The 43,156-nt window shown below is 62.1% G+C and carries 37 protein-coding genes, 5 tRNA genes and 1 pseudogene; 34 read left to right on the forward strand and 9 right to left on the reverse strand.

Going from position 1 to position 43,156, the window contains the following annotated elements:
• Positions 1–196 precede the first annotated feature (196 nt).
• From HNH97_RS02715 to HNH97_RS02850, 28 genes and pseudogenes are all read left to right on the forward strand, one after another.
• A complete protein-coding gene (locus HNH97_RS02715) occupies positions 197–832 on the forward strand; it encodes an ATP-dependent Clp protease proteolytic subunit (protein WP_110913005.1) in 636 nt (211 codons plus the stop codon).
• 260 nt (positions 833–1,092) lie between these two features.
• Entirely contained in the window at positions 1,093–2,352 is a 1,260-nt protein-coding gene (gene clpX / locus HNH97_RS02720) for an ATP-dependent Clp protease ATP-binding subunit ClpX (protein WP_110913003.1), read from the forward strand.
• Between the two features lie 190 nt (positions 2,353–2,542).
• Complete coding sequence (lon, locus tag HNH97_RS02725; RefSeq protein ID WP_171789784.1) at positions 2,543–5,038, forward strand: endopeptidase La; 2,496 nt, start codon at positions 2,543–2,545, stop codon at positions 5,036–5,038.
• A gap of 168 nt (positions 5,039–5,206) precedes the next feature.
• On the forward strand, positions 5,207–5,509 hold the full coding sequence (locus HNH97_RS02730) for an HU family DNA-binding protein (protein WP_265145679.1): 303 nt from the start codon (positions 5,207–5,209) through the stop codon (positions 5,507–5,509).
• Positions 5,510–5,596: 87 nt separating this feature from the next.
• Positions 5,597–5,671 (forward strand) — tRNA-Val (locus tag HNH97_RS02735).
• Positions 5,672–5,808: 137 nt separating this feature from the next.
• Positions 5,809–5,885: transfer RNA gene (locus HNH97_RS02740), tRNA-Asp, on the forward strand.
• Between the two features lie 317 nt (positions 5,886–6,202).
• Positions 6,203–6,568, forward strand: a complete 366-nt coding sequence (locus tag HNH97_RS02745) for an NADH-quinone oxidoreductase subunit A (RefSeq protein WP_110526121.1) — start codon at positions 6,203–6,205, stop codon at positions 6,566–6,568.
• A 25-nt stretch (positions 6,569–6,593) separates the two neighbouring features.
• Positions 6,594–7,172 carry a NuoB/complex I 20 kDa subunit family protein gene (locus HNH97_RS02750; protein ID WP_110094243.1) on the forward strand — a complete coding sequence of 193 codons (579 nt, stop codon included), beginning with the start codon at positions 6,594–6,596 and terminating at the stop codon, positions 7,170–7,172.
• Positions 7,165–7,830 carry an NADH-quinone oxidoreductase subunit C gene (locus HNH97_RS02755; protein WP_233042992.1) on the forward strand — a complete coding sequence of 222 codons (666 nt, stop codon included), beginning with the start codon at positions 7,165–7,167 and terminating at the stop codon, positions 7,828–7,830. Before HNH97_RS02750 ends, HNH97_RS02755 begins: the two co-directional genes overlap by 8 nt.
• A 13-nt stretch (positions 7,831–7,843) precedes the next feature.
• Complete coding sequence (locus tag HNH97_RS02760; protein ID WP_110094244.1) at positions 7,844–9,094, forward strand: NADH-quinone oxidoreductase subunit D; 1,251 nt, start codon at positions 7,844–7,846, stop codon at positions 9,092–9,094.
• 5 nt (positions 9,095–9,099) lie between these two features.
• Positions 9,100–9,756 carry a complex I 24 kDa subunit family protein gene (locus HNH97_RS02765; RefSeq protein ID WP_110094245.1) on the forward strand — a complete coding sequence of 219 codons (657 nt, stop codon included), beginning with the start codon at positions 9,100–9,102 and terminating at the stop codon, positions 9,754–9,756.
• A 12-nt stretch (positions 9,757–9,768) separates the two neighbouring features.
• Complete coding sequence (gene nuoF, locus HNH97_RS02770) at positions 9,769–11,094, forward strand: NADH-quinone oxidoreductase subunit NuoF (RefSeq protein ID WP_171789785.1); 1,326 nt, start codon at positions 9,769–9,771, stop codon at positions 11,092–11,094.
• A 5-nt stretch (positions 11,095–11,099) separates the two neighbouring features.
• Positions 11,100–13,166: an NADH-quinone oxidoreductase subunit NuoG gene (nuoG, locus tag HNH97_RS02775; RefSeq protein ID WP_171789786.1), complete on the forward strand. Its 2,067-nt coding sequence runs from the start codon at positions 11,100–11,102 to the stop codon at positions 13,164–13,166.
• Between the two features lie 6 nt (positions 13,167–13,172).
• Positions 13,173–14,195 carry an NADH-quinone oxidoreductase subunit NuoH gene (gene nuoH / locus HNH97_RS02780; protein WP_110094248.1) on the forward strand — a complete coding sequence of 341 codons (1,023 nt, stop codon included), beginning with the start codon at positions 13,173–13,175 and terminating at the stop codon, positions 14,193–14,195.
• Positions 14,195–14,683 (forward strand): NADH-quinone oxidoreductase subunit NuoI, encoded by a 489-nt coding sequence (nuoI, locus tag HNH97_RS02785; RefSeq protein ID WP_110912998.1) that lies wholly within the window; start codon positions 14,195–14,197, stop codon positions 14,681–14,683. The genes nuoH and nuoI overlap by 1 nt, the downstream gene beginning before the upstream one ends.
• A 93-nt stretch (positions 14,684–14,776) precedes the next feature.
• Entirely contained in the window at positions 14,777–15,550 is a 774-nt protein-coding gene (locus HNH97_RS02790; RefSeq protein ID WP_171789787.1) for an NADH-quinone oxidoreductase subunit J, read from the forward strand.
• Complete coding sequence (nuoK, locus tag HNH97_RS02795) at positions 15,543–15,866, forward strand: NADH-quinone oxidoreductase subunit NuoK (protein ID WP_110094251.1); 324 nt, start codon at positions 15,543–15,545, stop codon at positions 15,864–15,866. Before HNH97_RS02790 ends, nuoK begins: the two co-directional genes overlap by 8 nt.
• Positions 15,867–15,873: 7 nt before the next feature.
• Positions 15,874–17,814 (forward strand): NADH-quinone oxidoreductase subunit L, encoded by a 1,941-nt coding sequence (gene nuoL / locus HNH97_RS02800; RefSeq protein ID WP_171789788.1) that lies wholly within the window; start codon positions 15,874–15,876, stop codon positions 17,812–17,814.
• A 24-nt stretch (positions 17,815–17,838) separates the two neighbouring features.
• Positions 17,839–19,263, forward strand: coding sequence for an NADH-quinone oxidoreductase subunit NuoN (gene nuoN / locus HNH97_RS02805; protein ID WP_171789789.1), 1,425 nt, complete (start codon positions 17,839–17,841; stop codon positions 19,261–19,263).
• On the forward strand, positions 19,263–20,039 hold the full coding sequence (locus HNH97_RS02810) for a biotin--[acetyl-CoA-carboxylase] ligase (protein WP_171789790.1): 777 nt from the start codon (positions 19,263–19,265) through the stop codon (positions 20,037–20,039). Before nuoN ends, HNH97_RS02810 begins: the two co-directional genes overlap by 1 nt.
• Positions 20,040–20,407: 368 nt before the next feature.
• Positions 20,408–22,051, forward strand: coding sequence for a ribonuclease J (locus HNH97_RS02815; protein WP_171789791.1), 1,644 nt, complete (start codon positions 20,408–20,410; stop codon positions 22,049–22,051).
• A gap of 338 nt (positions 22,052–22,389) precedes the next feature.
• Positions 22,390–23,709, forward strand: a complete 1,320-nt coding sequence (proS, locus tag HNH97_RS02820; protein WP_110912992.1) for a proline--tRNA ligase — start codon at positions 22,390–22,392, stop codon at positions 23,707–23,709.
• Between the two features lie 5 nt (positions 23,710–23,714).
• The gene (locus HNH97_RS02825; protein WP_171789792.1) at positions 23,715–24,962 is read left to right on the forward strand and encodes a lipoprotein-releasing ABC transporter permease subunit; all 1,248 of its coding nucleotides are present in this window, start codon (positions 23,715–23,717) and stop codon (positions 24,960–24,962) included.
• Positions 24,955–25,659: an ABC transporter ATP-binding protein gene (locus tag HNH97_RS02830; RefSeq protein WP_110912990.1), complete on the forward strand. Its 705-nt coding sequence runs from the start codon at positions 24,955–24,957 to the stop codon at positions 25,657–25,659. Before HNH97_RS02825 ends, HNH97_RS02830 begins: the two co-directional genes overlap by 8 nt.
• A 52-nt stretch (positions 25,660–25,711) precedes the next feature.
• On the forward strand, positions 25,712–29,143 hold the full coding sequence (gene dnaE / locus HNH97_RS02835; protein WP_171789793.1) for a DNA polymerase III subunit alpha: 3,432 nt from the start codon (positions 25,712–25,714) through the stop codon (positions 29,141–29,143).
• 149 nt (positions 29,144–29,292) lie between these two features.
• Positions 29,293–30,005, forward strand: a pseudogene (locus tag HNH97_RS02840) (IS5 family transposase).
• Between the two features lie 246 nt (positions 30,006–30,251).
• Entirely contained in the window at positions 30,252–30,626 is a 375-nt protein-coding gene (locus HNH97_RS02845) for a hypothetical protein (protein ID WP_110912988.1), read from the forward strand.
• A gap of 196 nt (positions 30,627–30,822) precedes the next feature.
• On the forward strand, positions 30,823–31,611 hold the full coding sequence (locus HNH97_RS02850) for an MgtC/SapB family protein (RefSeq protein ID WP_110912987.1): 789 nt from the start codon (positions 30,823–30,825) through the stop codon (positions 31,609–31,611).
• A gap of 78 nt (positions 31,612–31,689) precedes the next feature.
• Here the strand turns inward: HNH97_RS02850 and HNH97_RS02855 are convergent, their stop codons facing one another.
• Together HNH97_RS02855 and HNH97_RS02860 are read right to left on the reverse strand one after the other, a co-directional pair.
• The gene (locus tag HNH97_RS02855) at positions 31,690–31,926 is read right to left on the reverse strand and encodes a CsbD family protein (RefSeq protein ID WP_048859340.1); all 237 of its coding nucleotides are present in this window, start codon (positions 31,924–31,926) and stop codon (positions 31,690–31,692) included.
• Positions 31,927–32,043: 117 nt separating this feature from the next.
• A complete protein-coding gene (locus tag HNH97_RS02860; protein ID WP_407716804.1) occupies positions 32,044–33,354 on the reverse strand; it encodes an MFS transporter in 1,311 nt (436 codons plus the stop codon).
• Positions 33,355–33,463: 109 nt separating this feature from the next.
• On the opposite strand from HNH97_RS02860, the gene HNH97_RS02865 reads away from it, so the two are divergent.
• The 5 genes from HNH97_RS02865 to HNH97_RS02885 all read left to right on the forward strand — a co-directional run bounded on the left by HNH97_RS02865 (position 33,464) and on the right by HNH97_RS02885 (position 34,994).
• A complete protein-coding gene (locus tag HNH97_RS02865; protein WP_390669464.1) occupies positions 33,464–33,832 on the forward strand; it encodes a tRNA-binding protein in 369 nt (122 codons plus the stop codon).
• Entirely contained in the window at positions 33,832–34,317 is a 486-nt protein-coding gene (gpt, locus tag HNH97_RS02870; protein WP_110912985.1) for a xanthine phosphoribosyltransferase, read from the forward strand. The genes HNH97_RS02865 and gpt overlap by 1 nt, the downstream gene beginning before the upstream one ends.
• Positions 34,318–34,487: 170 nt before the next feature.
• Positions 34,488–34,564: transfer RNA gene (locus tag HNH97_RS02875), tRNA-Pro, on the forward strand.
• Between the two features lie 20 nt (positions 34,565–34,584).
• Positions 34,585–34,890, forward strand: a complete 306-nt coding sequence (locus HNH97_RS02880; RefSeq protein ID WP_171789795.1) for an ETC complex I subunit — start codon at positions 34,585–34,587, stop codon at positions 34,888–34,890.
• A gap of 27 nt (positions 34,891–34,917) precedes the next feature.
• Positions 34,918–34,994: transfer RNA gene (locus HNH97_RS02885), tRNA-Arg, on the forward strand.
• 350 nt (positions 34,995–35,344) lie between these two features.
• Here the strand turns inward: HNH97_RS02885 and HNH97_RS02890 are convergent.
• The 5 genes from HNH97_RS02890 to HNH97_RS02910 all read right to left on the reverse strand — a co-directional run bounded on the left by HNH97_RS02890 (position 35,345) and on the right by HNH97_RS02910 (position 41,287).
• Positions 35,345–36,943, reverse strand: a complete 1,599-nt coding sequence (locus HNH97_RS02890; protein ID WP_110913056.1) for a B12-binding domain-containing radical SAM protein — start codon at positions 36,941–36,943, stop codon at positions 35,345–35,347.
• Positions 36,944–37,187: 244 nt separating this feature from the next.
• Positions 37,188–37,430, reverse strand: coding sequence for a hypothetical protein (locus HNH97_RS02895; protein WP_146220654.1), 243 nt, complete (start codon positions 37,428–37,430; stop codon positions 37,188–37,190).
• 97 nt (positions 37,431–37,527) lie between these two features.
• Entirely contained in the window at positions 37,528–37,749 is a 222-nt protein-coding gene (locus tag HNH97_RS02900) for a hypothetical protein (RefSeq protein WP_110912983.1), read from the reverse strand.
• A gap of 50 nt (positions 37,750–37,799) precedes the next feature.
• The gene (locus HNH97_RS02905; protein WP_171789796.1) at positions 37,800–40,298 is read right to left on the reverse strand and encodes an EAL domain-containing protein; all 2,499 of its coding nucleotides are present in this window, start codon (positions 40,296–40,298) and stop codon (positions 37,800–37,802) included.
• Between the two features lie 665 nt (positions 40,299–40,963).
• Positions 40,964–41,287 (reverse strand): hypothetical protein, encoded by a 324-nt coding sequence (locus HNH97_RS02910; RefSeq protein WP_171789797.1) that lies wholly within the window; start codon positions 41,285–41,287, stop codon positions 40,964–40,966.
• Positions 41,288–41,842: 555 nt separating this feature from the next.
• Between HNH97_RS02910 and HNH97_RS02915 the strand changes: the two genes are divergently transcribed.
• The gene (locus tag HNH97_RS02915; protein WP_171789798.1) at positions 41,843–42,094 is read left to right on the forward strand and encodes a hypothetical protein; all 252 of its coding nucleotides are present in this window, start codon (positions 41,843–41,845) and stop codon (positions 42,092–42,094) included.
• A gap of 78 nt (positions 42,095–42,172) precedes the next feature.
• Here HNH97_RS02915 and HNH97_RS02920 read toward each other — a convergent pair whose 3' ends face one another.
• Together HNH97_RS02920 and HNH97_RS02925 are read right to left on the reverse strand one after the other, a co-directional pair.
• Positions 42,173–42,391, reverse strand: coding sequence for a hypothetical protein (locus tag HNH97_RS02920; protein ID WP_171789799.1), 219 nt, complete (start codon positions 42,389–42,391; stop codon positions 42,173–42,175).
• 462 nt (positions 42,392–42,853) lie between these two features.
• Positions 42,854–42,929: transfer RNA gene (locus tag HNH97_RS02925), tRNA-Asn, on the reverse strand.
• Between the last annotated feature and the right edge of the window lie 227 nt (positions 42,930–43,156).

Consider the following 43,156-nt stretch of genomic DNA (forward strand, 5'->3'; position numbering starts at 1 on the left):
GTGATGGGGTCAGGCAGGCCGTGTTCGCATCATATTGTCTAAAATGACGGCAATGGGGTGGTATCTGGCGTGTTTGTCTCTATTTTGTCATAAGTAACCGGGAAAGGTCCGGCTGCTCCGTTTTGATGGCGCGCCCATGCACGCCAGAAAATCAGGGCAGGTCGGGCCTTTGCTTTTCAGGATCGGGAATATGGCTATGAGGGATCGCAATCCCGTCGAGATCTTCAATAATGCTCTTGTGCCGATGGTGGTCGAGCAGACCTCTCGCGGGGAGCGGGCATTCGATATCTATTCCCGCCTGCTGCAAGAGCGCATCATCTTTCTGACCGGGCCTGTGTACGACCAGGTGTCCGCCGTTGTGTCCGCGCAGCTTCTGTATCTGGAAAGCGTGAACCCGACGAAGGAAATCTCGTTCTACATCAACAGCCCCGGCGGAGTGGTGTCGGCTGGTCTCGCGATTTATGATACCATGCAGTATATCCGCAGCCCCGTCAGCACCGTGTGCATCGGGCAGGCGGCGTCGATGGGCTCGCTCCTGCTTGCAGGGGGGGAGAAGGGACGCCGTTTCGCGCTGCCCAATTCCCGCGTGATGGTGCACCAGCCGTCCGGCGGCGCGCAGGGGCAGGCCAGCGACATCGAGATCCAGGCGACGGAAATCCTGACCATCCGCAAGCGCCTGAACGAGATCTATGAAACCCACACCGGCCGCACGCTTGAGGAAATCGAGCAGAAGCTGGAACGTGACAGCTACATGTCGGCGGAAGAAGCCCGTGCGTTCGGCATCGTTGACGAAGTCGTGCGCAACCATGCTGCCGAAAAGGCCGCCGACTGATGCCCGGCGGGCATGGGGCATGATGCGCAGGTCGCGCGGGTGCCCGTGCCCGGTGGGCAGGATGAAAGACCCCGGCTGCGTCGCAGGCAACGCATGACGCAGGGGCGGGATCTTGTGATATGCGGGGAAGGGGAGCCAGCGCGCGGCGTGCGTTCCCCATCCTCAGGCGACCAGGCAGGCTGCGGCGTACCGGAAACGGGTGGCAGGTTCCGGTCGTCGGGAATGGACAGGTTCTCCCTTGCGGGGGAATAGGAGCGGTTATGAACAACAAATCCGGCGATTCCAAAAATACCCTTTATTGCTCGTTCTGCGGCAAGTCCCAGCACGAGGTCCGGAAGCTCATCGCCGGTCCCACCGTGTTCATTTGCGATGAATGCGTCGAACTGTGCATGGATATCATCCGCGAGGAGCACAAGACGCACCTGGTGAAGTCGCGCGATGGCGTGCCGACCCCGCGTGAGATCTGCAATATCCTCGACGACTATGTCATCGGGCAGATGCACGCCAAGAAGGTGCTGTCGGTCGCGGTCCACAACCATTACAAGCGCCTGGCCCACAGCCAGAAGAACAACGACGTCGAGATCGCGAAGTCGAACATCATGCTGATCGGTCCGACCGGGTCGGGCAAGACGCTGCTGGCGCAGACGCTGGCGCGGATCCTTGATGTGCCGTTCACCATGGCTGACGCCACCACCCTGACCGAAGCCGGTTATGTGGGCGAGGATGTGGAGAACATTATCCTCAAGCTGCTGCAGGCCGCCGACTACAACGTGGAGAAGGCGCAGCGCGGCATCGTCTATATCGACGAGATCGACAAGATCTCGCGCAAGTCCGACAACCCCTCCATCACCCGCGACGTCAGTGGCGAGGGTGTGCAGCAGGCGCTGCTGAAGATCATGGAAGGGACCGTCGCCTCCGTCCCGCCGCAGGGCGGGCGCAAGCACCCGCAGCAGGAATTCCTGCAGGTGGACACGACCAACATGCTGTTCATCTGCGGCGGCGCGTTCGCGGGCCTCGACAAGATCATCAGCGCGCGTGGCAAGGGATCGGGAATCGGGTTCGGCGCGGATGTGCAGTCCCCCGATGACCGTCGCACGGGTGCGATCCTGCGCGATATCGAGCCTGAGGACCTGCTGAAGTTCGGCCTGATCCCCGAGTTTATCGGCCGCCTGCCGGTCCTTGCGACGCTGGAGGATCTGGACGAGGCCGCGCTGATCGAGATCCTGACCAAGCCCAAGAACGCGCTGGTCAAGCAGTATGCGCGCCTGTTCCAGATGGAAGACGTGAAGCTGACCTTCTCCGAGGATGCGCTGAGTGCGATCGCGCAGCGTGCCATCGCGCGCCGCACCGGTGCGCGCGGCCTGCGCGCGATTCTGGAGAGCATATTGCTGTCGACGATGTTTGACCTTCCGGGCCTGAAGAATGTCGAGGAGGTCGTGGTCAACAAGGACGCGGCGGAAAACAAGGCCCCGCCGGTCTATGTCTATGGCAAGGCCGAACCGGAAGAGCAGTCCGCCTGATTGCGGCGCCGTACGCTCTTGGTAAAGCTTTTTCATCTTTGATGATGCATGTCATTTGCCCTTCGCTCACTTGTGTCAGTGAAGGCAAGTGACAACATGACTCATCAGGTCACCGCATGTGCGGTGTTACGGGTCCGCAGGCCGCGTGTCGGGTGTGGACCCGGGATCGTCCATCAGGAGGTCAAGTTACATGTCTGAATCCGAAAGAGTGGACCAGGTGCCGGGCACCCCCGAAAACACGGAAAAGAAAGTGCCGGTATCGGTGTCGTCCCACGAAGACCAGGACATCACCCCGCGTGAGAAGGACACGATGGCGGTCCTTCCGCTGCGTGATATCGTGGTTTTCCCCCATATGATCGTACCGCTGTTCGTCGGACGGGAAAAATCCGTCCGCGCGCTGGAAGCGGTCACGAAGAATGACAAGCAGATCCTGCTGGTGGCGCAGAAGAATGCCTCGCAGGATGATCCGTCCGTCGATGACATCTACCGTTATGGCACGGTTTCCACGATCCTGCAGTTGCTGAAGCTGCCTGACGGGACGGTCAAGGTGCTGGTGGAAGGTGGCCGTCGCGCGCGCATTTCCACGCTGCACGAGATCGACGGCCATTTCGAGGCCGAGATCGAGGAAGTGGCCGAGGAGGAAACCGACGGCAAGGAAGCCGAGGCGCTGGGCCGCACGATCATCTCCCAGTTTGAGCAGTATATAAAGCTGAACAAGAAGATCGCGCCGGAGGTGCTCGTCTCCCTCAACCAGATCGACAACCTGTCGAAGCTGGCGGACACGATTGCCAGCCACCTGAACCTCAAGATTTCCGAAAAGCAGGAAATCCTTGAAATCCAGGACGTCAATGCGCGTCTGGAGCGGGTCTTTGCCCACATGGAGGCCGAGATCGGTGTCCTGCAGGTGGAAAAGCGCATCCGCAACCGCGTCAAGCGGCAGATGGAAAAGACGCAGCGCGAGTACTACCTGAACGAGCAGCTCAAGGCGATCCAGAAGGAACTTGGCGAAGGCGAGGACGGCAAGGACGAGACCGCCGAGCTTGAGGAAAAGATCGCCAAGACCAAGCTGAGCAAGGAAGCCCGCGACAAGGCCGTGGCGGAACTGAAGAAGCTGCGGACCATGAGCCCGATGTCCGCCGAATCGACGGTGGTGCGCAACTACCTCGACTGGCTGCTGGGCATCCCGTGGAAAAAGCGTTCCAAGGTGCGCCACAACCTGCCCGAGGCGGAAAAGATCCTCGACACCGACCATTACGGGCTGGAGAAGGTCAAGGAACGCATCCTTGAATATCTGGCGGTGCAGAGTCGCGCGCAGAAGCTCAAGGGGCCGATCCTGTGCCTCGTCGGGCCGCCGGGCGTTGGCAAGACCTCGCTTGCGCGTTCGATCGCGAAGGCGACGGGGCGGCAGTATGTCCGCATGTCGCTGGGCGGGATGCGTGACGAGGCGGAAATCCGCGGCCATCGCCGGACCTATATCGGCTCCATGCCCGGCAAGATCATCCAGGGCATGAAGAAGGCGAAGACGTCGAATCCACTATTCCTGCTTGATGAGATCGACAAACTCGGCGCGGACTGGCGCGGCGATCCGTCCTCGGCCCTGCTCGAGGTGCTGGATCCGGAGCAGAACGCGACCTTTGGCGATCATTATCTTGAGGTGGATTACGACCTGTCGGACGTGATGTTCATCACCACGGCCAACAGCCTGAACATGCCCCAGCCACTGCTGGACCGCATGGAGATCATCCGCCTGTCGGGCTACACCGAGGACGAGAAGGTCGAGATCGCGAAGCGTCACCTCCTGCCCAAGCAGACCGAGGCCAACAACCTCAAGCCCGATGAATGGTCGGTCAGTGACGATGCGCTGCTTGAACTCGTGCGCAGCTACACCCGCGAAGCCGGCGTGCGTAACCTGGAGCGTGAGATCGCGACCCTTGCACGCAAGGCGGTGACGGAAATCGTGACGGGCAAGGTCAAGAAGGTCGCCATCACGAAGGACAACCTCGAGAAATATGCCGGGGTGAAGCGCTTCCGCCATGGCGAGACCGAGGCCGAGGACATGGTCGGTGTTGTCACCGGCCTTGCCTGGACCGAGGTGGGGGGCGAGATCCTGACCATCGAAAGCGTGATGGTGCCGGGCAAGGGCAACATCAAGCTGACGGGCAAGCTTGGCGACGTGATGAAGGAAAGTGTCGCGGCGGCGCTGTCCTATGTCCGCAGCAGGGCGGTGTCGTTCGGCATCAAGCCGACGCTGTTTGAAAAGCGCGACCTGCATGTGCACGTGCCCGAAGGTGCGACACCCAAGGATGGCCCGTCGGCGGGTATCGCCATGGCCACGTCCATCGTCAGCGTGATGACCGGCATCCCGGTGCGTCGCGATGTGGGCATGACGGGGGAGATCACGCTGCGCGGGCGCGTGCTGCCCATCGGCGGCCTGAAGGAAAAGCTGCTGGCGGCGCACCGTGCGGGCATCCGCACGGTCTTCATCCCCAAGGATAACGAAAAGGACCTCGTGGAAATCCCCAAGGTCGTGACCGCGGACCTGAAGGTGATTCCCGTCGCCCACGTGGATGAAGTGATCGCCAAGGCGCTGGTGCATGAACCGGAGCCCATCGAATGGGTGGAACCGCCCGAGGGCGTGCCCGCCAATCCTGCCTCCGAACCGGCGCTGGCGTCGCTACCGCACTGATCGGGCGTCCTGTCAAGCGTAGCAAAATTGTCATGGCAGGGGGGAATGACCGATTTTGTGGGTCATTCCCGCCCATCCCTCGGTTGACGTGAGAGAAAACAGCGGCATAGTGCAGGCAGAAAATGCGACGCGAAAAGCACGCGTGATAAAGCGGTCGCAGTCAGTTACATAGAAAGGCGTAAAATGGAGAAGCCACTTAACAAGCAGGAACTCGTTGCTGCTGTCGCCGAGAACGCCGACCTGGCAAAGGCAAAGGCGGGCGAAGTGGTCGATGCTGTGTTCGGCGCGATCGAAAAGGCCCTGTCCAACGGGCAGGAAGTTCGTCTGGTCGGTTTCGGTACGTTCGTGACCGCGACCCGCAAGGCCGCCAAGGGCCGCAACCCGCGTACGGGTGAAGAGATCGATATCCCGGCTTCGACCTCCGTGCGATTCAAGCCTGGCAAGAACCTGAAGGAAGCTGTAAGCAAATAAGCAGCTTGCGTCAGGTGAGGGGTGCTGGTCCACGACAGTGGATTACCGGCCCCTCGGTTTTGATGCGATTGTTTGATGCGATTACAGGGGCGATTAGCTCAGCGGTAGAGCGTCTCGTTTACACCGAGAGGGTCGGCGGTTCGATCCCGTCATCGCCCACCATGCAGTGCACTGCATGATATCCAGCCCGATCCCGTCATTGCGCCCTGTGGCAATGGTCCTGCGATCAGGTCACTTTCAGATGTCATCCCCTGTTGACGTCATCCGGATGGATCGGTAGAGATCCTTCCACACCCTGCGCGGGTGTAGCTCAGTTGGTTAGAGCGCCGGCCTGTCACGCCGGAGGTCGCGGGTTCGAGCCCCGTCACTCGCGCCATTCCCCCACACGGAAAATATAGCGTTCCTGACCCGCCCCGGCATGTGGCGCGGGGGGCCGCGTGTGGCCTTTTGGCGTGTGTTTCCGCCGAAAATTCCCGAACACAGAAATATGAAGACAACAAAAAGTTCCCGACAAGTAATGCGGGCGCAATGACTGTATTTCTGCGGTATTTCCTAACATCACGGTAATGTTCCCGCCCGGGTGCAGGGTAACCGTCTGTTCGGCCATGGGAGTTTGTGTCTAACTTCGCCCCAGCCATACAGAAGTCGCTCAAGACACGGATGGTTCAATCAACAAGGTTGGGGACGTGGGCCATGCATTCCGTCATCGCGGATTATTTCCCTGTACTGATATTCGGTGCGATCGCGGTTGTAATCGCGGGCGCCATGCTGGGAAGTTCGCTGCTTTTCGGCTGGCAGAAACCGTATTCGGAAAAGACATCCGCATATGAATGCGGTTTCGAGCCGTTCGATGACACGCGGCGGCGGTTTGACGTGCGTTTTTATCTTGTGGCGATCCTGTTCATTATTTTCGACCTGGAGGTGGCCTTCCTGTTCCCCTGGGCGGTCAGCCTGTCGCGGATCGGATGGTTCGGGTTCCTGTCGATGATGGGCTTCCTGGCGGTCCTCACGGTCGGCTTCATCTACGAATGGTGCAAGGGCGCGCTGGAGTGGGATTGAGGCAGCAGGGAAGGAGACAGGAAGCATGAGCAGCAATTCATCAGGGCAGGGCCGCCCGTCCGACAGCATCGCGTGGAATCGCGACATGCTGCCGCCGGGACCGGAACAGGACGCCGTCATCCGTGGCGTCACGGGCGAGATCACCGAAAAGGGGTTTGTCGTCGCCAGCCTCGACAAGATCGTGAACTGGGGCCGCACCGGCAGCCTGTGGCCGATGTCCTTTGGCCTGGCCTGTTGCGCGGTGGAAATGATCCACGCCTACATGCCGCGTTACGACCTTGACCGCATGGGCATCATCCCGCGCGGGTCGCCACGGCAGTCGGACGTGATGATCGTCGCGGGGACACTGACGAACAAGATGGCCCCGGCCCTGCGCCGTGTGTACGACCAGATGGCCGAACCGCGCTGGGTCATTTCCATGGGGTCCTGCGCCAACGGGGGCGGGTATTACCATTATTCCTATTCCGTGGTGCGTGGCTGTGACCGGATCGTGCCGGTGGATGTCTATGTCCCCGGCTGTCCCCCCACGGCGGAGGCGCTGATCTACGGCATCCTCCAGCTTCAGAAGAAAATCCGCAGGACAGGGACGATTCTCCGTGGCTGAATCCTCCAACACCCTGCCTGCGGTGCAGACGCAGGCGCAGGCATCGCTGGGATCGGTGGCGTTCACGCTGTCCACCACCGTGCCGGGCGTCATTTCCGCCGGGATCGAGGGCGGGGAACTCGTGGTGCGCACGACGCGGCCCTACCTGCTGGCGATCATGGGGATGCTGCGCGATGATCCGCGCTACTCGTGCGAGCAGATGATGGACCTGTGCGGCGTGGATTATCCCGACCGGGCGGAACGTTTCGACGTCGTCTACAACCTGCTGTCGGTCACGCATAACCACCGCATCCGCGTCATCGTGACCACGGACGAGACGCAGCCTGTCGCGTCGGTGCATCAGTTGTGGCCATCGGCGACCTGGTGGGAACGTGAATGCTACGACCTGTTCGGCATCCTGTTCTCTGACCAGCCCGACCTGCGGCGTATCCTGACCGATTACGGGTTCGAGGGATATCCGCTGCGCAAGGACTTCCCGCTGACCGGCTATGTCGAGACCCGTTACGACGAGGAACGGCGGCAGGTGGTCTATGAGCCGGTGCAGCTTAAGCAGGACTTCCGCAATTTCGACTTTGAATCCCCGTGGGAGGGCATCCTGACCCTGCCCGGTGACGAGAAGGCGCATGCGTTCCGCCAGAACATCAAGCGCCAGGAATAAGGGAAACCGAACGATGAGTGATGTGACCCTGGACCCGAACATTCCTGAGGCGCTGCTGCCGGAGGAAAGCGATGGCGACGTCCGCAAGCATGTTGTGGAAATCGACTCGCACGCGCTGAATTTCGGTCCCCAGCATCCGTCCGCCCATGGCGTGCTGCGCCTGATCCTGGAGATGGAGGGCGAGGTTGTCACCCGCGCCATCCCGCATGTCGGGCTGTTGCACCGTGGCACGGAAAAGCTGATTGAATACAAGACCTATCCCAAGGCGCTGCCGTATTTCGACCGGCTCGACTACGTCTCCCCCATGTGTGAGGAGCAGGCCTTCGCGCTGGCGACGGAAAAGCTGCTGAACATTGAAATCCCGGATCGCGCGAAATGGATTCGCGTCATGTTCGCGGAAATCACGCGCATCCTGAACCATATCCTCAACCTGACCTCCTTTGGTCTGGACTGCGGCGCGCTGACCCCCGCCCTGTGGGGGTATGAGGAACGCGAAAAGCTGCTGGAGTTTTACGAGGCCGCATCGGGCGCGCGCTTCCATGCCAATTACTTCCGCCCCGGTGGCGTCGCGCGCGACCTGCCTGCCGGGCTGGAGGAGCGCATCGCCCAGTGGACGACCGAATTCCCGCGCTGGATCGACGACCTTGAATCCCTGCTGACCAACAACCGCATCTGGAAACAGCGCACGGTCGGCATTGGCGTCTTCACCAGCGAACAGGCGCTGGCCTGGGGGTTCAGCGGGCCATGCCTGCGTGCGTCGGGCGTGCCGTGGGACCTGCGGCGTTCGCAGCCCTATGACAATTACGACAAGGTGGAGTTCAACGTGCCGGTGGCGCGCCAGGGCGACTGCTATGACCGCTATCTGGTGCGTGTCGCGGAAATGCGCGAAAGCGTGAAGATCGTCGAGCAGTGCCTTGCGCAGATGAAGCCCGGCCCGATCAAGGTCCAGGACCGCAAGATCGCCCCCCCGCCAAGGCGGGAGATGAAACGTTCGATGGAAGCCCTGATCCATCATTTCAAGCTGTTTACCGAAGGGTACCATGTGCCGCCGGGCGCGACCTATACCGCCGTCGAAAGCCCGAAGGGCGAATTCGGCGTCTATCTGGTCGCAGATGGCAGCAACCGTCCCTACCGGTGCAAGATTCGCCCCACCGGGTTCGCCCACCTGCAGGCCATGGACGTGATGGCGCGGCGGCACATGCTGGCCGACGCGGTTGCGATCATCGGTTCGCTGGATCTGGTGTTTGGTGAAATAGACAGGTGAACGATATGTCCGCGCAATCCAACACACCCCACGACGCGGAGCCTGCCGAATTCGCTTTCGACGCGGAAAGCGAACGGCAGATCGCGCAGATACTTGCCAAGTATCCCCCCGAACGCAAGGCAAGCGGCGTCATACCGCTGCTGTATGTGGTGCAGAAACAGATGGGCCGCCAGACCGGCAGCGCCTGGGTTCCCCGTGTTGCGATGGATGCGGTGGCCGAACGGCTGGAGATGGCGCCGATCCGCGTTTACGAGGTCGCGACCTTCTACCTGATGTTCAATACGAAGCCGATCGGGAAATACCACCTGCAGGTCTGCACGACGACGTCGTGCTGGCTGCGCGGGTCGGATGACGTGACGGCGGCGTGCAAGGCCGCGACCGGGATCGGGGCCTTTGGCGAAACCAGCGCGGACGGCATGTTCACGATGACCGAGGTGGAGTGCCTTGGCGCCTGCGCGAACGCCCCGATCCTGCAGGTTGATGATGATTATTACGAGGACATGGACGGCCCGCGCACGACCGAACTGATCGCCGCCCTGCGCCGTGGCGAGCGGCCGAAGCCCGGCCCGACCATAGATCGCATGGATTCTGCCCCCGTGGGGGGGCGCAAGACGCTGCTGGATACTGCGGGGCAGGGCACCGGCACGCAGGATAACGGGTAGGAAAGACGGGACATGCTTGAGGACAAGGACCGGATTTTTACCAATCTGTACGGTCAGAACGACTGGCGTCTGGCGGGTGCGCGGCAGCGCGGCGACTGGAACGACACGGCCGCCATTCTGGCGCGCGGGCGTGATGCCATCATTGCGGAAATGAAGGCATCAGGACTGCGTGGCCGTGGCGGGGCGGGGTTCCCCACGGGCGTGAAATGGTCGTTCATGCCCAAGACATCGGACGGGCGCCCGCATTACCTGGTGATCAACGGCGATGAATCCGAACCCGGCACCTGCAAGGACCGCGAGATCCTGCGTCACGACCCGCACAAGCTGATCGAAAGCGCGCTGATCGCATCCTTCGCAATGGGGGCGCACAAATCCTACATCTATATCCGTGGCGAGTTCTTCAACGAAGCGCGGCACCTCCAGCACGCCATTGACGAGGCGTACGAGGCTGGACTGATCGGTCCAAACGCTGCCGGGTCGGGATGGGATTTCGATTTCTACATCCATCGCGGCGCAGGTGCGTATATCTGCGGGGAGGAGACGGCGCTGCTCGAAAGCCTTGAGGGCAAGAAGGGCCAGCCGCGCATGAAACCGCCGTTCCCCGCGGCGATGGGCCTGTATGGCTGTCCCACCACGGTCAATAATGTGGAGAGCATCGCCGTCACCTCCACCATCATGCGTCGCGGGGCCGCGTGGTTTTCCGGGCTGGGCCGTCCCAACAACGCGGGCACGAAGCTGATGGCCATTTCCGGCCATGTGAATACGCCCTGCGTGTTTGAGGAAGAGCTCGGCGTGCCGCTCAAGGACATCATCGAAAAGCATGGCGGCGGTGTGCGTGGCGGCTGGGACAACCTGCTTGCGGTCATTCCCGGTGGCTGTTCGGTGCCGATGCTGCCGCGTGAGGTCTGCGACACGGTGCTGATGGATTACGACAGCCTGCGCGCCGAAGGGTCGGGCCTTGGCACGGCGTGCATGATCGTGATGGACAAATCCACCGACATCATCCGCGCCATCGCGCGTTTTTCACAGTTCTTCAAGCATGAAAGCTGCGGCCAGTGCACGCCGTGCCGCGAGGGCACGGGATGGATGATGCGTGTCATGCAGCGCATGGTCGAAGGCCGTGCGGAGATCGAGGAGATCGACATGCTCGAACAGGTAACGCGCCAGGTCGAGGGCCATACGATCTGCGCGCTTGGCGATGCGGCGGCGTGGCCCATCCAGGGGCTGATCCGGCGGTTCCGCCCGGTGATGGAGGAACGCATCCATGCCTACAAGGCCGCGCATGGCGGCGGCCGTCTGGTGCAGGTTCCCGCCGACCTGCCGACAGCGGCGGAGTAAGGGACATGGTGAAAGTAACCGTTGACGGCATCCCCGTCGAAGTGCCCGCAGGGTCCAGCGCGCTGCAGGCGTGCGAGGCGGCGGGCAAGGAAATCCCGCGCTTCTGCTTCCACGAACGCCTGTCGGTGGCGGGCAACTGCCGCATGTGCCTGGTGCAGGTGGTGCGCGCGCCCAAGCCCGTCGCGTCATGCGGGTTCCCGGTGGGCGAGGGGATGCAGATCCTGACCGACACGGAGGTCGTGCGCAAGGCGCGCCGCGCGGTCATGGAATTCCTGCTCATCAACCATCCGCTCGACTGCCCGATCTGCGATCAGGGCGGGGAATGCGACCTGCAGGACCAGGCCTTTGGCTATGGCGCGGACCATTCACGCTATCTCGAGAACAAACGCGCGGTGACGGACAAGTATCTTGGCCCGCTGGTCAAGACGGTCATGACGCGCTGCATCCAGTGTACGCGCTGCATCCGTTTCGCGACCGAGGTGGCGGGCGTGCCCGAACTCGGCGCCGTCTCGCGCGGCGAGAACATGGAAATCACCAATTACGTTGAAAAGGCCCTGACATCCGAACTGTCGGGTAACCTGATCGACATCTGCCCGGTGGGCGCGCTGACATCCAAGCCGTATGCCTTTACCGCCCGTCCGTGGGAACTCAAGCGCACGGATTCCATCGACGTGTGCGACGCGGTCGGCACCAACATCGTCATGCAGGCCCGTGGCGCCAGCGTGCTGCGCATCGTCCCGCGCACCAATGACGAGGTGAACGAGGAATGGCTGGCGGACAAGGGGCGCTTTGTGGTGGACGGCTTCCGCCACCGCCGCCTTGACCGGCCGTGGGTGCGCGTGCATGGCAAGCTGCAGCCCGCCTCGTGGCAGGATGTGTTCGTGGCGCTGGCGAAGCGTCTCAAGGGTGTTGCGGGCGAACGGATCGGTGCGATCGCGGGCGACCTGTGCGATGCCGAAAGCATGCTGGCGCTGAAGGACCTGATGGAAGCACTGGGTTCGACCAGCATCGACTGCCGGCAGGACGGGGCGGATTACGATCTGTCGCACCGTGACTTCTACACGTTCAATACCGGCATTGCCGGGATCGAGGAAGCCGATGCGCTGCTGATCATCGGCGCGATCCCCCGGCAGGAGGCACCGGTGCTCAACGCGCGCATCCGCAAGCGGTTCGTCAGTGCCGGGCGGGGCAAATTCCCGATCGCGATGATCGGCGCGCCGCAGGCTGACCCGACCTATGCGGTGGAAGTGCTGGGCGACGGGCCGGATGCGCTGGCGGACCTTGCGGCGGGGCGTTCCGCGTTCCTCGATGTGCTGAAAAAAGCCGAGAAGCCGATGATCATTGTCGGCCACGGCGCGCTGACACGGCCCGATGCGCGCGCGATCCTCAAGGGCGCGTGGGATCTGGCGGGACAGGTGGGGGCGCTGGATGCGCAGTGGCACGGCTTCAACGTGCTGCACACTGCCGCAAGTCGTGTCGCCGGTCTGGACATGGGCTTTGTCCCGGGCAAGGGCGGTCGTGATGTCGCGGGCATGCTCGATGACGGGGTGGAAATCCTGTGGCTGCTGGGGGCGGATGAATTCCCGGTCGATCGCATCGGCAACGACACGTTCGTCATCTATCAGGGGCACCATGGCGACGCGGGCGCCGCACGGGCGGATGTGATCCTGCCCGGCGCGCTGTATGCGGAAAAGCCGGGCACCTACGTCAATACCGAAGGCCGCGTGCAGCAGGCGTTCCGTTCGGTCATGCCGCCGGGCGACGCGCGCGAGGACTGGCGCATATTGCGGGCATTTTCCGAAGTGGTGGGCCACACGCTCCCCTATGACACGCTTGAGGCGCTGCGCGCGCGCCTGGCGCAGGTCAACCCGGTCTTCGCACGGCAGGGCCATCCCCGCTTTGCCCCGCCGCAGGGCGTCAGCCCCGATGGCGGCAAGGTGGCCATCGCCACGACGCCCTTCGTCCCGGTCATCGCGGATTATTACCAGACCAGTCCCATCTGTCGCGCCAGCCCGACGATGGAGACCTGTTCGCGGACCTATGTCCATCCCCCGGCCCAGGCAGCGGAGTAAGGTGAGGTGACGCATTTCTTTTTGCATACGCTTGTGGGGCAGGTCCTGCTGGTTGTCCTTGAAACGCTGGCCGTGCTTGTGCCGCTCCTGCTGGGGGTTGCGTACCTGACCCTTGCGGAGCGCAAGGTCATGGCCGCGATGCAGTTGCGCAAGGGGCCGAACGTCAACGGTCCGTTCGGCGTGCTGCAGGCATTCGCAGACGCCATCAAGATGCTGACGAAGGAGACGGTCATCCCGGCGGGTGCCAACCGGATGCTGTTCCTGTTCGCGCCGTTTCTGACGTTTTCCCTTGCGATGGTGGCATGGGCGGTCATCCCGACCGGCAACGGGCTTGCGGTGGCGGACATCAATGTCGGCGTGCTCTACCTGCTGGCGATCTCCTCGCTCGGGGTTTACGGCATCCTGATCGCGGGCTGGGCGTCCAATTCCAAATACGCGTTCCTTGGCGGCCTGCGTTCGGCGGCGCAGATGGTGTCGTATGAAGTCTCGATCGGGCTTGTCATTGTCTCCGTATTGCTTGCGGTTGGCAGCCTGAACCTCAATGACATCGTGCTGGCGCAGCGCCACGTCTGGTTCTGCCTGCCGATGTTCCCGATGTTCATCGTCTTCTTCATCTCGGCGCTGGCGGAAACCAACCGCGCGCCGTTCGACCTTCCCGAAGGGGAGAGCGAACTGGTCGCCGGGTTCTTCGTCGAATATTCCGCGCTGGCGTTCGGCCTCTTCTTCCTTGGTGAATATGCCAACATGTTCCTGATGTCGGGCATGATCAGCATCCTGTTCCTTGGCGGCTGGCTGCCGCCGCTGGCGATCGCGCCGCTGACATGGATCCCGGGGCCGCTGTGGCTGATCGCGAAGATCCTGTTCTGCCTGTTTGTCTTCATCTGGGTCCGCGCGACATTCCCGCGCTACCGCTATGACCAGTTGATGCGGCTGGGGTGGAAGGTGTTCCTGCCGTTCTCGCTGGCGTGGATGGTGCTGACGGCCGGTTTTCTGATGGTGACGGGCCTGCTGCCCGGAGGAGCAAGCTGATGGGAAATCTCAGCCGTACTGCCCGCTCGTTCCTGCTGAGCGAACTGGTTTCGGGCATGAGCGTGACACTCAGGGCGTTTTTCAAGCCCAAGGCGACGATCAACTACCCCTATGAAAAGGGGCCGCTGTCGCCGCGTTTCCGGGGCGAGCATGCGCTGCGCCGTTATCCCAACGGGGAGGAACGCTGCATCGCGTGCAAGCTGTGCGAGGCGACATGCCCGGCAGAGGCCATCACCATCGAGGCCGAGCCGCGTGACGACGGATCGCGTCGTACCACCCGGTACGACATCGACATGACGAAGTGCATCTATTGCGGGCTGTGCGAGGAAGCCTGTCCCGTGGATGCGATCGTTGAAGGCCCCAACTACGAATTCGCGACAGAGACGCGCGAAGAACTGATGTACAACAAGGACAAGCTGCTCGCCAATGGCGACCGCTGGGAAAGCGTTCTTGCGCGCCGGCTGGAGCTGGATGCGCCGTATCGTTGACGTGGCGGATCGCATGTCCCCCCGCCACCCGCGCGGTGGCAGGTGGACATGCGGGCAGCAGGAGGAAATATCCATGCGGCAGGAAGGTCACCCATGATGACCCAAATCGTCTTTTACATATTTGCGGCGGTCCTGGTTCTTTCTGCCTCGATGGTGGTCAGCGCCCGTAATCCCGTGCATTCGGTCCTGTTCCTGATACTGGCGTTTTTCAACGCGGCGGGGCTGTTCCTGATCGCGGGGGCCGAATTCCTCGCGATGATCCTGGTTATCGTCTATGTCGGCGCGGTCGCCGTGCTGTTCCTGTTCGTCGTCATGATGCTCGACATCCGTGTGGCGCAGGCGCGTGAGGGGTTGCAGCGTTATGCCCCGTTCGGCGCGGCGCTGGGCGGGGTGCTGCTGGCGGAACTGGTGCTGGCGTTCATGCACTGGCGCGTGGCGTCGAATATCGGCGATGTCGCGCACCTGGTGCCGTCAACGCCCACGCGTTCGAACACGGCGGCGATCGGGGATGTGCTTTATACGCACTACATCTTCCTGTTCCAGGCCTGTGCGCTCGTGCTGCTGGTGGCGATGATCGGGGCGATCGTGCTGACCCTGCGTGACCGGCCCACCGGACGGCGGCAGGACATCGAACGCCAGCATGAACGCCAGCCCGCGGATTCCATGGAAATGCTGTCCCTGCCGCTGGGCCGCAGCGTCGGCGCGATGGGCGGTTTCCTGCGCCCGCGCAGGTCCTATGACATTGCCGCCGTGCCGGGCACCTATGGCACGCAGGCCTATCGCGAGGAGGAGCGGGAGCTTGCGGAAGGCACCGCGCTTGTCGTGGTCGCGGATGTCACGAAAAACGAAAGTCGGGACAATGAATAGTGCAATCGCCACCATTGGCGTCACGCCATACCTTGTCATCAGCGCGATCCTGCTGGTCCTTGGCGTGTTCGGTATCTTCCTGAACCGCAAGAACGTCATCATCATCCTGATGTCGATCGAACTGATCCTGCTGTCGGCCAATATCAATTTCGTGGCGTTTTCAGCAGCGCTTGGCGACCTGTCGGGGCAGGTGTTCACGCTGTTCGTGCTGACCATCGCGGCGGCGGAATCCGCGATCGGCCTTGCCATCGTCACTGTCTATTTCCGTAATCGCGGCTCGATCGAGGTCGATCGCATTACGATGATGAAAGGGTGATCGGGTCATGCAAACGGCATCCTGCCTTTTTGAAATCGCGGTCTTCGCGCCGCTGGTCGGGTTCCTGACCGCCGGGATGGGGGGGCGCATCATCGGCGATGCCCTGTCGCAGGCGCTGACGATCATCCTGATGCTCATCGCCAGTGTCGCCGCCATCGGCGCGCTGCTGATCGAGGGGCAGGGCGGCATGGTGACCGCCCTTGTCCCCGTGGCCGACTGGATCCAGGCGGGCAATTTCCATGTTGCGTGGGGATTGCGCATGGATGCGCTGTCGGTCTCCATCGTCGCCATGGTGTGCGTGGTCTCCACGCTCGTGCATGTCTACAGCACGGGATACATGGCGCATGAGAGCATGCCGCGCTTCCGCTTCTTTTCCTACCTGTCGCTGTTTACGTTCGCGATGCTGATGCTGGTGACGTCGAACGACCTGATCCAGCTATTCTTCGGGTGGGAAGGCGTCGGCCTCGCCAGTTACCTGCTGATCGGATACTGGTACACGCGCCCGTCCGCCGCCGCCGCCGCGATCAAGGCCTTTGTCGTCAACCGCGTGGCGGACCTGTTCTTTCTGGTCGGCATTGCGCTGCTGTATGTCGAATTCGGCACCGTGACCTATGACGACATCTTTGCGATGGTGCCTGCGCACATGAATGATGTGTATCACCTGTTTGGCGCACACCGCGCCATCGAGGTGATCTGCATGCTGCTGTTCATCGGCGCGATGGGCAAGTCGGCGCAGCTATTCCTGCATACATGGCTGCCGGACGCGATGGAGGGGCCGACCCCGGTGTCCGCCCTGATCCATGCGGCGACGATGGTTACGGCGGGCGTGTTCCTGATGGCACGGATGTCGCCCGTGGTGGAATTCGCCCCGTTCACGCGTGACTTCATCATCCTGATCGGTGCGACGACCTGTTTCTTTGCCGCGACCGTGGGGCTGGTGCAGCCTGACATCAAGCGCACGATCGCCTATTCCACCTGTTCGCAGCTTGGCTACATGTTCGTGGCCGTTGGGGTGGGCGCGTACCAGGCGGCGATGTTCCACCTGACGACGCATGCGTTTTTCAAGGCGCTGCTGTTCCTTGGCGCGGGCTGCGTGATCCATGCCGTCCATGACGAGCAGGACATGTTCCGCATGGGTGGCCTGTGGCGCAAGATCCCGGTGACGTACGTGTGCATGTGGCTCGGCAGCCTTGCGCTGGCGGGGATCTTCCCCTTTGCGGGGTACTGGTCGAAGGATGCGATCCTCGATGCAGCATGGATGTCGCCCGCGACGATGGGCACCTATGGCTGGATCATGGGCTGCATCACCGCGTTCCTGACCGCACTGTATAGCTGGCGGCTGATCTTCCTCGTCTTCCATGGCAAGCCGCGCGATGCGCACCTGCATGAAGGCGCGCATGAAAGCCCGCTCTCCATGACCGGTCCGGTCATCCTGCTGGGCTTTGGCGCGGTCCTTGCCGGCATCCTGCTGGCGCCGCTTTATATCGGCAGGGGGCAGGTGGCGTTCTGGAACGGGGCGATCGCGAACGCGCCGGGCAATGACATCATGGACATGATGGAACACGCCCCGGCGTTCATCTCCCTCGTGCCCAGCATCGCCGCCGTGGGGGGCATTCTTGTCGCCTATGTCTGCTACATGCTGCGGCCTGAAATCCCGGCGGCGATGGCGCGTGCGCTGCGTCCGCTTTACCTGTTCCTGCTGAACAAATGGTATTTCGACGAACTGTATGACCTGATCTTCATCCGTCCGTACAGGGCGCTGGCACGCGTGTTGTGGAAGGATGTCGATGAAGGCGTAGTCGAGGGCATCCCCGAAGGGCTGGCCCGCATGACCGTGGCGTCGGCAGGGCAGGCGGTGAAGATCCAGACCGGTTCGATCGCGGTCTATGCCTTTACGATGCTGATCGGGCTGGTGGTGCTGCTGTCCACCATGCTGCTGACCCACTGAAGCCATGATGACGAGGGTGAACCTATGAACTGGACACTTGCTCTGCCTGAAATCGTGCTGGCGATATCGGGCCTCGCCATCCTGGTGTTCGGCGTGGTGCAGAAACGCGAAAATCCGTTTTTCTCCTGCTCCATGCTGGCGATGGCGGCATTTTTCATCACCGGCCTGCTGGTGTTCTTCACACCTGACGGGGTTGGGTACAACCATATTTTCGTCAATGACGACTTCGCGCGCTTCATGAAGGTCCTGTCGCTGTGTGGCGCGTTCCTCGCGACGATGATGACCGTGGGCTATGCCCGGGAAATGGAGGTCGCGAAGTTCGAATTCCCGGTGCTGATCCTGTTTTCCACGCTGGGCACGATGATGATGGCCTCGTCGGGCAACCTGATGACGCTGTTTGTCGGGCTGGAACTGTCGTCGCTTGCGATCTACATCCTGTGCGCCTTTGCCCGCGACCAGGTGCGCGCGGCGGAGGCGGGACTGAAATACTTCGTCCTTGGCTCGCTGGCGTCGGGGCTGCTGCTGTATGGCATCGCACTCGTCTATGGGTTTGCGGGCACGCTGGAATATGGCGGGCTGCAGACGGCGGTGGCGGGGACGGCCGCGCTGCCGACGGGGCTGATGATCGGCATCGTCTTCATGCTGGTCGGCCTGTCGTTCAAGCTGTCGGCGGTGCCGTTCCACATGTGGACGCCTGATGTGTACCAGGGGTCGCCGTCGTCGGTGACGGCGTATATGGCGGGTGCGCCGAAGATTGCGGCCTTTGCCGTGCTGCTGCGGGTGATGATCGGGCCGTTCGGCCACATGACGGAGCAGTGGCGGCTGCTGATCGAACTGGTGTCGGTGGCTTCCATGCTGTTCGGTTCCATCGCCGCGATCGCACAGACGGACATCAAGCGTCTGATGGCCTATTCCTCCATCGGGCATATGGGATACGCCATGATGGGCATGGCCGCCGCCACGCCGGAGGGCACGCGCGGGACGCTGGTCTACCTTGTGACCTACCTGTTCATGAATGTCGGTGCGTTCGCGGGGATTGTCGCGATGCGGCGCAAGGGCTTCGCCATGACGCGCATTTCCGACCTCGCCGGACTGGGCAGGACCGCGCCGGGCATGGCGGCCGCGATGGCCATCTTCATGTTCAGCATGGCGGGCGCGCCGCCGCTGGCTGGATTTTTCGGCAAATTGATGGTTTTCTATGCGGCCATCAACGCGCACCTCTATGCGCTGGCGGCCATCGGCGTCATCAGCAGCATCATCGGTGCCTATTATTATGTCCGGATTGTCAAGGTCATGTTCTTTGATACGGCGGCGGAAGCCTTCGACCGTCCTCCCGTTTCCCTGTCGTTCATCTCCGTGGGCATGGGTCTCGTGACCTGCCTGTTCATCGTGGCCCTGGGGCCGGTTTCGACCGCAGCCCAGGCGGCGGCGCAGGCGTTGCTGAGGTAATGCGTTCGATTTCTGATGTGACGGTTGTGGAGGTGCCACGGATCCATGCGGGTCCGTGGCATCTTGAAATTCATGGGGAACTGGGCTCTACATCCGACCTGTGCCTGGAGCGTGCGCGTGAAGGCGCGGCGGAGGGACTGGCCATCCTTGCGCTGAGACAGACGCGTGGACGGGGAAGCCGTGGGCGCGGATGGGTCGATCCGGGTGGGAACCTGTCGATGTCGGTCCTGCTGCGTCCGGGCCGGGACGCAACCCCGGTCGGGCTGTGGCCGTTCATCGCCGGACTGGCTTTTTACGATGCGCTGGCCCCATGGGTGGGGCAGGGACATGCGCTCAGCCTGAAATGGCCCAATGACCTGCTGCTCGACGGGCGCAAGGTCGCAGGCATCCTGATCGAGGCCGGGGGCGAGGGCGACGGGCGGTGGCTGTCACTGGGCATGGGGGCCAACCTGTGCGCGGCCCCGGTGATCGAGGGACGCGACCTTGCCTGCATGGCGGATGTCGGCCCCGCGCCGGAGGTGGGAAAGGTGGCGTCCGCCGTGCTGACGATGCTCGATGTCTGGATGGCGCGATATGCGCAGGACGGGTTCGACGCCATCCGCACGGCATGGCTGCATCGCGCCCATCCCGTCGGCACGCCGGTGCGTGTCGTCGCCGCCACGGGGACGGTGTGCGGGACGTTCGAGGGGATTGGCGGCGATGGACTGCTGCTGCTGCGCACGCCCGACGGGGTGCGGGCCATTTCCACCGGCGAGGTCCTGCTGGGCACGGCATGACGGGCCGTTGATCATCGTTGATGCCGGGGGAAGGCATAATGGTGAAGGCGGCATGGGAACGGCCGGAATTCATAATGCGTTTGAGCATGGGGGATTACATGTTAATCCCTTATACCCATATAGATGGGTAGAGTTCAGGTCATGCCGACCTGTGTCGAGCCCCCGGTCCTGCTGCTGCGCCGCCACAGGTGGCCATGACGGGGATGCGGGCGCGGCTTCGCAGGGGTGGATGATCGTGGCGCGAAAAGGCGCCGGACAGAAGGTTTTTGTCCCGGGGATACGGGACACGTTGGAACGGAATTCTGGTGGGGGGTGCGCCCCTGCCTGTCTGAAAATGGAAATATGAACAGTGTACAGAAGGGTATCATATGAATGACATGACCGCACTGGAATTTCTCCCGCTGGGGGGAACAGGCGAAATCGGGATGAACCTCAACCTCTACCGCCAGGGCGATGGCTGGCTGGCGGTGGACTGTGGCATCGGCTTCAGCGGCAATGACACGCCGGAGGCCGAGATCCTGCTGCCTGATCCGGTTTTCATCGCCGAACGCCGCAAGGATCTGGTCGGTCTGGTCATCACCCACGCGCATGAGGACCATCTGGGCGCCGTGGCCCACCTGTGGCCGCAACTGGGCTGCCCGGTCTATGCCACGCCGTTTGCCGCCGCCGTGCTGCGGCGCAAGCTGGGGGAGGCGCAACTGCTCCAGCAGGTGCCCATCCACACGATCCCGACCGGCGGCGCGTTCACCGTTGGCGAATTCGACCTGCGCTTCATCCCCGTCACCCATTCCGTGCCGGAGGCGCAGGCCCTTGTCCTGCGCACGCCGCAGGGGATCGTGATCCATACCGGCGACTGGAAATTCGACCCCCACCCGCTGGTGGGGCCGCCGACCGACATCGCCGCGTTCGAGGAACTGGGCCGCGAGGGCGTGCTGGCGATGGTGTGCGACAGCACCAACGTCCGCACCGAAGGCCCGTCCGCGTCCGAAGCCGATGTCCGCCGGGAGATGACGAAGCTGGTCGCGACGCTGGAGGGGCGGGTCGCGGTGACCTGTTTCGCCAGTAACGTCGCGCGCGTGGAAACGATTGCAAAGGCCGCGATCGCCGCCAACCGTGTCGTCGCCGTCGTGGGCCGTTCCCTGCGCAACCTTGAGGTCGCGGCGCGTGAGTGCGGCTACCTTTCGGACATTCCCCCGTTCCTGTCGGAGCAGGAGGCCAACTCCGTCCCCGACAACCAGCTCCTGCTGATCGTGACCGGCAGCCAGGGGGAACCGCGTTCCGCCCTGTCGCGCATCGCGGTGGACACGCATCCCAACATCTCGCTGGGCGAGGGGGATAACGTCATCTACAGCAGCCGCATGATTCCGGGAAACGAGCAGGCGGTCATCCAGGTGCAGGACAACCTGACGCGGCGCGGGATCAACGTGATTACCGACCGTGACCATCTGGTGCACGTGTCGGGCCATGCGACAGGGGGCGACGTGCGCCGCCTGTATGAAATGGTGAAGCCGAAATACCTTGTCCCCGTGCATGGCGAATGGCGTCACCTGACGGCCAACGCCGCGATCGCGCAGGAACTCGACATCACGCCGGTCCTGCTGGAAGACGGCGACATCCTGAACATGAAGGATGCCTCCTTCGACGTGGTCGATACCGCGCCGACGGGGCGGCTTGTCCTTGATGGCGGGCGCCTGCTGCAGATGAATGGCGGCGTGCTGTCGGCGCGCCGGCGCATGCTGTTCAACGGCGTTGTGCTGGGCAGTTTCGCGGTGGACGAGGAAGGCTACCTGATCGGTGACCCGAAGGTCAGCGCACCGGGCCTGCTGGATGCCGAAGACCCCGAGACCGCGCGCGTGACGGAAGAATTCGGCAATGCGCTGGATGAAATCCCTGATGAACTGCGTGAAAATGACGTCACGTTCCGCGATGCGGCCAAGACGGCGCTGCGTCGCGCGCTGGGGCGCAAGCTGCAGAAGCGCCCGCTGGTGGATGTGCACCTGCTGCGGGTCTGATCCCCTTGCATCCCGCCGCGCCTTGCGTGGCGGTGAATTTGAAATGGCAGGAGACAGCGCACCGTCTCCTGCCATTTCTTTTTTATAGGACGTTTTTCCCTAAACCCGGCGGCGTTTTCGACACTCGGATCGTGGCGGTAATGTAGACATGGGCGGCGGGGCGTGTCACCTGCCTCACGCGGATGTTGAACGGCCGGGAGCAGCGTTTCCGATCACGCTTGGGTGTGGTGGTGCAACCTGCCGCCATGGGGCGTGCATATGCCCCATTCCACGCCCGGTCTTATTGGGTTACGGTTCGCGCCGTCTGGATCGGTTCTGAATATAAGGTTGATACGCACATGCGTCTGTCCCGCAGCTTTCTTCCCACACTCAAGGAAAACCCCGCAGAGGCGCAGATCACCTCGCACCGCCTCATGCTGCGGGCTGGCCTGATCCGCCAGACTTCCGCCGGGATCTATGCGTGGCTGCCAGCGGGGCTGAAGGTCCTGCGCAACATCGCCAACATCGTGCGCGCCGAACAGGACGCCATCGGGGCGCAGGAAATGCTGATGCCCACGCTGCAGTCCTCCGAACTGTGGAAGCGTTCGGGCCGCTATGACGCCTATGGCCCGGAAATGCTGCGTATCCGTGACCGCCACGAACGCGACCTGCTGTACGGACCGACGAACGAGGAAATGGTGACCGACCTGTTCGGGCAGGTGGTCAAGTCCTATCGCGAACTGCCGCAGGTGCTGTACCATGTGCAGTGGAAATTCCGTGACGAGGTGCGCCCCCGTTTCGGCGTGATGCGCGGGCGCGAGTTCTATATGAAGGACGCCTACAGCTTCGACGTGGATTATGACGCGGCGGTGGATTCCTATCGCCGCATGATGCTGGCCTATTTGCGCACGTTCCAGCGCCTTGGTGTGAAGGCGATCCCGATGGTGGCCGACACCGGGCCGATCGGCGGTGAACTCAGCCACGAATTCCTTGTCCTTGCGCCGACGGGCGAAAGCGGCGTGTTCTTCGACGGCGCGTTCGAGGAGCAGGACTGGCTCTCCGAAGCGGTGGATATCTCCAGCCGTGAGTCACTGGCGAAATTCTTCGCGCGCATGACCTCGTTCTATGCCGCGACGGACGAAAAGCATGACGAGGCACAGTGGGCGAAGGTACCCCCCGAACGCCGTCGCGAAGGACGCGGGATCGAGGTGGGGCACATCTTCCACTTTGGCCGTAAATACACGGAATCGATGGATATTTCCGTCAGCGGTCCCGATGGCGCGCCCCTGTTCCCCGAAATGGGGTCGTATGGCATCGGCGTCTCGCGCCTTGTCGCAGCCATCATCGAGGCCAGCCATGACGAGCAGGGCATCATCTGGCCGCAGACGGTCGCACCCTTTGCTGCCGTCATCATCAACCTCAAGAACGGGGATGCGCAGTGTGACGAAATCTGCGAACGCCTCTATGCCGCAGCCCCCGAACACCTGCTGTATGACGACCGTGCGGAGCGTGCGGGCGTGAAGTTCGCGGATGCCGACCTGATGGGTCATCCGTGGCAGGTGATCGTCGGCCCGCGCGGTGCGAAGGCCGGGGTCGTGGAAGTGAAGAACCGCGCAAGTGGCGAGCGCAGCGAACTGCCGGTTGACGCGGTGCTGGCGCATATCGGCGTGGGTGCCTGATCCGCATGTTCGGCCCCTTTGAACGTGCCGTCGCCGGGCGTTACCTGCATGCCCGGCGGGGGGAGCGGTTCGTCTCCGTCATCGCGATCTTCTCGCTTGTGGGCATCGCGCTGGGTGTTGCGACGCTGATTATCGTCATGTCGGTCATGAACGGTTTCAAGGCCGACCTGCTGGGGCGGATACTGGGGCTGAACGGTGATCTCAGCGTCTATGGCGTGTCGCGCACGATCACCGACTATGACACGCTGGCGGGGCGGATCCGCAAGGTGGCCGGGGTCGAGGCCGCCAATCCCCTGATCGAGGCGCAGGTGCTCCTCAATTCCGGGGGCTACAACGCGGGCGGCCTTGTGCGCGGGATGACGCAGGACGACCTGCGGGGGCTGAAGGAAATCAGCAATTCTCTCGTGGCGGGATCGCTGGATGAGTTCGGGTCGGACGACACCATTGTCGTCGGCACGACGCTGGCGGAACGCGCGGGCCTGACCGTGGGGGCGCGCCTGACACTGGTGTCGCCCAACGGGGCGGCGACGGCGTTTGGCACCATGCCACGGGTCCGCGCCTATCGCGTGATCGCGATTTTCGATGCGGGCGTGAATGACTATAACGCCAGCTATGTCTTCCTGCCGCTGCATGCGGCGCAGGTCTATTTCCAGATGCCGCACCAGGTGACGCAGATCCAGGTCATGACCCGTGACGCGGAAAATGTCGGCCCGATCCGCACCAGCATCGAGCAGGCGCTTGGCGGCACGCCGGTGCGCGTCATGGACTGGACACAGAGCAACAATGCCTTCTTCGGCGCGGTGCAGGTGGAACAGAATGTCATGTTCCTGATCCTGACGCTGATCATCCTTGTCGCGGCGTTCAACGTGATCTCCTCGCTCATCATGATGGTCAAGGACAAGACCGCCGACATCGCCGTGCTGCGCACCATTGGCGCGACGCGCGGGGCGATCATGCGCATCTTCCTGATGTGCGGGGCGTCGGTGGGGGTGACGGGCACCATCGCGGGCACGGTGCTGGGGATTGTCTTCTGCCTCAACATCGAACGCATCCGCCAGGGGTTGCAGAAGATCACCGGCACGGACCTGTTCAATGCGGAGGTATACTATCTTGAACACCTGCCGGCGAAGCTGGTCTGGTCGCAGGTGTTCGAGGTGATCGCGATGGCGCTGGTGCTGTCGCTGCTGGCGACGCTGTATCCGTCATGGCGCGCGGCGCGCACCGACCCGGTGGAGGCCCTGCGCCATGAATGACCACACCACGCCGCCGCTGCAGCTTGAGCAGGTCAGCCGTTCCTACCGCAGCGGGGAGGAGACGCTGCGCGTGCTTGATGGCGCGGACCTCGTGCTGCATCCCGGCGAGATCGTTGCCCTTGTCGCCCCCTCGGGCACGGGCAAATCCACGCTCCTGCACCTTGCCGGGCTTCTGGAACATCCCGATGCGGGCCGCGTGGTGATCGACGGGGTCGATGCCGGGCGGCTCAATGATGCGCAGCGCACGGAAATCCGGCGCGACCGCATTGGATTCGTCTATCAGTTCCATCACCTGCTGGCGGAATTCACGGCGCGGGAGAACGTCATCCTGCCGCAGATGATCGCGGGTGTGTCGCGCCGCCATGCACGCGCGCGCGCCGATGAACTGCTGGGCGCGTTCGGGCTGTCGCACCGGCTGGACCACCTGCCGGGCAAGCTGTCGGGGGGGGAGAAGCAGCGCGTGGCCATTGCGCGCGCGCTGGCGAACCGCCCGCGCATCCTGCTGGCGGATGAACCGACGGGCAACCTTGATGTGCAGACCTCGGACACGGTGTTCGATGCGCTGATCGCGATGGTGCGTGACCATGGGGTCGCGGCCCTGATCGCCACGCACAACATGGACCTTGCGGTGCGCATGGACCGTATCGTGACCCTGCGTGACGGGCGCCTGCTGGAGGTCGTGCCCACCGACGCCTGAGCGGGTGGATAGAGCGTTGCCGCGTACCTGCGCGCTGCGATAGGATGCGGCCATGTCCCATGCCGATTTCATCCACCTGCGTGTCCACTCCGCCTATTCGCTGAGCCAGGGGGCGATCCGCGTTCCCGAAATCGTCAGCCTTGCGCATGAAATGCGCATGCCCGGTGTCGCGATCACCGATACGGGCAACATGTTCGGCGCGCTGGAATTCTCGCAATACTGCTCCAAGAAGGGGATCCAGCCGATCATCGGCTGCCAGATCGCGCTGCCCGCGCGCTCCGACAAGCCGGGCAGCCCGGCGGAACCGATGGTCCTGCTGGCGCGCAACGAAACCGGCCTGATGAACCTGCAGTACCTGTCCTCGGCCGGGTTCCTGCAGCATGAAACCGATGAACCGACGGTGCCGCTCGACCTTCTGTGCGAACGCGCCGACGGGCTGTTCCTGATGACCGGCGGCACGCGCGGGCCGCTGTTCCGCATGCTGGCCGAAGGGCTGGAGGCCGACGCCGCCCGCCTGCTGGCGCGGCTGCACGCGGCCTTCGGGCGGTATATGGCGGTGGAACTGCATCGCCACGGCCTTGCCGCCGAACGTGCGGTGGAACCGGGGATGATCGCGCTGGCCGATCGCATGGGCATCGCGCTGGTGGCGACGAACGAGTGCTTCTTCCCCCGTCCCGACATGTACGAGGCGCATGACGCCCTGCTGTGCATCGCGCAGGGGCGCACCATGGCCGAGCAGGACCGCTGGCGCGTGACGCCCGAACACTGGTTCAAGCCGCCGCACATGATGCGTGAACTGTTCGCGGACCTGCCGGAGGCCTGCGACAACACGCTGGAGATCGCGCGCCTGTGCGCCGTCAAGGTGGAGACGCGCAAGCCGCTGCTGCCGGTCTGCCCCAAGGTGGCGCCGGGTGCGACGGAGGAGGAGACCCTGCGTGGCATGGCGCGCGACGGGCTGGAACGTCGGCTTGCGCGCATGAATGTCGATGATGAGACACGCCGGATTTATGAAGAACGGCTGGCCTTTGAACTCGACATCATCGCCCGCATGGGCTTCCCCGGCTATTTCATGATCGTTGCCGACTTCATCCAGTGGGCGAAGGCGCATGACATCCCGGTCGGGCCGGGGCGTGGTTCGGGTGCGGGGTCGCTGGCCGCATGGGCGCTGACGATTACCGATATCGACCCGATCCCGTTCAACCTGCTGTTCGAACGTTTCCTCAACCCCGAACGCGTGTCGATGCCTGACTTCGATATCGATTTCTGCCAGGACCGGCGTGACGAGGTCATCCGCTACGTCCGGCAGGAATATGGCCCCGACCGTGTGGCGCAGATCATCACGTTCGGAAAGTTGCAGGCCCGCGCGGCGGTGCGCGACGTCGGGCGCGTGCTGGGCCTGTCGTTCGGCATGGTCAACAAGGTCGCCGAACTGATCCCCAACAACCCGGCCAAGCCGGTCACGCTGAAACAGGCGATCGATGGGGAGCCGCGCCTTCAGGAAATGCGCGACAGCGACGAGACCCTGCGCCGCCTGATGGAAATCGCCCTGCAGCTTGAGGGCCTGTTCCGCCACGCCAGCACCCATGCCGCCGGTGTCGTGATCGGGGACCGCGAACTCGTCGAACTCGTGCCGCTGTATCGCGACCCCAAGAGCGACATGCTGGTGACGCAGTACAACATGAAGTTCGTGGAACAGGCGGGCCTGGTCAAGTTCGACTTCCTTGGCCTGACGACACTGACGATCCTGCAGCGCGCGGTGCAGTTCCTTGAGCCGCTTGGCGTAAGCGTGGACCTCGCGGCACTGCCGCTTGATGACAAGCTGACCTATGACATGCTGGCGCGTGGCGATACCGGCGGCGTGTTCCAGTTCGAAGGCGCGGGCATGCGCGACGTGCTCAAGCAGATGCGCCCGACGCGGCTGGAGGACCTGATTGCGGCGGTGGCGTTGTACCGACCGGGTCCAATGGCCAACATCCCCGATTACTGCCGGCGCAAGCATGGCGAGCCGTGGGAACCCCCGCACGAGGAAATCCGCGATATCCTGTCCGAGACCTATGGCATCATGGTCTATCAGGAACAGGTGATGCAGATCGCGCAGAAGATGGCGGGCTACAGCCTTGGCGGCGCGGACCTGCTGCGGCGCGCGATGGGCAAGAAGATCCGTGCGGAAATGGACAAGCAGCGCGTGATCTTCACCGAAGGGGCGACCAAGCGCGGCATCGACCATGACAAGGCGGTCGAGGTCTTTGACCTGATGGCCAAATTTGCCGACTATGGCTTTAACAAATCCCATGCGGCGGCCTATGCGCTGGTGTCGTACCAGACGGCGTGGATGAAGGCGAACCATCCGGTGGCCTTCCTTGCCGCGTGCATGTCGCTGGCGCGGGAAAAGACCGAAAAGCTTGCCGCCCTGCGGCAGGAGGCGGAGCGCCTGGGCATCAAGGTCCTGCCGCCCGACATCAATGCCTCTGGCGCGGATTTCACGGTGGAAAAGCTGCCGGACGGGGAATATGGCATCCGCTACGCCCTTGCGGCGGTCAAGAAGGTCGGGCTGAGCGCGATGCAGGCGCTTGTCGCCGTGCGGGGGGATCGTCCGTTTGCCGACATGGCGGACATTGCCGCGCGCATCGACCCTCGCAATGTCAACAAGATGCAGTTGGAAAACCTGGCGCGCGCGGGGGCGTTCGACACGATCCTGCCCAACCGGGCGCAGGCCTGTGCCTCGGCCGAGACGGTGCTGCGCCGCGCACAGTCCCATGCGCAGGAAGCGGCCAGCGGGCAGATCGGCCTGTTTGGCGGCGGTGGGGGCGGCGCGCCCACGCGGGAGACGCTGCGCCTGCCATCGGTTCCGGACTGGCCCGAATTCGATCGCCTGAACATGGAGGCCGACGCCATCGGGTTCCACCTGACGGCGCACCCGCTGGATTCCTATGGCCCGCTGATGCGGCGTCTGGGTGTTGTGAAATCCACCGGGCTGGAGGCTGCTGCTGCGGCGGGCATTACGCGGGTGAAGATTGCGGGATGCGTGGTTGACCGCAAGGAACGGCCCACGCGCACCGGCAACAAGATGGCGTGGGTGCGCCTGTCGGACGCCAGCGGCGGGTGCGAGGTCACGTTCTTTTCCGAAGTCCTGTCACGCTCGCGCGAAATCCTCAGCGCGGGGAACGCGGTTGTCGTGACGGCGGACCTGCGCCTTGATGGGGAGGCGTTGCGCATTACCGCGTCCGATGTGATGGAGCTTGAACAGGCCGCCGCCGATGCCGCCGCGGAACTGCGGATCTGGTTTGACCGTGCGGACGCCATCGCACCGATCCGCGACATCCTGCAGGGACATAGCGGGGGGCGCGGGCGCATCATCCTGCTGCCTTCGGTCGCGGAAACGCGCGATGTGGAGGTGACACTTGGCGAACGCTACCGCGTGACGCCGCGTATCGCGCAGATGATCAAGTCGATCGAGGGCGTGGGCCGGGTCGAACAGTTTTAAGGCAGTGTTCGGGCGCCGCCTTTTTCAAAAGGCGGCGTTCTCTCGAAGCTTTTTGGGGCCTGTTGGGAATTATGCTTTTTTCAAGCATCTGCATATGATTCAAAGCCTGTATGGATCGCTTCGTACTGACAGACGCCCAATGGGCGAAAATGGAACCGCTGTGCCTTGGCAAGAAAACAGATCGCGGGCGCAGCGGGCAGGACAACCGTCTTTTCATCGAGGCAGTCTTATGGATTGCCCGGACCGGCAGCCCATGGCGGGATCTTCCGGCGTATTTCGGACATTGGAACTCAGTCTATTCCCGTTACAGCGACTGGATGAAAGCCGGTGTTTTCAAACGGCTTTTTGAAGCGGTTTCTGACGATGCCGACATGGAACATGCGATGATCGACGGCACGGTGGTCCGGGTTCACCGCCATGGCCAGGGCGCAAAAGGGGGACCCGAAACCAGGCGATAGGGCGCAGTGTGACGGGATGGTCCACCAAGATCGTCGCCATGACTGACGCCCTGGGCAATCTGGTCCGCTTTACGCTTATCCCCGGCCAGCATTACGACACGGTCGGGGTCGCGCCTCTTCTCAAACCCGCGGATTTCAAGGGTATTCTTGCCGACAAGGCATTCGATGTGCACTGGATCGTGGACACCATACGCGCGCAAGGGGCCTGCGTGGTCATTCCCCAGCGCAAAAACCGCCTCGACAGACGCCCGTTCGATGGAGCCATGTTCAAGGCACGCCACCTCATCGAGAACTTTTTCTGCAAGCTCAAGGAGTTCAAGCGTATCGCCATGAGGAGCGACAAGACCGACAGATCATTCGCAGCGATGATTTATCTCACCGCAGCAATCATCAATTCACGTTAATTCCCAACAGACCCTGAAAAAAGCTTCACCAAAAACTTTATTCTGTTTTCAGTGAAAATCGACCGACAATTTATTCCTGTTACGAACAAAAGTTTTTTGGTTCTTTTTTCAAAAAAGAACAGAACCTCTCCACACTCATCCGCCACACCACGCGGGAGCGTGAACGCCCCATCGGGAAACTCCCGTCCGGGACGTGGCGTTGCGCACAGGTCATCCGATGTAATTCCCAGAAAGGGGAGACACTCAATGACTGAATCGAATTTCTTTACCCGTGCCGGCGATTTCCTGACGGGGGCGACCGGGGACCAGTCCGGCCTGATTACCGTATTGAACGAAATACTCGGCCCCATCACGCGCAAAGACCAGCCAACGCGGCTGGAGGCACGGTCGCGCACCCCTGAAATCATGGACATGGTGTCGCACTGGCAGGTGCAGGACAGGCCCGGCCCCACGACCGAGGCCGTGATCCATTCCCTGTTTTCCCCCGAGGAAATCAGGAGATTTTCGGACGAGACCGGCCTGTCCGCCCCGGCGGCAATGGAAATCCTGAAGGATATCGTGCCGCTATGCGCCCGTGATCGCAAGAAAAGGCAGCTACGGGTGCCTGACGAGGCCCGGTAAAGGCCCCGGAGGGGAGGGGGAGATGAAAATCCCGCCTGTATATCTGGTGTTTCTGCCATGGCTTGCCCCCATTCCCATTGCTGCCGTGGGAATGGGATGGAGCATGGAATAAAGGTGCGCCATCATGGCGGACATGTCCCGATACAGGCAGGCAATGCCATGCGTTGGATATTTATAGCCTGGTGCTGATGTTTTCATGATCATGACGCATGCGGCGGGGGAGGGGTGGACCCAGTTGGGGGAACTCGGCCTTGCTTTCGTGCTGTCGGGACTGGTGGGGCTGGAGCGCGAGATCCGCCAGAAAAGCGCGGGCCTGCGGACCTATACACTGGTTGGCGTGGCGGCGGCGCTGTTCATGCTGGTGTCCAAATACGGCTTTAACAACGTGCTGGAAAACGGACGCGTCATCCTTGACCCGTCGCGTGTCGCGGCACAGGTCGTCTCGGGCATTGGCTTCATCGGTGGCGGTGTGATCTTCATGCGCCGCAATGTGGTGCGTGGCCTGACCACGGCGGCTTCGGTCTGGCTGACGGCGGCACTGGGCATGGCGTGCGGGGCGGGGCTGCTGGCGCTGGCGATCGCCACGACCGTGGGGCATTTCATCATCATGTTCATATTCCCGCGCCTGTTGCGCCATATCCCGCATGAACATCTGGCCACCACGAATGTCAGCGTCACCTACGTCGATGGAAGGGGCGTGCTGCGCCATATCCTGGTGGAATGTACCCGCCTGCGCTTCGGGGTCGATCATGTGCGCATCGAACGCGACGATACCTTTGCCACCGCGCGCGAGGCCGTGCAGGACCAGGCGGATTATGAGGGGACCGATATCGGAATCCCCGCCGCGGCCTCCGCACCGCGGCGGCAGGTGCGCCTGTCGATGCAGGTCAGTGGGAGCGAGCAGGTGTCGCGTCTGGTGGCCGCCCTGTCGGAACTGCCCGGTATCGTGGCCGTGGGCACGCTGGAGGACGGGCAACTGGACTGAAAAGAAGGGGGAGGGGACATGAAAAAGCCCCGGCATGCGGATGCGATGCCGGGGCCAGGGTAAGGGGAAAGCCAAGCGTTACTGGAAGCGGATCAGGTGGGCGCGCCGGTCCCGCCCGAGATCATAGGCACCACCCTGTTCCAGGATGGCCTGATGGATGCGGTCCACCCGTTCGGTGTGGCGGCGGCCGCGACGTTTCTGCGCAATGCCCCGTGCCTGGAGGTTCCTGCTGCCGGCAGCACGTCCAATTTCGTGTTTAAGCTGCCCCATCAGAATGTTCGTCTTTGCAAAGAGCATGTCCGTGAACTGATACATGTCACTCTCTCCTTGATGGTGGCCGCACTTTAATGGGCGTCCACCATGAGATGAGCATAATGCATCCCTGATATGCAATAAAAAACATACTCGCAGGACGTGTAGTTTTGTTGCGCCTCAGCCCGCGTGGATATCGTCAAGCCGGTCGAGGCGGCGCAGTCCCGGGAACATCCGCATCCACAGCAGGGTCACGACGATGGTGCCCGCCCCACCCAGCGCCACGGCCTCCACCGGGCCGACGAGGGAGGCGAGCATCCCGCTTTCGAATTCCCCCAACTGGTTGGACGACCCGATGAACAGCATGTTGACGGCGGATACCCGCCCACGCATGGAATCGGGGGTGCGCAACTGCACCAGTGCCCCGCGCACGACCACGCTGATGACATCCGCCGCCCCAAGGACCGCAAGCGCCAGGACGGAGAGCGGCATGGAGGTGGAAAAGGCGAAGACGATGGTCGCCACGCCGAATGTCGCCACGGCGGCGAACATGCACGCGCCCGCACGGTGGTTGAGCGGCTTCCACACAAAGAACAGGGCGCACCCGACCGCGCCAATGGCCGGGGCGGCCCGCAGCAGGCCCAGTCCGGTCGGCCCGGCATGCAGGATGTCGCTGGCATAGACCGGCAGCATGGCCGTCGCCCCCCCAAGCAGCACGGCGAACAGGTCCAGCGAGATTGCGCCCAGCATGTCGGGACGCTGGCGCATGAACCGCCACACCTCCGCGAACATGGAGACCGAAAGTGGCTGGCGCGCCCGCGCCATGTTGCGCAGCGGCAGCAGGAACGTGCCCACCATGGCGGCCCCGAAGCCCAGCGCGCAGACGAGGTAGCACATGCCGGCCCCCACCCCGTACAGCAGTCCCCCCACCGACGGGCCGGTGACGGCCGCCGCCTGGAACAGCGACGACGACACCGCCGCCGCGCGCGGGAACATGTGCGGCGGCACGATGGAGGGCAGGAAGGTCTGCTGGCACGGCATTTCGAACGCCCGCGCCGCGCCGAACACCATGACCATGGCATAGATCATGGCCGGCGTCGTCCATCCCCCGAACGCGGCAATGGCCATGACCAGCGCGGATATGGCCTCGATCGTCTGGCAGGTCATGGCGATGCGGCGGCGGTTCATGTGGTCCGCCGCGTGCCCGGCCACCATGGTCAGGCAGATCATGGGCAGGAACTGCGCCAGTCCCAAGAAGGCGAGGGCGCGCGCGCTGTGGGTCAGGGCATAGATCTGCCACCCCACGGCCACCGCCTGCACGCAGGAGGAAAAGGAGGATGATGTCCGCGCCATCAGGAACGCCAGAAGTCCCGGATGCTGGACAAGCCTGCCCGCCGGTGTGGCGTCGGCGGCGGGGGGGGCGTCCCCATCGGCACCGGCCTGTGGTGCGGTACCGGCCGGTGTGGTGGGAAAATTCTTCGATCGCGTCATGATGCCTTACGCTATAGCAGCCAGGGGGGCGAATTCGACACGAATTCCCTATCGAAAAGGAATGATCGCAGGTTTACAAGATGACGCGAACACAGGCAGAAACATTCCCATGACAGACCTTGCGCAGCCCCCCGTAATGGACGCTTCCGCCAGTGGCGGGATGGACGGGCACCTCGACATCCGGGTTGGCACGATACTGGAGGCCAGCCCGCTTCCGGATACGTATCGTGACACCTACCGGCTGCGAATCGATTTCGGGCCGCATCTTGGCGCGCGTACGTCGGCCGTGCGGGTCAATCACCGCTATACGCCATCACGGCTGGCGGGGCGGCAGGTCTGTGCGATTGTCAATGTGCCGCCGCGCCAGATCGGGCCTTTCCGCAGCGAGGTCCTGACCCTGAGCATGCGTGACCAGAAAGGGGAGGCCGTACTGATCCGTCCGGACAGCCGCGTCCCCGACGGAGGAAAACTGTTCTGATGGCAACCAGTTATGCGACTGTTACGTGGGACCAGCTTCATCGCGATGCCCGCCAGCTTGCGGCGGAGCTTATGCCGCGCGGTCCGTTCAGGGGGATCGTGGCGATTACGCGCGGTGGCCTGATCCCGGCTGCGATCATCGCGCGGGAACTGGACTGCCGCCTGATCGAGACGGTCTCCGTCGTGACCTATGATGAGGAAAAGCAGGGCGAGGCCACCGTCATCAAGCGGCCCGAGGCGGCGGGCGATGGCGAAGGGTTCCTGATCATCGACGACCTGGTCGATTCCGGCGTCACGGCGCAGGTCGTGCGCGGATTGCTGCCCAAGGCGCTGTTCGCGTGCCTGTACGCGAAACCGGCGGGGCGTGCGCTGACGGACATGTTCGTGGTGGAGGTGCCGCAGGAAACCTGGGTGCTGTTCCCGTGGGATACGGCGCCGCTGTTCATCCCGCCGCTGGCGCGCAGGGACGACACGCCCCGGTCCTGACGCATCGGGCGCGCAGGCGGGGCCCGTTCGTGGCGTTCACGGGAATGCGTTGTCACGGCAGCGTCTTTTCCCGGCCGGGCGGGTTGTCATGAGGGCACCTGAAGCGATATTTTTTTCAATAAGGTGCTTGCCAGCGCGTCCAATGACACATAGCTTCCCCCACATGGTGACGGGGCGTGGCGCAGCCTGGTAGCGCGCGTGTTTTGGGTACACGAGGCCCCCGGTTCGAGTCCGGGCGCCCCGACCACCATATGGGAGATCGTTCTGATGCGTGCCCGGATTTATCAGGAATCAAAGACGGCCACACAGTCGGGTCAGGCCAACACCCATACCTGGGTGCTGGAATACGGCCAGACCCAGCCCCGGCATGTCGATGCCCTGATGGGATGGACCGGCAGCCGCGATACGCTGTCGCAGCTACGCCTGCAGTTCCCGACACAGGATGCCGCCGTGGCCTATGCCCAGCATAACAATATCGGGTATGATCTGGAACTGCCAGTTCCACGCATCCGCAAGCCCAAGGCTTATGCCGATAATTTCCGCTCCGACCGTATCCAGAACTGGACGCACTAGTTTCCATCTGGCACAAGGCAGTGCTCCGCGCCCTTAGCTCAGTTGGATAGAGCAACAGCCTTCTAAGCTGTGGGTCGTTGGTTCGAATCCAACAGGGCGCGCCATTTTTCAACGACTTAGCCGTCAAAAAGTTTGCACGGTTTGCAGATGGTTTGCAGTATGCTGCGGCCCTGACGTGCCACGCCCCTTCACCCGGCCGAAAGCGCCGGGCGATTGTCCGCAAACAACCCACTGATAAAAATGAAAGTTTTTGGTGAAGCTTTTTTCAAAAAGCTTCTGGAAACGTCATGCCTGTTCGCAGCCGATGCGTGCGGCATAAGAACGCCCGGATCCCTCACGGCCACAGTGACTCCGTCCCCCTGTGGGTCCGACTCCAGCCGTAACGCAGCAACCACCTGCATGGCCGCAGAACGGGGCAACACAGGCCGGTTGCCCCATCGCAGGCCCGCCCGGATCAGGCGGGCACAGGCACGATGTCCGGAACTTTCTGGGGCATGGGGGCATGCCAGCGTCCCTGATCCACATCCGCGATTTCGCGGTCGATTTCCCCCGCGACCTGTCGCGCAAACGGGCCGAGATGCAGGTAAAGCGCGCTGGTCATGACCACATAAGGCAGCGCCTTCGGGTTATGCAGCGCGCAATCGAGCATCATGCGCCAGAACTGCCTGCCTGTTCCGGGGCCGGAGCGGTGGATGCGGAACAGCAGCCGGAAGAAACTGCGCAGGTCGCCCTTTACCATCCGATGCGCCCGCGTGCGCTTCAGCATCCGGCCCAGACGCCGCACACGGCCGAAATAGGCCACCGGGTCATAGATCGTGCGAAGGACCGTCCGGTAATCATTCAGCACGTCACGGCGCGGGCGCAGCGTCTCGAAATTCAGGCCGGCCGTGCACTGGTCGCCAGACTGTGTCTGGTCATCGGCGGGGAAGAGGCGTCCTTCGGACAGCAGTCGCCGCGTCAACTGCGTGGTCGGCAGGGCATAAAGCAGCCCGACCATGCAGACCGGGATCGCCGTATCCTCGATACATTCGATCATGCCGCTGGCGACGCTGCCCTTTTCACTGTCAAATCCGACGATGAAACCGGCATTCACGAAAATGCCCGCCTTGTGGATCGTCTCGATGCTCTGTTGCAGGCTGCGCCGCGTATTCTGCTTTTTCTGCGTCATGACGAGGGTATCGGTATCGGGGCTTTCGATCCCCACGAAGATCGCAAAGAAATTCGTGTCCGACAGGCTGCGCAGCAGGTCGGCATCGTCCGCAAGGTTGATCGATGCCTCGGTCGAGAATTCGAACGGATATTTCCTGTCCGCCTGCCAGCGTTTCAGGTCCGGCAGGAATTTCTTGAGCGCCTTCTTGTTGCCGATCAGGTTGTCATCGACAAAATCCACATGCCCGCGATAGCCAAGGGCATACAGCGCATCGAGTTCCGCAAGCACCTGTTCATTCGTCTTGGTGCGCGGCGTGCGGCCATACAGTTCGATGATGTCGCAGAATTCGCAACTGAACGGGCAGCCACGCGAAAACTGCACGCCGACATGCAGGTACTGGTCGAATTTCAGCAGGTCGAAGCGCGGCAGGGGGCTTTTGGTGACGTCGGTCTTCCCCATCGGGGCTTCGAAGACGCCCTGCCGGTCGCCCCTGCGCCAGGCGGCGATGAAGTCGCCCATGATCTCCTCGGCCTCGCCAAGGACCTGGAAATTCGCACCGCTATAGAGCGCCGGGCTTGACGTGACATCGGGACCGCCGACCACCACCGGCCTGTTGTGGGCGTGGCTCATCTCGATGATATGCTGCGCGTCGTTGCGCTGCGGCAGCATCCCGCCGGTCATCACCATGTCGGCCCACGCAAAATCCGCGTCGGTCAGGGTTTCGGTATTGCGGTTGACCAGCCTGACATCCCAATGTTTCGGCAGCAGGGCAGCAACGGTAATCAGGCCAAGCGGTGCGGCCGGATAACGGGCACCGGCCAGATCACAGGCTTCCTTGTAATTCCAGAATGAACCCGCGTTGAAACGCGGAAAGACCATCAGGACCTTGCATGTTTCGGTCATTGCGCGGCCACCCCGCATGCCAGCGGCCGTATATGCCGGAAACGACTTTCCGGGCTTGTGGTGCGGGGACTGCGGATGGATGGATCCACATCTGATGAAGAGGCAGTGGTCCGGCGAACAGTCGGCATATGGATCTTCCATCTGGGTGAGGGGTGCTTCTACACCCTCTGCACCACAATGGCGATAGAAGGTACTGACGGCATCAGGTCTCGCCCGGTTTCAGGCGACGGCCTGATGCCGGGTCTCAGGCCATCGCGGAGACCGGGGTATCGTCCCTGACTGGCTGTATTTCAGGGGTATCGTCGCCGTCTGTGGCGGGCGCCTCCGCCGGGGACGGGTCTTCATCGGCAAGCAGGGCCAGCAGTTCCGGCGGTACGGGTTCGTCAAGGATATCCGCGTACTGACGGGCAAGGCTGGCATGGGCCCATTGCGGGATACCGGAGTCCATGATGGGAAAGAGGGGCGGTTCAGGTGACTCGTCTGACATGATCGCGCTCTTTGTCGTTTCACCCATGCCCATGGCACAGGCTGGAACGACAACGCGTACCAGACCGGTCTGGTTATATTCGAGATTCAGGTCTGTCTTATTCTGTTTTGTCGGAAAATCTTCCCTCGGGCGGGGAACCGCAATAGGGCTTTCCCGTAATCGAATTGATCCGCACCCGTTTCGCGCGTGTCGTGGTGTCGGGCACGACATGGCAGTCCAGTCCCTCCGCCCGGCGGGCGGCGGCAAAACGCTGCGCATGTGACAGTTGCGCGGCCTGATACAGCACGCGCGTGCCCAGCATGACCTTATGCTGCTTCATGTCTGTCCTGCTGGGCGACCGGGAGTGAGGGAAGGGGACGCATGGGATCCTTATGCATGTACCGGTGGCGGGGTCCGTGATGTGGAGGCCGCGCACCATTGTGCCAGTTCCGCAGGCGGCAGCGGGCGTGAAAAGAGGTAGCCCTGGATGACATCACACTGCATGGCCTTGAGAAGCTGGTATTGTGCCTGCGTTTCCACCCCTTCGGCAACCACCGTCATGCCGAGGCTCTGCCCGATATGCACGATGGCGCGCACCACCGAATAGACCTTGCCGGAGGGTTCCTCGAATCCCTTCATGAAGCTCTGGTCGATCTTGACCTCGCTGACGGGCAGGCTGGCAAGGTTCGACAGGCTGGAAAAACCGGTGCCGAAATCATCCATCGACACGCCACAGCCCAGCGCGCGGATGGCGGTGACGATCTCGACCGTCTGTTCGAAATTGTCGATCATGGTGCTTTCGGTCAGTTCGATCGTCAGCCGTTCGGGCGGCATGCCGGTTTCATCCATGATGCGCGCGATGGTGGCGGGCAGGTTGCGGTCACGGAAATGGATGGCCGACAGGTTGACCGACACGATGGGCACGTCGATCCCCTGCGCCATCCATGATGTCATCTGCCGGCATGCGGTGCGCAGCGACCATTCGCCCAGAATCTCGATCTGTCCCGTTTCCTCCGCCAGCGGGATGAAGCGCCCGGGGGAGATGAAGCCCAGTTCCGGGTCGATCCAGCGCGCCAGCGCCTCCACCCCATGCAGCCGCCCGGTGCCGGTCATCACCTGTGGCTGGTAGACAAGGCTCAGCCGGTCTTCCCTGATGGCGCGGCGCAGCGCGGCGGCAAGGGTGATGCGGTCTTCCGCCGCGCGGTTCATTTCCGGGCTGAAGAAACGATAGCAGTTGCGGCCCGCTTCCTTGGCCTGTGACAGTGCGGAGTAGGCATGCTTCATCACCGTCTTCATGTCTTCGACCGGGTCGATGGCATCGCTGATACTGATGCCGATACTGGCGTTGGGGCGAAGTTCCACCCCTTCGACCATCAGGGGGGCATCAAGGATCCGCAGCAGCCGTTCCGCCCGGACCGCGGCCTGTTCCGGCGCGGTTTCCGTCATGATGACGAATTCGTCGCCATCGGTGCGGGTCAGGATGTCACCCGCGTGCAGCGTGCTGCGCAGGCGGCGCGCGACCTCCATCAGCAACGTATCGCCCACGGCGTGGCCCATCGCCTCGTTGATTTTCTGGAAACGGTCCAGGTTCAGCACCATCGTGACCCATGGCGCGGGATGCGGCCGGGTCTGGGTGCAGTACTGCCGCAGCCAGGCGCGGTTCGGCAGGCCGGTCAGGCCATCGTAATGCGCCAGCCTGTCGATGGACTGCCGGGCATGTTCCTGCACGATCGCCAGCATGCACAGATGCACGCACGCCCCGACAACGCGGCGGCACCATGTGCTGGGATGCCCGGGTTCGGGGGAAAAGAGCGTAAAGGCGCCGGAGACCTGCCCGTCGCGCAGGATGATGGGTCGTGCCCAGCAGGCATGCAGCCCGTGTTCCAGCGGCACATCGGCCAGCCCTTCCCACAGCGGGGAGGTGGCGATGTCGGGCACGATGACCTCCTCATGCCGGTGGATCGCCGTGCCACAGGATCCGGCGGCGGGACCGATCCGTGCGCCATCATACTGCGCCACCACGGCCTTGGGCAGGGAGGCGCGGCCGATGGGATGCATGACTTTCCCATCCTCCGTCATCATCACCAGCGCCTGCACGTCGGGGACGATGCGTTCGATGCGGCGGCAGATGAAATCCATGACCTCGCGCAGCGACAGTCCGCTGGCCAGCGCCTCCACCACGTCCTGCTGGAGGTAGCGCAGGTCGCGGTCGCGACTGACGTCGCTGAGGATGACGATGGTCTGTTCCAGTACGCCATGCGCGTCATGGACCGGTGTCGCGGCCGCGCGTAGCCAGATATTGCCACCATCGCGGCGGCGCGCCTGGATGTCTATTTCAAAGCTGCTGCCTTCGCTGACCTGCTGGCGGAACTGCTGCAGGGTGCGGATGTCGCGTCCATGGCCGGAAAACAGGATGGAAAAATCATTGCCGGCAACTTCATCTTCGGAATATCCCGACAGGATGCCGAAAGCCGGATTGACATGGGAAATCCGGCTTTCGGCATCCAGGACGACAATGCCACGATCCGTCTCGTGCACGATGGTCGCGCAGATACCGTCCGAAAGCACATGCCCTGCGGCAGGCGAGACATCACGCAGCGTAATGACATGCAGGCGGCGATCCCCCACCTGCAGTTGGGAGACCTCGAGTTCGGCATTGAAACACGTGCCGTCATGGCGCGTGACGCTCAGCCTGTGCAGGCCGGCACGCAGCGGGCCGGTTGGTTTTTCACCTGTGGGGGGAAGGGAATTATTGGTTTCGGAAGTGTGGATTTCCGGGGGCAGGACCGTGCTGCTGTGATGTCCGATGACGTTGTCGCGGGCATGTCCGGACATGCGTTCGGCCATGTCGTTGAAGACAACGATCGCATTGTCATCATCTACGATCACGATTCCCAAATTTTCTGGAGCCTGCCGGGATTTTCGCAGTTGATGCGGACCTATCGCGGACATTTCTGTTATTCCCCTGTCCCGTGCGGCCGCATCCTTGTCAGACATCAGGCGCATGCCACCGGGGTTATGTGCCGGTTCAGGAAAGACAAAGGTGACCCGTTCTGATCAGGTTCGATTAATATACGATCACATAAGCGTTTTTTCGATCTTGCCCACGAAGGACGAGGTCCTGTTGTCTCTTGTGGCAAACTCGGTCATGAATATGGCGTTAATATGTCAAACATGTCAGGACCATGAAATCGGATGTAATTAGGAAAATATTCCTCCAAATCTATCCGATTGCCACTCTGTCCCCATTTCAGTGCATCGGTATTTCAGGCGGCCGTCATGATGGCGGGGCGCATGTTCCGGTGGAACGCCCGATGAAGGCAAAGGTTGCCGGTGTACGCAGCAATCCCGCCAGCTCGTGATTGGCCACGGTTGATCCCGTTTTTTATGAAATGAAACCCTGGCATGGCATCAGGGACGTCGCGCGCCTTATGCGCACCGCACGAACAGGGAAACGACCAGTGGGGATCCCCCCCCGACCCGCTTCTGGATATCATGCGACGGTCACTGATAAATCTTGAATTCATCGACAGGAATTACGAGGAGCATGCCGTTTATGAAATCACCCAGTTGGTGAATACATTTCTGGGGGCTTTTATCCATCCTTCATCGTGTATTTTACTGCCAGGCCGCCACCAATAGATGTCAGTTACCAGATAAACGAGTGCGGCCGCATAACCTATCATGATTTCATCCAATATGTCCGGCATGCGCTGGCGCATGGGAACATGCGTTACAACCCCAATGCAATAAAACAGATAGAATCGATAACCATCTGGAATATCAGGAATGGGCGCAAGGTCCTCAAATGCACGATAGGGACCTGTGACATGAAAAGGCTGCTGCTCGACTTCAGGAACTGTCTGGAGGAAATCCATGGGCAGTGATGGGAATGTGCCAGGGGAGGGGCTATGCGCATCTTGCCCGGTTTCCGGTTTTCGATTTGGCTGCCTGTCGGCGTGTCGTAGCGCTTTTTTACATGAGGTGCCCTCTGTCGGGTGGCCTGCGAATAAAACACCCGGCTATTGAGCCATGCGGTGAACGGTATTGCTCGTTCTACTGCAAAAGGGAAATAAGCAGGGTGTGCCTTTACCTCGTGTGACACGCTACGACCCATCCGGCGCCAGGCGACGGCGTGAGGAAACATGCTCGTCGTAGAGCAGGACACACGAAGGTTGGACCATGAAAATATTGAAGGCGCGGTTCCTTCTGGATGGCGATATTATCCAGGATGTGCGTGGACAGGCATATAATGCCCTGTATCTCAGGCAACTGAGTGACCTGCGATGTAATACGCCCCGTGACGCTTCCCCTGTGCTTGGAGGGGCGGGAACGATAAAGGACACGAATACTGCCAGATGCGGTATTCGTGAATATTTCATTCATGTGGGTTAATAATTTTCAGTGCCGGGAACAGAAGGTAGGGCATTTTCATGAATGAAACACAGTACGATATTCAAGTCTTCTACAAGAAAATCGTCGAAAGCGAACTGAGATCCATCGCAGAGGTCGATAAGGACGGGCATATTTTCTTTAATGTTCCTGATGACGGGCAGTTTTACATACTTTTTGAGAAAAATGACCCCTCCTATTTTCGTATGGGGGCATTCAGTGTCATTTCGCGAAAGGAATTCGGCCTGTCCCTTACGGCACTTCTTGAAGCTCTCAATGAGTGCAATTCGTGAAAAAAAGTCGCCAAGTATTGGGTCAGGAAAAAGGATGATGACCATCTGGTGTGTATCACGGCAGAGGCATCCCTGAATTCATCCAGGGAACTGCCTGATGAAAAGGTACTGCGGGCCACGATTGAACGATACTTCGGAACCCTGAATAATGGCGCGCGCGAACTGGTAGATCATTTGCATGAGCAGGCCAGTGAAGCGGAACGGAAACAGGAACTTCCCCACCTTGCGGGCGCGGAACCGACCAGATCGGTGTAAGGCGCGCTGTAATGCCGGGCCGCCGCCAGTGTCCGGCACCATTCTGTTTATGTTGCGGGAGTGTTCCGTGGCTTGGTGCCAGTTACGCGGGCGGCGATCCGCGTCGGGGATGTCCTGACGTCTGAAAAGGCATGGCCGCTTGAGGTCCTCATGGACCGAAATAATGGGTCACTGATGCGGCATGAAAGCCCTGAATGATGAAAGCGATCACCATCCAGCATGGGAAATGATGCTTCAGGCGACGTGACAGACTGCTTATGGGGCATCCCCCATGGCGTAGTCACTTACAGCAAGGCTTCCTTACAATTTTCAACCCGGACAGAAGTGCCGTCGGCTGTAGGCTGGCGACATGGACGGGTTGGAAAGGATGGAAATGGTGTTCGGTGCAGGGGATGGCAGCACAGGAAACCTGCCCGGACAGGGCATGGCCCATCATCGGAGTCACCTGACACCAGATTTCACGAAATCCGTGTCGATTACACTGATACCAATTTTAAGGAAATGTGGCTCCCGAAGTAGGACTCGAACCTACGACCCAGCGATTAACAGTCGCTTGCTCTACCAACTGAGCTATTCGGGAACAGCGTGAGCAGCTTATAGCCACAGTGGCTGGGGGTCGTAAACCCCCTTTTTCCACTTTTTTTGCCCTATGCCCAAAATCGGCGGGCTGTGCCATAACGTGCTGTAGATATGGCGTTAAATCAGGGGAGGGGAACGGGTTACATGGGTGTGCCGGGACAGTCATGGCATTGATGCCGCGCCGCCGGGTCGTGGCCGGTCTGGGCGGGGTGGCGGCCCTTGCCGGGG

The organism is Gluconacetobacter entanii, from assembly GCF_013155425.1.
GTDB lineage: Bacteria > Pseudomonadota > Alphaproteobacteria > Acetobacterales > Acetobacteraceae > Novacetimonas > Novacetimonas entanii.

Excerpts from the sequence above, each read along its gene's own strand:
- gpt (WP_110912985.1), top strand. The coding sequence starts at position 33,832 with ATGGCAACCAGTTATGCGACTGTTACGTGGGACCAGCTTCATCGCGAT.
- HNH97_RS02715 (WP_110913005.1), top strand. The coding sequence starts at position 197 with ATGAGGGATCGCAATCCCGTCGAGATCTTCAATAATGCTCTTGTGCCG.
- HNH97_RS02810 (WP_171789790.1), top strand. The coding sequence starts at position 19,263 with ATGCGTTCGATTTCTGATGTGACGGTTGTGGAGGTGCCACGGATCCAT.
- nuoF (WP_171789785.1), top strand. The coding sequence starts at position 9,769 with ATGCTTGAGGACAAGGACCGGATTTTTACCAATCTGTACGGTCAGAAC.
- HNH97_RS02815 (WP_171789791.1), top strand. The coding sequence starts at position 20,408 with ATGAATGACATGACCGCACTGGAATTTCTCCCGCTGGGGGGAACAGGC.
- HNH97_RS02760 (WP_110094244.1), top strand. The coding sequence starts at position 7,844 with ATGAGTGATGTGACCCTGGACCCGAACATTCCTGAGGCGCTGCTGCCG.
- HNH97_RS02910 (WP_171789797.1), bottom strand. The coding sequence starts at position 41,287 with ATGGATTTCCTCCAGACAGTTCCTGAAGTCGAGCAGCAGCCTTTTCAT.
- HNH97_RS02860 (WP_407716804.1), bottom strand. The coding sequence starts at position 33,354 with ATGACGCGATCGAAGAATTTTCCCACCACACCGGCCGGTACCGCACCA.
- HNH97_RS02765 (WP_110094245.1), top strand. The coding sequence starts at position 9,100 with ATGTCCGCGCAATCCAACACACCCCACGACGCGGAGCCTGCCGAATTC.
- proS (WP_110912992.1), top strand. The coding sequence starts at position 22,390 with ATGCGTCTGTCCCGCAGCTTTCTTCCCACACTCAAGGAAAACCCCGCA.
- HNH97_RS02900 (WP_110912983.1), bottom strand. The coding sequence starts at position 37,749 with ATGAAGCAGCATAAGGTCATGCTGGGCACGCGCGTGCTGTATCAGGCC.
- lon (WP_171789784.1), top strand. The coding sequence starts at position 2,543 with ATGTCTGAATCCGAAAGAGTGGACCAGGTGCCGGGCACCCCCGAAAAC.
- HNH97_RS02750 (WP_110094243.1), top strand. The coding sequence starts at position 6,594 with ATGAGCAGCAATTCATCAGGGCAGGGCCGCCCGTCCGACAGCATCGCG.
- HNH97_RS02880 (WP_171789795.1), top strand. The coding sequence starts at position 34,585 with ATGCGTGCCCGGATTTATCAGGAATCAAAGACGGCCACACAGTCGGGT.
- HNH97_RS02855 (WP_048859340.1), bottom strand. The coding sequence starts at position 31,926 with ATGTATCAGTTCACGGACATGCTCTTTGCAAAGACGAACATTCTGATG.
- HNH97_RS02825 (WP_171789792.1), top strand. The coding sequence starts at position 23,715 with ATGTTCGGCCCCTTTGAACGTGCCGTCGCCGGGCGTTACCTGCATGCC.
- nuoL (WP_171789788.1), top strand. The coding sequence starts at position 15,874 with ATGCAAACGGCATCCTGCCTTTTTGAAATCGCGGTCTTCGCGCCGCTG.
- nuoG (WP_171789786.1), top strand. The coding sequence starts at position 11,100 with ATGGTGAAAGTAACCGTTGACGGCATCCCCGTCGAAGTGCCCGCAGGG.
- nuoI (WP_110912998.1), top strand. The coding sequence starts at position 14,195 with ATGGGAAATCTCAGCCGTACTGCCCGCTCGTTCCTGCTGAGCGAACTG.
- HNH97_RS02830 (WP_110912990.1), top strand. The coding sequence starts at position 24,955 with ATGAATGACCACACCACGCCGCCGCTGCAGCTTGAGCAGGTCAGCCGT.
- HNH97_RS02845 (WP_110912988.1), top strand. The coding sequence starts at position 30,252 with ATGACTGAATCGAATTTCTTTACCCGTGCCGGCGATTTCCTGACGGGG.
- nuoK (WP_110094251.1), top strand. The coding sequence starts at position 15,543 with ATGAATAGTGCAATCGCCACCATTGGCGTCACGCCATACCTTGTCATC.
- dnaE (WP_171789793.1), top strand. The coding sequence starts at position 25,712 with ATGTCCCATGCCGATTTCATCCACCTGCGTGTCCACTCCGCCTATTCG.
- clpX (WP_110913003.1), top strand. The coding sequence starts at position 1,093 with ATGAACAACAAATCCGGCGATTCCAAAAATACCCTTTATTGCTCGTTC.
- HNH97_RS02745 (WP_110526121.1), top strand. The coding sequence starts at position 6,203 with ATGCATTCCGTCATCGCGGATTATTTCCCTGTACTGATATTCGGTGCG.
- HNH97_RS02790 (WP_171789787.1), top strand. The coding sequence starts at position 14,777 with ATGATGACCCAAATCGTCTTTTACATATTTGCGGCGGTCCTGGTTCTT.
- HNH97_RS02920 (WP_171789799.1), bottom strand. The coding sequence starts at position 42,391 with ATGGTGCCGGACACTGGCGGCGGCCCGGCATTACAGCGCGCCTTACAC.
- HNH97_RS02850 (WP_110912987.1), top strand. The coding sequence starts at position 30,823 with ATGATCATGACGCATGCGGCGGGGGAGGGGTGGACCCAGTTGGGGGAA.
- HNH97_RS02915 (WP_171789798.1), top strand. The coding sequence starts at position 41,843 with ATGAATGAAACACAGTACGATATTCAAGTCTTCTACAAGAAAATCGTC.
- nuoN (WP_171789789.1), top strand. The coding sequence starts at position 17,839 with ATGAACTGGACACTTGCTCTGCCTGAAATCGTGCTGGCGATATCGGGC.
- HNH97_RS02895 (WP_146220654.1), bottom strand. The coding sequence starts at position 37,430 with ATGTCAGACGAGTCACCTGAACCGCCCCTCTTTCCCATCATGGACTCC.
- HNH97_RS02865 (WP_390669464.1), top strand. The coding sequence starts at position 33,464 with ATGACAGACCTTGCGCAGCCCCCCGTAATGGACGCTTCCGCCAGTGGC.
- HNH97_RS02890 (WP_110913056.1), bottom strand. The coding sequence starts at position 36,943 with ATGACCGAAACATGCAAGGTCCTGATGGTCTTTCCGCGTTTCAACGCG.